This is a genomic window from Sorangium sp. So ce836, from assembly GCF_028553905.1.
Lineage (GTDB): Bacteria > Myxococcota_A > Polyangia > Polyangiales > Polyangiaceae > Sorangium > Sorangium cellulosum_D.
The window spans coordinates 7070858-7128528 of record NZ_CP102233.1 but is presented as its reverse complement, the minus strand read 5'-3'; the positions used below and the strand labels follow the sequence as shown (position 1 = coordinate 7128528).

Below are 57671 nucleotides of genomic sequence, written 5' to 3'. Positions count from 1 at the left end.
GCGTCGTCGGAGTCCTTCCAGCCCTGGTTCTGGATCGACGCGCTCGAGCGGGGCTCGTACTCGTAGAACCCGTCGCCGTCGAGATCTCCCTCCTCGTCGATCCAGCGCATGGCCCTGAGCGCAGGCTCGATCAGGCGGCCGACGCGCTCGCGATCGCCGGTCCAGTGCCAGAGCTCCGAGGCGGCCACCGCGTAGAACATCGTCGACGTCGCCGACGCGTACGTGCGCCCCAGCGGGTCGTAGTTGAGCTCCGAGAGCGCTCCGTCCCTGGCCTGATGCAGCATCCGGTCGGGCTGCTCGTCGCGCCAGTCGTCGACGACGCGCCCCTGCCAGCGCGGGAGCACGAGCGCGGTGCCCGCGAGGATGTCGGTCGTCAGCGCGGCGGCCTGCGTGCCCGCAGCGAGCGGGTCGCGGCCGAAGAGCCCGATGTAGATCGGCAGTCCGGCGGCCACCGTCCAGGAGCGCTCGTCCTGGTCGATATCGTACATGCGGAGCGCGATGAGATCGCGCTTGGCTCGCTCGAGCACGGAGAAGACGGTATGCGAGAGCGTGTCGGCGCCCGGGACCGAGAAGGACGTCGCGCGGTGGTGGAAGGTGCCGCGCGCCACGTCGCGCGCGCTTCGCGTGCCGAAGAACGAGCGGCAGCCGGCGAGCAGCGGCAGCGGTTCGCCGCGGACCAGGGCGATCACGTCGACGCAGCCGCGCCAGGTGCCATGGGGCTCGAGATCGATCGAGAACCGGATCTCGCGGCCAGCGCAGGACGGGGGGGAGTCCGCGCTCCGGGCCCGTACGACGATCCCGGCGTCGAAGCGCGCGACGCCGGACTCTCCGGGGTGCTCATAGCGGTGCTCGGCGCGGTAGTCGCAGCGCAGCTCGCATCCGTGCTCGGCGGGCCCGAGCGCCCACCGGGCGTCGCCGTGCTGGCGGCGCGGGCCGTCCGTCTCCGCCGCGTCGGCGAAGTCGGCGTCGATCTCGAGCGCCAGCGTGAAGCGCACGCGCTCCTGCGTGAAGCTCGCGACGTCGATGTCCTCGTGGAAGCCGTCCCCCACGAAGCGCGACAGCCGCAGCTCGACGGTCCGCGGCGCCGCGCCGCCGCCCTCGGGCGGCGGGGCGATGTAGTAGCCGAGCCAGCTGTCTTGCTCGACGGCGGAGAGCGCGACGGGCGCCGGCGGCCTGCCGTCGATCAGGTGGCGGTAGAGGGAGAGGAGGCGGGTGTTGCGCACGAACAGGCCGATGTGCGGCTCGGGGGCGATCGAGCCGTCCGGACGCATGCACAGGACCGTCCGGTTCTGGCTGATGTACAGGGAGCCGGCGCGGGGCCTCAGCGTGGCCAGCGAGCCGAAGGGTCTCTCGAGCGACATGGTCACCTCCAGGCGAGCCCGGGGTGAGGACTGCCAGGGGCGTGCCAGCGACGTGGACGCGCTCACGCCCAGCCGCTGGGCGGGCGCGGCGGCTCCTGCGCACGAGGCTCAGCCGAGCGCGATCGGTGTTTCGTCGGCGCGAGCGGGCCTCGTCGTCGCCTCCAGGTAGGCCTTTCCAATGTCGGCCTCGTCCACGAACCCGACGATCGCGCCCTCGCCGTCGACGACGGGGAGCTCGCGGACGCCGTGCGCCACCATCGCCTCGGTCGCCGTCCGCAGATCGTCGGTGACCGTCACGGCCACCGGCGGCTGCATCGCGTCGGCGGCCACGGTCATCCGCTCGAGGTCGTGCTCCACCGCGATGATCCGGAGCGACTCGGCGGTGATCATGCCGACCATCTTGCGCGACGGTTCGAGCACCGGGAACACCTCCTGCCAGCTCGCGTCGGCCGCCCGCCGGAGCATCTCGCGGGCCGGCGTCCCCGGCGCGAACGTCACGAGCGCGCGCCCGTCGATCATGATCTGCCGCACGCGGATGGTCTTGAGCACGTCGAGCGTCGGCATCGGGTGCGCGGGAGACTCGCGCTGGGTGGGGAGCTGCGCGTGGTAGAGCGAGTGCTTCCGCAGCGCGACGAAGGCGACGCCCTCGGCGAGCATCAGCGGGACCAGGAGGTCGTAGCTGCCGGCGAGCTCGCAGACCATCACGAGGGAGCTCACCGGCACGTGCGCGACGCCGCCGTAGAAGGTGCCCATGCCCACGAGCGCGAAGGCGCCCGGGTCGATGCGCGGATCGCCGAGCAGGAGCGCCGCCGCGCGCCCGAACGCGCCGCCGAAGAGCCCGCCGATGACGAGCGACGGCGCGAAGTCGCCGGCGCACCCGCCGCTGCCGAGCGTGAGCGACGAGGCGACGATCTTGGCGGCGCAGAGCAGGAGCAGGAGCTCCACGCCGCGCCAGCCCGGGTGGAGCCACGTGGCGCCGGTGATCGCGACCTGGACGGCGCCGTACCCGCCGCCGAGCAGCCCGAGCCCTTGCCCGGGGCTCTCGATCCTGCGACCGACGAACCAGAGGACGGGCACGCAGAAGAGGCCCAGCGCGAGCCCGCCGAGCCCCGGGCGCGCCCAGGGGGCGATGGGCAGGCGCGCCGCGATCGCCTTCACGCCGCCGAGGCACTTCAGGAAGCCGATCGCGACGAAGGCGAGGAGCAGCGCGAGCAGCGCGTAGAGAGGGAGGTGCGACGGGACGAACGCATACTTCGGCGCGTGCGCGAAGAGCGTCGACTCGCCGTAGAACGAGATGAAGACCGAGTAGGAGACCACGCTGGCGAGCAGCGCCGGGATCAGCGCCTCCGCCTCGAAGTCGTCGCGGTAGAGCACCTCGACGGCGAGCAGGGCGGCGCCGAGCGGCGTGCGGAAGATGGCGGACATCCCGGCCGCGACCCCCGCGAGCATCAGGATGCGGTGCTCGCGCCGGCCGACCGCGAGCCCGCGCCCCACGAGCGAGCCGAGCGCTCCTCCGACCTGCATGGTCGGCCCCTCGCGACCGCCGGCGCCGCCCGAGCCGAGCGTGAGGATCGACGCGAGCGCCTTGACCCACGCGACCCGCTTGCGCATCCGGCCGCCGTGGTGGTGGAAGGCCTGGATCATCGCGTCGCCGCCGCCGCCCGCGGCCTCGGGGGCGACGCGCCAGGTGAGGATGCCCCCGGCCAGCGCTCCGAGCGCCGGGATCAGCAGCAGCAGCCAGAGCCGGACGCTCCGGTGCTCGGGGCCGTCGCCGCCGAAGATCGCCTCGCCGTGGGCTCGAAGCCGCGCGTAGCCGGCGAGGCGGCCGAGGAGCAGCTCCTCGACGAGCTCGAGGGCGCCGAAGAAGAGCACCGCGATGAGGCCCGCGATGGCCCCGACGAGCACGGCATGCAGGATCGTGCGCCCGACGAGCCGGAGATCGAGGGGGGCGACCTCCGAGAGGAGCGCGGAGAACGGGCGCCGCCGTCGCACCACGCCGGCGCGCTCTGCTGGGAATGGTTCCGTCACGGCGATGGTCATGATCGCGTCCGGGCGCGGGCGCAACGAGGTTGAGGCAGTCCGGTGCACGCTGAGCGCGCCGCTCAGCCCGCCGCTCTGCCGGACGCGATGAGTTGCGGGTCCTTATGCTCGCCCGCAGCTGACGTCGCTCGGCGGGGCGGTGAAGCCGCGCTCCGTGGAAGATGTGCTGCGGTCGGTGACGTCCTCACACGATGAAGTTGAGGATCCGTCCCGCGACATACACCACCTTCTTCGGCGTCTTCTCCGCGAGCTGGTTCGCGATCGCCGCGTCCGAGCGCGCCGCGTCCAGCGCGGTGGCCTCGTCCGCCGTCTTCGCAATGCGGATTCGCCCCCGGACCTTGCCGTTGATCTGCACCGCGATCTCGACGTCGTCCTCCCGCGTCGCGACAGCGTCGAACGCCGGCCAGGGGCGCGACAGCAGAAACCCGCGTCCGCCGAGGGTCGCCCAGAGCTCGTCGGCGAGGTGGGGCGCGAACGGGGAGAGCAGGTGGACCAAGAGCTCCGCCGACTCGCGCAGCGCCGCGAGGACGCCCGGCGCCGCGGGGCGCTCGGCCGCCGCGGCCGTGGCGGGGACGAGCTCGTTGACGAGCTCCATCATCGCGGCGACGGCGGTATTGAACTGGCGCCGCTCCTCGAGGTCGTGCGTCACCCGCTGCACGGTCTGATGGAGCTTGCGCCGGAGCGCCGCCGCGTCGGGAGACGTGCCCGGCTCGCCCGCCGGCAGCGACGCGATGTCCCGGACCAGCCGGAAGACGCGGGCGAGGAACCGATGCACCCCCTCGATGCCCGTATCCGACCAGGCGAGCTCCATCTCAGGAGGCGAGGCGAAGAGCATGAAGACGCGCACCGTGTCCGCGCCGTATTTGGCGACCATCGCGTCCGGGTCGACGACGTTCTTCTTCGACTTCGACATCTTCTCGACGCGCCCGGTCTCGACCGTCATCCCCTCGCAGCCCGGCGCGAGGCACTTGCCGTCGGCGCCGACCTCCTCGGGGAAGAGCCACACGGACGCGCCCTTCGCGTCCCTGATGAAGCGGGTCTGCATCGTGACCATTCCCTGCGTGAGCAACCGCTTGAACGGCTCGCGCGGGGTATGCTCGGGGAGGAAGCCAAGGTCGATGAGCACCTTGTGGAAGAACCGGGCATAGAGCAGGTGCATGACCGCATGCTCCACGCCGCCGATGTACTGGTCGACCGGCATCCACTCGGCGGCCACCCGCGGATCGACCGGCCCGCGGTCGTAGCGCGGCGACGTGTAGCGGAGGAAGTACCAGCTCGACTCCCAGAACGTGTCGAACGTGTCGGTCTCGCGCCGCGCCGGCTTCGAGGGATCGCGCGGATCGCGGGCGCTCACGAACGCTTCGTGGCGTGCGAGCGGCGAGCCGCCCTCGCCCGTGAAGCTCACGTCGCGCGGCAAGACGACCGGCAGCTCGCCCTCGGGCACGGCCAACACCGCGCCGTCCTGTCCGTAGACGACGGGGATCGGACAGCCCCAATAGCGCTGGCGGGAGATGAGCCAGTCGCGGAGGCGATAGCTGACGGTCTCCTCTCCGAGGCCTGCCGCGGCGAGCTTCGCCACGACCTTCGCCTTGCCCTCCTCGCTCGGCGTCCCGGAGAGATCGCCGGAGGCAACCATCGTCCCGGCCCCGGTGTACGCGTCCTTCATCGTGGCGGGGTCGAGCGGCGGCTCGCCGTCGGGCTGGATGACCACGGCGATCGGCAGCCCGTGGAGGCGCGCAAACGCGAAGTCGCGCGTGTCGTGCGCCGGCACCGCCATCACCGCGCCCGTCCCGTACCCCATGAGCACGAACGAGCCAGTCCAGATAGGGACGCGCGCGCCCGTGAGCGGGTGCACGGCGTAAAAGCCGGTGAACACGCCCTCCTTCGACGCCACGTCCGAGCCGCGCTCGCGCTCCGCCATGCGGGCGGCCTCCTCGACGAACGCGGCCACCTTCGCGTCGCGCTTCCCCGCCTCGCGCGCGATCGGGTGCTCCGGCGCGACCGTCAGGAACGTCACGCCGTTGAGCGTGTCAGGCCGGGTCGTGAACACATCGACGTGCGCGAGCGCGCCCGCACCTCCCTCGACCGCGAACCTCACGCGCGCGCCGACGCTCTTGCCGATCCAGTCCTTCTGCATCTTGAGGACTTTGTCGGGCCACCCGCCCACGAGCGACTCGATGCCCTTGAGGAGCTCGTCGGCGTACGAGGTGATCCGCAAGAACCACTGATCGAGCTCGCGCTGAGCGACCCCGGTCCCGCACCGCCAGCAGCCGCCGTCCTCGACCTGCTCGTTGGCGAGCACCGTCTCGCACCGAGGGCACCAGTTGGCGACCGCCGACTTCTTGTAAGCGAGGCCCGCCTGGAGCATCCGCGTGAAGACGAGCTGCTCCCAGCGGTAATAGTCGGGCTCGCACGTCGCGACCTCGCGGGACCAGTCGTACGAAAAGCCGAGCGGCTGCAGCTGCGCCTTCATCGTCGCGATGTTCTGCAGCGTCCAGTCGCCGGGGTGCTTGCCCCGCTCGATCGCGGCGTTCTCCGCCGGCATGCCGAACGCATCCCACCCCATCGGGTGCAGGACGTGATACCCGCGCATCCGATGGAAGCGGGCGAGTACGTCGCCGATGGAGTAGTTGCGGACGTGCCCCATGTGAATGCGCCCGCTCGGGTACGGGAGCATCTCGAGCACGTAGTACTTCTTCGAGGCCCGGTCGCCCGGATCGGCGACCTCGAACAGCTTCTCGGCGTCCCAGCGCGCGCGCCACCCGGGCTCGATCCGCGAGGGCTCGTAGCGGGCGCGTCGGTCGCCGTCCGCCGGCGCGAGGGCAGTGAACGATGAGGAGCTCGGCGCTGTCATGGCGGGCGACCTTATCACGCCGGACGGGGCGACCGCAGCTGCGAACCGAGCACGGCGCGTGCGCGCACGGCGCCCCCTCTTTCACAGCCTCAGCCGTCACCAACGACGAATGGCACCAGGTCGGCCAGGTCAAGCTGGGTAACGTCCGCGAAGCGCAGGCTGGTGAACCGGACGAACCTCGCAGCACGCAATACCAGCGCACCCCGAAGGACGTGTACTCGTGGAGCTTCTCGACACGGTCCCGTCGTGCGTCCAGCGGGGTAGGAGAGACCACCTCGACCATGATGCCGGGCGGAGCGTTGATCGTCCCGCGCCGAGGCGGCTTGCGACCCCGAGGCATGTACGCCGAGGCGTCGGGCTTCCGGCCAGAGACCGCGCTCACGGCGTACTTCGCTTCGGAGCCCAGCACGAGCCCGCCCTGCGGGATGAGCCAGCTCTCGCTGATCACGTCATCACGGCAGCACTGGCCACCGGCCGCGACAAACCGTCGTCTAGGCCTCGGATGCGGAGAATCGCGTCTGCGGCGATTCGACGGACGAGCATCGACATCCGCGGCCGCTTCCCGAGCAAGCTGGCGTAGGCGCTCTCGGCACCATCGCGATCCATGCGCGTCTTCGCCCCCGTCTGCTCGTCCGTGAAGTAGCCGCAGCCAGCGAACCGATCGAGCTTGTCCGCCGGCACGTGGAAGTCGGTGTCCCGCATCCTAGGGACATTTCGATGTATCAGCAATTTTACACTAATGACGGCCAGTTGAAATATCGCCCAAGAGCGATCCACCGCTCCGCCTACAAAAACCAACAAATCCAAAGCGATTGCTCGGTTGTGTGACATTACCTACGTCACGCTGCGTAAGGTGCCGAGCGGCAGCTGCGGCTCGACTGAGACGAGCCTTTCCGACCGGTCAGGAATTCGTGGTGGACAGGACCTGGCATTTCTCGCCAAGATGGCGAGCGTCAATCCGTGCCGCGAATGTCGCCCGAGGGCACCGGGGATCTGCTGTGAGTCTGGTTCGTTCATCTCCCCTCGTGAGCCGGAGGACCCTGGTGTGATGAGGCATCGCGCCTCGTACGAAAGACTGGAAGATGAGAACAGTCAGATATCCATTTTTGACGAATCCGTTCGGCTTTCCGATGACCTCGATCGACGAGGAGGATATCGATCCAGCTTACGCGGAATTCTTGGATCGTGAGCTCCCGCGCCTTCACGCCAAGGAAATCGACCGCCCGGTGCTCGATTTCGTGCTGGACAGCGTCGCGCGTCCGGAGGGGCTGGTGATGGAGTTCGGTGTGTTCTCCGGCACGACCGTAAATAGGATCGCCGACGCCTGTCCGGACGAGAGAGTGTTTGGTTTCGACAGCTTCGAGGGCTTTCCAGAGGCGTGGGGCATCATCAGCAAGGAAGCGTCGAAGCAGTTCTTCAGTAGGCGTCCTCCCGAGGTGCGAAAGAACGTCACGCTCGTCGAGGGCTGGTTCGATCGAACGCTCCCGGAATTCCTGAAAGAGCATCCTCAGCAATGCTCGCTCGTTCACATCGACTGTGACCTGTATGTGTCGACTGCCACCGTCCTCGAGTCGCTCCGCTCGCGAATCGTACCGGGGACCGTTCTCGTCTTCGACGAGATGGTCAACATGGGGGCCCAAAGCGCGCTTCACGAAATGAAGGCATGGTGGGAGTTCGTTCGAGATTCGAAGATTCAATTCGAATGGCTCTGCCTCGGCTACGACTGCGGCGTCGTCTTTCAGTCGGATGCACGCGACACAGAGGATGCTCCCGAGGAGCTCGCGTCCGCTGCGGGCCAGGCGCAGGGGGCGGGCGTCCAAGCGTTCGTCGAGACCTTGCATCGCACTCGCCGGCGATTCAATTTACCCCGCGGGCTCAAGGTCGCTGGGGCTGTGAAGGTTCACTGACGGCGAAGGGGTGCGTCTGCCGGCGCGAGCCGGCGTGCGATCGCGTCAACTTGATGCCACAGCGCCTGAGTGGCCACCATCCAGCCGATGGCGATGCATGATGCGCTCCTGTCGCGCCAGGAGCAGGTGATCGAGATGCTTGTTCGACGCGACTTTGATCGCGAAATCGAGATGGTGGCGTCCGCCGCGAATCGACGCGAGCGGCCGCCATCGCCTCGGCCGGCGGCTACATCGGCGACTTCTACACTCTGAAGTGACGGCATTCACGGCTGGCCTACATGAGCCCGATCCAGTTCGAAGCGAAGACCTACGTCACCGCGCTCGCGGCAAAGTGAGACTGTCCGCGCAAGCGGGGGAGGACCATGGACCATTTCTTGCGAGCACGGGTGCGTCATTCTTGGCGCGCGCCGAAGCATTGGCACGGAAGGGGGAGGTGATGGTGCACTTTTTGATAGCTGCTGCACCAGTTCGTCCCTCTTGACTGCCGGACGTTCCCTGGTAAACTGGCCTACCAACGACGAAGGCGACCATCTAGCGATGGCCGCCTGCATGGTCTGGATGACTTAAGGAAGTCACGTGATCGTTGCGCGTTTGAAAAATATCTAGGCTGGTCGGGCTTGTGCGCTTGCCGGTGCCGCATGGCGCGGAGGGCAGGGCACATGAGGAGTGTACCAAGCCCGGCCAGCGCCCGCCCTGACATTACGGCGTCGCGCAGGCGTGCAACTCATCGGACTTTTTGGGTTGTTGGTCACTGTGGCATGGATTGCAAGGTATGAACAAAATCGCGCACTTGCGCGATGCGCGTGACGCACGTGGTGCTAAATCGACGTCGATGAGGCTTTCCGAACCATGCGAAGGCTGGGGGTCGACGTAGCATCTACATCGACCAGAGGGGGCAGACTTCGTGGGCAAGTCTTCTCATTTATCGTGCCAGACCGGTTCCTCAGATGACCCATCATTCCTGGGAGCGGCGGCGTCCCGCGTTCATGAGCTCATGGCTGAGCGGCACGCCCCCCCGGATCTCACGGCTTCTGTCGAAGAACGGCTCTCCGGGCTGAACGCCCTCGCAGAGCTTGCGCTGCTCGAATACCTGAAAGGCTGTGGAATACTGCTGTCCGCCGGAGAGGAGCATCAGATGGGCTCGCTCTGGCGTACTCTCGGGATCATCGATAAATATCATCGACTCTTCGAAGCCTCGCTGCACATGCTTCGTCGCAGGGGGTGGATCCACCTCGACGAGGGGCGGATCCAGACGACCGCGAGGCTGCCGCCGGGTGACGCCCGGGCGGTGGCGCGGCTGCTGGCGGAGAAGAAAAGCGATCTTCTTCGAGGGTTCCCCGAGCTCAAGCCCCACGTCCAGCTCCTCGATCAGAGCGGGGCCTCCTGTTCCAGGCTCTTCGGCGGAGAGATCTCCGCCACCGAGGTGCTCTTTCCGGGCTCGTCGCTCGCGCTCCTCGAGCCAGTCTACGCCGAGTCGCCTGGGGCGTCGCATTTCAACCGCGTCCTTCTCGTGGCGCTCAGAGCTGGCGTCGAGCTGTGGTGCAATCGTAACAGAGGACAGAAGATCAGGATCTTGGAGCTCGGCGCCGGGACAGGCGCGACGAGCGCCATGCTCGTCGAGGGGCTCGAGGAGCTCGCAGATGTCGTCGAGTACACCTACACCGACGTATCCCTCGCGTTCCTGGATCACGGGCGGAAGCGGCTCTCCGCTCGCTATCCGTTCGTCAAGTTCGAGCTCCTGGACATCGATAAGGACTTCCTGCGACAGGGCCTCGCGCGTCACAGCTTTCATGTGGTGATCGCCTCGAACGTCCTCCACGTCTGCTTGAAGCTCAAGGAGACGCTGCGGCGCATCAGGGGCGTTCTGGTCCCGGGCGGATGCCTGATGCTGAATGAAGCCACTCAATTCAGCTCCTTCCTGACCATGACATTCGGCTTCCTGGATGGCTGGTGGCGGTACCAGGATCCGGAGGTCCGGCTGCCGCACGCTCCGCTGTTGAGCCCACCGATGTGGCGATCCCTGCTGGACGGGGAGGGCTTCCCCTGCTGCATGAGCTTCGGTCTCCCCGGTCAGGAAGACGAGGCCAGCCTCCCGCAGGCGGTCCTCATCGCGGAGCGTGACGCGCGTGCCGACCGGGCGGAGGAGGGGCCCATCGCCGAAGATTCGGTATGCGGCGGCGAAGAGAGCTCGGCCTCGGGGCCGGCGCGACCTGGCGATCGAGCACGGCCTACGGCGGCCAAGAGGGCGCGCGTCGCCGCGCTGGAAACGCTGCTCCGCCGGCGGACCGCGGAGGTGCTCCACATGGATCCCTCGGAGCTCGCCGCAGATCAGGCGTTCGCCGAGGCCGGCGTGGACTCGATCATTGCGATCGAGCTGGTGAACAACGTCAACTCGGAGCTCGAGATCGAGCTGAAGGCGATCGATCTGTTCGACTACGGCTCGATCTCCCGGCTTGCTGAGCATATTGCGATCTCATGGCCCGAGCCGGGCTCGAGCGACGGCGAGAAAGAAGACGGGCGGGGGGCCCCGCCACCGCCGGTGGACTCGAGAGCGCCGTTCGGCGGCTCGCCCGTGGCGGCAGAGGCGCCCGCGAAGGCGGGCCGGAGGGCCGCGCTCGAGGCCTCAGAGCCGCGCCCCGAGCTGGGCGTATTCAACGGTTCGGCGCCCGCGGCGGCGGAGGCGCCCGCGAAGGCCGGCCGAGAGACCGCGCCTCGGACGCGGGAGCCGCATGCTCGTGTAGACCTGGGAGCGCTCGTCGGCTCAGCGGCCAGAGCGGCAGAGGTGCCCGCGGCGAGCCGGGAGGCCGCGCCCCCGGCCCGGGCGCGGCGTGTGGATCCGAGCGCGCTGTTCGGCGGCCCGGCTTGCGCAGCGCAGGCGAACGCGGCCACGAGCCAGGTGGCAGCGTTCCGGAGCCCCTCGCGACCTGACGGGGACAGAGCGACCGAGGCGGACTCTCCCGCGGCCGCGGGCGCCGTCGCGATCATCGGGATGTCTTGCCGCTTTCCGGGCGCCGACGACCCGGGGGCGTTTTGGGACAACCTCGCGCGGGGGGCGGACTCGATCCGAGCGCTTCCGGCGGAGAGGAGGACGCTGCAGCAGTGGCCGAGCGACGACCGGGACCTGCGCAGCGCCGGCATCGGCTATTGCGGCGGCTTCCTGAGCGGCATCGATGAGTTCGATCCATCGTTCTTCAACATCTCCCCCCTCGAGGCGCAGCTGATGGACCCGCAGCAGCGTCTGCTGCTGCAAGAAGCCTGGAAGGCCCTGGAGAACGCAGGATACGACCCTGAGGACCTCGCCGGCGGACGCTGCGGCGTCTTCGTCGGCGCCAAGGCCGGGGGCTACCTGGACCCGCTCCGGGCCGCGCGAGAGGAGGCCGGGACCTTCCTGCTGTCGGGAAACGCCGTTGGCATGCTCGCCGCCCGGATCTCGTATTTCTTGGACCTGAAGGGGCCCTGCCTGGTGGTGGACACCGAGTGTTCCTCGTCCCTCGTGGCGCTGCATCTGGCCCGCGAGAGCGTCCTCCGGGGAGAGTGCGAGCTCGCCGTCGCCGCAGGCGCCTACCTGCTCGGTGGGCCCCAGTCGCACCTGGTGCTCGACGCGGCGCAGATCCTCTCTCCCAGCGGCCGCTGCAGGACCTTCGACGACTCCGCGGATGGTGCCGCGGTAGGAGAGGGCGTCGGGGTCGTTGTTCTCAAGCCGCTGGACAGGGCGGTTGCCGACGGCGACCACATCTATGCCGTCATCCTCGGCTCGGCGATCAATCACGACGGGCGGTCGAACGGGATTACGGCGCCTGCCAGCACCTCGCAGACAGCCCTGCAGGCAGAGGTGTACCGCCAGGCCAAGGCGAACCCGCAGACGATAACCTACGTCGAGGCCCATGGCACGGGGACGAAGCTGGGTGACCCTATCGAGATCCAGTCGCTGACCAGGTCCTTCAGGATGTGGACCGAGGCGAGGCAGTTCTGCGCGATTGGCTCCGTCAAGACCAACATCGGGCATACCATGACCGCGGCCGGGATCGCCGGGGTCATCAAGGTCTCGCTCGCCTTCGAGCATCGGCAGATCCCTCCCTCGCTGCACTTCACGCGCGAGAACAGGTTCCTGAGCTTGACGGAGACCCCGTTCTACGTGCAGACGAGCCTCGCCGACTGGGCGACGCCTCCAGGCGTTCGCCGCCGCGCCGCCATCAACTCGTTCGGCGCGAGCGGGACCAACGCCCACCTGCTCCTCGAGGAGGCGCCGCCGTCGACCGCGGCGCCGAGCAAGCCGAGGGAGCCGTGGTCGATCATCCCGCTGTCCGCCAAGACCCGAGAGGCGCTGCAGCGTCGATGCGAGGGTCTCCTGCGCTGGCTAGAACACGAGGAAGGGCGGCACGATCTGCACGATATCGGCTATACGCTCTCCGTCGGCCGGAGCCATTTCAACGTGAGGGAGGCGCTCGTCGCGCAGGACGTCGCAGATCTGGCCGCGCAGCTGCGCGGCCTCCTGCGCCAGCAGCGCGTCTCCGGCGACCGCCCGCTGCGCGGCGTGGGGCCCGAGCCGCGCTCCGCGGGCGAGGCTCGGGCAGAGGAGCTCACCCGCGCCCTGCGCGCCGAGGCGCCCGGCGCGGGAATGCCGCGGCGGGAAGGGTTGCTCGAGCTGGCGGAGCTCTACGCGCAGGGTGTCGACATCGACTGGCGGCAGATGTACGGACGAGGAGGGGGGCGACGTCTCGCGCTGCCCAGCTATCCATTCGCCAGCGAGCGCTACTGGCACGAGCTCAGACCTCGCCCTGAGGAGCGCCGTGCCATCGCCGATGCTGCGCCGGTGCAATCCTCCCTGGGTCAAGGAGCGCCGGGAGGCGGGGGCCTGTCCTTCACGAGGGTGATCGACGCGGACGACCCCGCGCTCGCCGACCACGTCATCCATGCGCGGAAGGTGCTGCCCGGCGTCATCCTGATCGAGATGGCCCGCGCCGCCGGCGCCGCCTCGCTGGGCGCGACGAGCCCGCTCACGATCCAGAACTTCGTCTGGAGCCGCCCGGTCCTCGTGGGCTCCTCGCCGCGCCCGCTGAAGATAACCACCTCCGGAGATCGCCGCGCCGTCAATGTCGAGATCCGCTCCGAGGGCGATGAGGAGCCGGTGCTTCACGCGTCAGGGACCTTGGCGCCCTCGCGTCTCCAGGAGCCGGTGGAGGAGCCGTTGCAGCTCGATCAGATCCGGCGTCGCTGCACGCGCCGGATGGGTGGCGAGGAGCTCTATCGCCTGCTCGAGGAGAAGAGCTTCCACTACGGTCCCCGCTTCCGGGTCATCGCCGAGCTCTTCCACGGTGACCGGGAGGTCCTCGCGAGCATCGATGCATCCGAGGTGAGCTGGCCGTCACTCCCCGCGGGCGCCATCCATCCATCCATCTTGGAGGGGGCCCTCCAGGCGGCAGCGTGCTTGACCTCCAGCGAGAGCGCGGGGTCGTCGGGGGCTTACCTGCCGTGGACGCTGAGGGAGATGCGGGCCCTCGCGGTACCTCACGGCCGCTGTTACGCGTACGCGCGCGCGCTGGAGCCCTCTTCCGACATGCGGACGAGGACGTTTGACGTCCTGATCGCCGATCCCGAAGGGCGACCGTTCGTGATCCTGCGTGGGTTCTGCGTCATGGCTGCGCGGCTCGACGAGCGTGAGACGGACGACCAAGGCGCCGGGCGTGCGCCGGGGCCGGGGAGCGCAGCGGCCCTGTCGTACCATCGCTCCGCGTGGGTCGCGACCGCACTACCCTCCGGCGACGCGCAGGTGCTGGCGGGCGGCGCGGTCGTGCTGGATAGCCATGCCCGGCGCTGGAGCACGCTCCGGAGGGTCCTGGGGAGCAGCGCGGCCGTACCCGGAGGAGGGCTCGTCCTGGTGCTCCCCGGCGAGCGGTTCCGGGCGCTCGGGGACATGAGGTTCGAGATCGATCCTACGAGCTTCGACGACTACGGCGCCCTGCTGACGGAGCTGGAGAGGCTCGGGATCCGACCCAGGCACTTCCTACACCTGTGGAGCTGGGACGCGCCGCCGCTCGATTACCAGTCCGGCGCGCAGCTCGCTCATCAGCCGGGCGAGCTCCAGCGGCAGCTCTCCACCGGGCTGTACAGCCTCTTCTATCTCAGCAAGGCGCTCATCGCGCGACGTCCAGTCGAGGTGACCAGCCTGCTGACATTGTATCGATGCAGCGAAGAAGAGGTCCCGCCGCACCTCGCCGCGATCGCGGGGTTCTTGCGGAGCTTGCGCCATGAACATCCGTTGATGCGCGGCAAGCTGGTCGAGGTCGCGCGGCGCAGCGACGGTGTATCGCCGGACCTCCTGGAGATCCTCGGGAACGAACACCTCCAGGGCGCCGAGCAAGACACCGAGGTCCGGTACGACGCGCGCGGTGAGCGGTGGGGCCGCAGACAGCAGAGGATCGAGCCACCGGACGAGAGCGCTGCGCGCGCTCAGACGGCGACCGGCGCCCTCAGGCGGGGAGGCGTCTATCTCGTCGTGGGAGGGACGGGGGGCCTGGGGTACGCCCTGAGCCGTCACCTGGCCCGCAACTATCATGCCAAGCTCGTTCTCGTCGGCCGCTCTGCTCCCGGGGAGGCGTCGCGGCGAGCCGTCGAGGCGCTGCGTGCTCTCGGAGGCCAGGCGCTCTACGTACAGGCCGATGTCGCGAGCTACCCGGCGGTCCAGCGGGCAGTGGAGCAGGCGCGCGCCCGCTTCCACGGGATCAGCGGGGTCATCCACGCAGCCGGGGTGATCCGGGACAATTACATCGTGCGGAAGAGCGCCGAGGAGATCGACGCCGTGCTGGCATCGAAGGTGCTGGGGGCCATCCACCTCGACGCCGCGACGGCCCAGGATCAACTGGACCTGTTCGTGATGTTCTCGTCGATAGCGTCCTTCTTCGGGAGCCCTGGTCAGAGCGACTACGCGGCTGCCAACGCGTTCATGGATTCCTACGCCGCGATGCGCGCCCACTGGGTACGCCAGGGCACGCGGCGCGGCCAGACGGTGTCGATCAACTGGCCCCTGTGGGAGGCCGGGGGGATGGGGCTCTCGCCCGAGGTTCGCGAGCATATCATCCAGACGACCGGTCTGGCAGCGCTTCCAACCGAACAGGGCTTGGAGGCCTTCGAGGCAGTCCTCCGCACCGGCCTGTCGCAGGCGGCCGTGCTCTTCGGGGACGATGCGCAGGCAGCGCCGGCCAATCCGCCGACGACCGCGGGCGATGGAGCCGTCGGTGCGCCGGTCCGCAGCGCGACTGTCGAGCTGCGAGCGCACGTCGAGGAGTATCTGAAGGAGATCATCGCGCGCACGACCAAGCTGCCCACCCACCGAATCGACGCACGCGACACCATGGAGCGATTCGGCCTGGACTCGATCTTGACCCTGAAAGTCATCGCCGAGATCGAGCGCGATTTCGGGGAGCAGCCGAAGACGCTGCTGTTCGAGCACTCGACGATCGCGTCGCTCGCGAGCTACCTCATGGACGTCCAGGGGGCCCGGGCCCGGGAGCTCGCCGCACGGCGCGCCGGGGAGCGCCCAGGCGGGGGCCCGAGGGCCGAAGCAGAGCTCCGGAAGGGCAGGTCCGAAGCGGACGGCGACCGCTCCCCGAGCGTCGCGCAGCTCCTCGACCAGCTGCGCGGGCACCGGCGCGACTTGCGGCGCCACGTCGAGGGCCTGCCCGAGGCCGTGATCGACGAGCTCCTCCAGCACCTGCTCCTCGACAGCATCGCAGTCCAATAGGCCGCCTGCGTGCGGCGATGTCATCGAACGCCTCCTCTGAGGCAGACGGTAGCTGCGGATCCAAATCGATGAAGAACATGTCCTTGGAGCAAAAGCGGGAACTCCTCCTTCGCCTCATTCAAGGGGAGAACGCTGCGACTCCGGCGAAGCCGAGCGGGCCCGACGATGTCGCGATCATCGGCCTGAGCGGCCGCTATCCGATGGCGGACGACATCGACGCGTTCTGGAAGAACCTCCGCGCCGGACGCGACTGCATCACGGAGATCCCTCGCGGACGCTGGGATCACGCTCTGTATTACGACGCCGAACCAGGTAAACCGCGGAAGGCCTACGCGAAGTGGGGAGGCTTCATCGACGACGTCGACAAGTTCGATCCGCTGTTGTTCAACATCCCTCCCAAGGACGCCGGCCTGATCGACCCGCAGGAGCGCCTCTTCCTGGAGATCGTCTGGGAAGCCTTCGAGGACGCCGGGATCACCCGTGCCTCCCTTCACGAGCGCGGAGCCGCGCCGCCGGTCGGCGTCTTCGTGGGCGTGATGTACAGCGAGTACCATCTCCTGCCAGGGGGCTCGGATGGCTCCCGGGAGAGCGTGCTCACGCCGTCCTACGCGTCGATCGCGAACCGGGTGTCCTATTTCTTCGGCCTCGGCGGGCCTTCCATCGCCCTCGATACCATGTGCTCCTCCTCGTTGACCGCGATCCACCTGGCCTGCGAGAGCCTGAGATCGGGAGGGTGTGAGCTCGCGGTCGCCGGGGGAGTCAACCTCTCGCTCCACCCGAACAAGTATCTCTCCCTCTGCGAGTACCGGTTTGCATCGAGCGACGGCAGGTGCCGGAGCTTCGGCGACGGCGGCGACGGCTACGTGCCGGGTGAGGGCGTGGGCGCTGTCCTGCTGAAGCCGCTGAGCGCGGCCGTGCGGGACGGCGATCCGATCTACGGAGTCATCAAGGGGACAGGAGTCAATCATGGCGGCAGAACGCAAGGGTACACCGTCCCCAATCCGCTGGCTCAAGCGTCTCTGATCTCCGGGGTGCTCGACGCGGCGGATGTGGACCCGCGGACGATCTCCTACGTCGAGGCTCACGGGACGGGGACTTCCCTCGGGGATCCCATCGAGATCGCCGGGCTGTCCCGGGTGTTCTCCGGGGTCGATCCCGAGCGGCAGGTGCGCATTGGCTCCGTCAAGTCGAACGTCGGCCACCTCGAGGCGGCAGCCGGCATCGCGGCGATGACGAAGGTGCTCTTGCTCTTTAAGAACAAGCAGCTCGTCCCGTCGCTTCACTCCGACGTGCTGAACCCGAACCTCGCTCTGGCGAATACGCCCTTCCGAGTGCAGCAGCACTTCGAGCCCTGGCCTCAGCCGCAGGTGGTCGAAGGCGGGGTCGTCAAGACGTACCCACGCCGCGCCGGCATCAGCTCGTTCGGCGCTGGCGGCGCGAACGCGTTCCTGCTCGTGGAGGAGTGTCTCCCGGCGCAAGGGACGGAGGCGAGCCCGGACGGCGAGGACGATGGACCCGAAATCGTGGTGCTCTCTGCCAGGAACGAGGAGCGTCTCAACGCCAGCGTGCGCCGGCTGAAGAACTATTTGGAGGCCGGAGGGGCGGAGGCGCCCCGGACGAGCTCGGGCGCTCGAGCGGCGGATGCCGCGCTCCGTCTGCGCGACGTCGCCCACACGCTGCAGGTCGGCAGGGAGGCCATGGAGGTCCGGCTCGCGTGCGTCGTGAGGAGCCTTGAGGAGCTGACGAGGAAGCTGGGGCAGTTCCTCGACGGTGCGGGCGAGCGGAGCGTTGAGGAGCTCTATTTCCGTGACGCGCGCCGGGATGGTGAGGGCGCGCCGCGGCCCCTCCGGCACGACGAGCAAGCACCGTTCGCCGCATGGGCACGGAACGGCGATTTCAGGAGCTTGGCACGCAGCTGGGTCGCCGGCGCCGAGATCGACTGGCGCCGGGTGTGGGACCGGCCGCGAGGACGGCGCATCTCCCTGCCGAAGTATCCATTCGAGAGGAGGCGCTGCTGGCTGACCGCCCCCCCGCCAGCGCCGCCGGAGCGGGGCGCGCCCCAGCCTGCCGCGGAGCCGCGCAGCGAGCGGTCCACGGCGCGGGCGATGTTCGTCCGGCAGACATGGCTGGAGCAAGCGCACGCGCCTGGCTCCGGTCGCAGCGACGCGCTCGGCGAGCTCCTCGGCCGGGAGCGCAGCGCCCTGCTGCTCTTCGGCCGGGCTCCTTCCGAGCTCGACGCGCTCAAAGCGTGGTTGTCTGCGTCGGGAATAGAGAGCAGGGCGGCCATCCTCCTCGTCCTACCGGGTACACGCTACCGCGAGCTCTCCCCTGAAATGGTCGAGATCGACCCGGACAGCCCGCAGGACTACGAGAGGCTCGCGGGAGGGCTCTCCGATCGGGGGGCCGCTCCGACGGTCGTCGCCTTCCTCTGGGGCCTGTCTCTCGGACACGCAGACGTGCCCGACGAACGAGGCGCCGTTGCATCGAAGCTGGCGGACGCGCTGCGTTACGGCGTGAGATCCGTCTTCTTCATGGCCAGGGCCATCTTCGCCCGCTATCCGAGCGAGCCGGTCAGGATGGCCTACTGCTCCCCGGGAGGCGGGGAGATGCTCGACGTCGTCTCGTCCCATCACCAGGCCGTGGGCGCGTTCTTGCGCTCCGCGGCCCAGGAGCATCCCAGGCTCGTCTTCAGGTCGATCTGGATGGGGGACGACCCGAGCGATGTCCGCGCGGCCATCGGCGCCGCGATGACGGAGCTCGCGTCTTCCGAGCCGGCGGCGTCTGCAGAGGTGCTCCTCAAGGGCGGTCGGCGCTGGCTTCGGGCTCTAGTGCGGCAGCCGGACGAGCGCGCGGACGCGGCCGGAGCGGCGCCCGGTGCCGCCGTGTTCAAACGCGGCAGCAACTATCTCCTGTCCGGAGGCCTGGGGGCGCTCGGGCCAGCATTCGTCAGGCACCTCGTCGAGCGCTACGACGCTCAGGTGTTCCTGCTCGGGAGGAGGTCCCTCGGCGCGGCCGACCTCGAGCGGCTCCTCGGCCCGATCTCCCGGTCGCCCAGCGTCGAGTACCATCGCGTCGATATCAACGACTTCGCCGCGCTGCGGAGGTGCTTCGCCGAGATCCGCGAGCAGCGCGGTCCGTTGCGCGGCGTGCTTCATCTGGCGAGATCAGTCGAAGACAGGATGATCTTCATGAAGGATCCGGCCTCGTTCGAGAGGGTAATCGAGGCGAAGCTCTTCGGTACCATCAATCTGGACCAGGTCACCAAGGCGGAGAACCTGGATTTCTTCGTCATGTTCTCGTCGATGGCCTCCATCACCGGACTCGGAGGTGCCTCCGATTACGCCTTCTCTTGCGCCTTCCAGAACGGATTTGCAGAGATGAGGAGCCGCCTTGTCGAGCGTGGGATCCGCTCCGGCGTGTCGCTCGCGCTGTCGTGGCCGCAGTGGGAGCAGGACGCCTTCCTCGACCCCGCGAAGCAGGCGCGGCTCAGGGCGGCGGGCTTCGAGCTGCTGGACGCCGAGCGCGGCATCGCCGCGCTCGAGAGGGCGCTTGCCTCGGGCCGCCCCTCCGTGAGCGTTGCCTACGGGGACGAGGAGAAGCTCTCGCATCTGCTCGGCGTTGCAGAAGAAAATCGAGTCGAGGCGAGCGGCGCCGACGGTCAGATCAGCGCCTCTAAGGCTCCTCGCGCGCCGAGCAGAGAAGAGATGCAGGGCTGGTCCGATGCGCAGCTGGACAGTTACCTGAAACGCTTGCTTGCCGAAGCCGCTTACGAGAGCCACGCGAGGTGATCGGTGATGAGAGCGGATGACGTCACAGGTCGAGAGATCCGAGAGAAGATCCGCGCCGCCTTCGGCGAGCTTCTGGCGATCGAGGCATCGTCCATCGATGCCTATGACGACTTCGCCAAGTTCGGCATGAGCTCGCTCGACGCCCTCAAGATCGCCGAGCGGCTGCAGTCCGATCTCGGCGCGCGCGTCGCTCCCAAAATGTTCTTCGATCATCCCAACATCGCCGAACTCGCGCGGGTCATCTCCCGGGAGGCGAATGTGCCGAGCGCGCCGCGGCCGCCGGACGACCCCGGGGGCGCGGTCGAGGGGCGCGACGCCAAAATCGAGGCCATACTCCGGCTGATCGAGGCGCGAAAGCGACCGGGACCGCCCGACGCTCCTCCTCCCGGCGATCAGGTGAGCCTCGCTGCCAGGATGAGGTTCAGCCTGCTGTTCTTCTCCGACAGGGGCAGCGCGCACCGAGACGCGAAGTACGATCTGATCACGTCGGCGGCGAAGTTCGCAGACCGGCACGGGTTCGAGGCCATCTGGATGCCTGAGAGGCACTTCCACCCTTTCGGCGGGATCTACCCGAACCCGTCGGTGCTGGCCGCCCACCTGGCGGGCATCACCGAGAACGTCCGCCTCCGCGCGGGTAGCGTCGTCCTCCCGCTGGAGCACCCGGCGCGGGTCGTCGAGGCATGGTCGATGGTGGACAACCTCTCCCGCGGCCGCGTCGACCTCGCCGTCGCGAGCGGTTGGAACCCGAACGATTTCGTCCTGTCCCCCCAGACGTTCAAGGATCGACGCGACATCTGGCTGGAGAGGATATCCGTCATCCAGAAGCTCTGGCGCGGCGAGCCGGTGAGCTTCCCGAACGGGAGCGGCGTGCCGACGGAGATCGTCACCTATCCGAGGCCGATCCAGAGCGATCTGAACATCTGGCTCACGGCCACCAGCAAGCCGGAGTCCTTCTTGGCCGCGGGTAGGGCCGGCCTGCACGTCCTCACGATGCTCCAGGGCTCGACACCGGAAGAGCTGGCCGAGAAGGTGCGCGCCTATCGGAAAGCCAGGCAGGAGGCGGGGTACGACCCGAGCAGCGGGATCGTGACCTTGATGCTGCACACATTCATTCACGAGGACGCAGAGTTCGTACGTCGGAAGGTACAGGCTCCGTTCGTCGACTACATCCTCAGCGCCATCGACGCGCACACGCGCACCTTGGCGCGCCCTGAAGAGGTTACGCAATCACAGCGCGAGCAGCTCGCACAGTACTCCTACGAGCGTTACTCCAGGGTCGCTTCCTTGCTGGGCACACCGGCAGAGTGCCTGGACAGGTTGGAGAAGTTTGAGTCGATCGGCGTAAACGAGGTGGCGTGCCTCGTCGACTTCGGCGTGGAACCGGACGCTGTCCTCGATGGCCTACCCCATATCGCCGAGCTCAGGAGGAGCTATATGGATCGGCGCGGCCGGACCGGGGAGCGCGCGCCGCCGACGCTCGATTCGTCCCGGCGGCCCGCCGGCCTCGCTCCGGAGCCGCGGGGCGGCGCGGCGACGCAGCAACGGGAGGCGGGCGGCTGTCGCGGTGCGGAGCCGTCGGCCGGGGAGCCTAGGTCGAGCCCTGCGGCCGCCACCTCGCCCACTGAGGCGTCGCGCAGGGCCTCAACGACCGCGAGGTCGCGCGGCTCCCTGCCTGGCGCCGCTCCTGAGCAGGTCGCATCGCCGACGGCCGGTGAGCCGATCGCCATCATCGGGGTCGCTGGACGCTTCCCGGGCTCTCCGATGCTTCAGGACTTCTGGCACAACCTCCGCCAAGGGAGAGAGCTGACCTCCTATGCTCCCGGCGACAGGCTGATCGGCCGGCGCGGATGGCCGAAGCAGCGGGTCGGGTACCTCTCCGATGTGATGTGCTTCGATCCTCTCGCGTTCGGTATCTCGCCGCGAGAGGCGGAATACATGGACCCGCATCACCGCGTCTTCCTGGAGACGGCCTGGGCGGCCGTCGAGGATGCTGGGTATGATCCGTCCGCGCTCTCGGGGAGCTCGACCGGCGTCTTCGTCGCCGTCTACAATCATGATTATATGGAGGCGCTCCTGGACAGCGGGGGCGACCTGGAGGCCCACGGCGTCGTCGGCGTGGTCCACTCGATGCTTCCAAATCGCATCTCGTACCTCCTCAACCTCTCCGGGCCGAGCGAGGTGGTCGACACTGCCTGCTCGAGCTCTCTGGTGGCCATCCACCGCGCGGTGAGGGCGCTGCGCTCTGGGGAGTGCGACATGGCGATCGCGGGAGGGGTCAGCCTGCTGCTCACCCCCTCTCGGCTCGCGGGCCTCGCGAAGCTCGGGATCCTCGCCGAGGACGGGCGGTGCAGAGCGTTCGACAGGTCCGCCACGGGGCAGGTCATGGGCGAGGGCGCCGGAGCCGTCCTGCTCAAGCCCCTGGCCAAGGCTCGGCGCGACGGAGACGCCGTCTACGGCGTCCTGCGTGGCTCAGCTGTGAACCATCACGGGCGGCTCTCGGGATCGCTGATGACCCCGAGCGCGGAGGCCCAGGCCGACGTCATCGCGAGGGCGCTCCGAGACGCTGGCATCCCTCGCGACTCAATCACTTACATCGAGGCGCACGGGGCCGGAGGCGTGGGCGACCTCGCCGAGCTCAGCGCGTTCAGCCGGGTGTTTTGCGGGACGCCCGAAGGGGGCGCGCGCCGCGCGCCATGCGCCGTGGGCTCGCTGAAGCCGAACATCGGGTTTCTCGAGGCGGCGGGAGGGATCGCCAGCCTCATCAAGGTCCTCCTCTGCTTCGCGCACCGAACCATCCCGCCTCTGATCAACTTCGATGAGTGTCCGCCAGGGGTTGATCTCGCCAGCGGACCGCTGTTCATGCCGAGGAGCGCCCAGCCGTGGGGCGGTGCGAGCGGCGGACAGGGGCTGGACCCTCCTCGCAGGGCATGCGTCCATGCCTATGGTCTGGGCGGCGTGAACGCACACCTCGTCCTTGAGGAGCCTCCGCCTGTTGAGGTTGAGGTCGGACATGCCGCGAAGGACGGGGAGGAGCGCAGCGAGCTCATCGTGCTTTCTGCCAGGACAGACGAGCGGTTACTGGCTTACGTACAGCGGCTGCTGAGCCATCTCGAGGCCGCGACGGGACCCGAGGCCCCCGCCCCGTGCCCGTCGCTGGGGGACATCGCCTATACGCTTCAGGTGGGTCGGCCGGCGTTCGAGGTCCGCCTGGCGTTGATAGCGGACAGCGTCTCCGAGCTGAAGAGCGCGCTCAAGGCGGTGCTCGATGGAGGGGAGAGCGGCCGTGTCCTTCGGGGCTACGTCCGAGGCCATCAGACACGGTTCACCGGTCTGGGAGACCATCCGAAATTCAGAGAGCTCGTCAGGTCGCTCGAGGCAGACGGCGAGCTGGACGAGCTCGCGCGCCTGTGGGTCGAGGGGTTCGCCATCGCCTGGGGCGAGCTCCACCAGGGCCGACATCGGAGGCGCACTCGATTGCCCACCTACCCGTTCGCTCGGCACCGATATGGCATCCCTGTGGTCCGCTCGCTGGGCGACACCCCGCCGGGGCAGCGCGACGGACGCGATATCTCGACCGAGCGTGAGACCCAGCTCTCCAATGGATCGACGCACACGCCGGGGTGCCTCGAGGAGCCCGTCTCTCAGGTTGAGGCGGAGGTCATGGCCATCCTCACGGATGTCCTCAAGATCTCGCCCCACGATCTCGAGCCCGATCGGCAGCTCAGCGAGTATGGCATCGACTCCATGCTTGGTCTCGAGGTGATGAAGCGCATCCAGGACGCATTCGGCCCCCAGTTGCCGACCACGGCGATCGTGGAGCATGCGACCGGCGCGAGCCTGATCAAATACATCGCCCGCGAGGCCGCTCCCAGGCCCCGCGTCCGCCGCCCTCACGAGGCTGTTCCAGCGACCCCGGCCGTTCTAAGCGATGGCGTCGCACCCCCTGCGCTGGCGAGCGTGCAGGCGGCCGTATCGGCGATGGCTCCCGGCGCGAAATCGCTCCTGACCGCCGTTCGCTCGACCGGGGCGCGGCGGCGGTCGTTCTGGATCCACGGCTCACCGGGCATCGTCGCGTGGGTCAACAGCTTGGCGCATGCGCTGGGGGAGGATTACCCGGTCTATGCCCTCCAGGCGAGCGGCCTCAGAGAGGGGGAGGCGCCGCTCGCCACGGTGCCTGAGCTCGCTTCCCGCTACATCGACGAGATCCGTCGGGTGCAGCGATCAGGGCCATACATCCTAGGGGGATACTCCTTTGGAGGCATGGTGGCCTTCGAGATGGCGCATCAGATGCTCGAGCGGGGCGAAGCTGTCTCGCACCTCATTCTGCTGGACTCCTACGCCCCGGGGTCGAAGATCCTCGACGCCGCCCTCGCGACGATGGACGCTCCACGCAGGCTCCTTCTGTGCGGGAGCATCCTCTGCGCGCTCTGCGGCTGTCAGGCGCTCCCTTCGTTCGAAAGTCTCATGGCGGAAGGATCCGGCGATGCGGCGGCCGGTGCTGTCGCTCATATGCTCCGGAGCGGACAATCCCAGCTGGCGCCGGGTGAGCTGCGGGTGCTGCTCGAGAGGATGGCAAACGTGCTCGATGTGCACCTGAAGGCCGAACGGCAATACAGAGCGCGATGCTATCCAGATCCGGACATCAAGGTGGCGCTCTTCCGTGCTCGAGAGCCGCTCAGCGCAAGCGAGAGCCCCTTCGCATCGCCAGGGGCACACCTGCCGGAGGCCGATCACGCGGAGGTCTGGTCACGGCTGTTCACAGGGGGCCTCACGCTCTTCAACAGCAACTGCGATCATTTATCCCTGATGCAGCAGCCGTACATCGATGATGTGGTCGCGCATCTATCGAGGTGGATCGATGGCTAGCGTCACCGCTCATGAACGTTGAGAGCTCCCGGATGACGACGGAACATCGGAGGCCTTCGGCTCGGATTACCCCGGAGCGGCTGGGAGATCCGGGATTCCAGAAGACGTACCGAGTGAAGTATAGCTATACGGCAGGCGCAATGTACAAGGGCATCTCGTCCGTCGCGCTCGTCGTGCGGATGGGGAAGAGTATGCTCCTCAGCTTCTTCGGGACAGGGGGTCTGAGCCTCCAGGAGACCGAGGCAGGGATACTGAGAATACAGAGCGAGCTGAGCGATGGCCAGCCCTATGGAATGAATTTTCTGGCAGATCCGGATGATCCGGAGCGTGAGATCGCGAGGGCGAACCTGTACCTGAAGCACGGTGTACGGAACATCGAGGCCTCCGCATTCACGCAGATAACGCCCGGCCTGGTGCGGTACCGCGTCTCAACCCTCGCGGCGAATCCGGATTCCAGCATCCATGTCCCGAACAGGATCATCGCGAAGCTCTCCCATCCCAAGGTCGCGGAGGCGTTCCTCAGCCCACCGCCGGAGAAGCTCCTCGCCCAGCTCGTCTCGGCATCGCTCATCACCGAGCAGCACGCGTCGATGGCCAGGAGAATCCCCATGGCGGACGACATATGCGTGGAGGCGGATTCGGGAGGGCACACCGACAAGGGCGTCGGCTGGGTGTTGCTGCCTGCGATCATGCACCAGCGAGATGAAGCTCGCGCGAAGCACGGCTACCAGAGACGGGTTCGCGTGGGGCTCGCGGGCGGTATAGGCACGCCGCAGGCGGCCGCCGGCGCGTTCGCCCTCGGCGCAGACTTCATCGGCACCGGCTCGATCAATCAGTGTACGGTGGAAGCGGGGACGAGCGATCTCGTGAAGGAGCTGCTGCAGGATATGGACATCCATGATACCGCGATGATCCCTGCCGGTGATATGTTTGAGCTCGGTGCGAGGGCGCAGGTCCTCCGGAAGGGGCTGCTGTTCCCGGGCCGTGCGAACCGGCTGTACGACCTGTGGCGCCATCATCAGAGCCTCGACGAGTTGGATGAGAGGACGAGGGCAGAGCTCGAAAAAAACTATTTCAAGCGGAGCCTGGAGCAGGTCTACGAGGACGTGAGAGCGTACCACCTCCAGAGGCGACCCGAGGAGATCCACCGGGCCGAGCGGGACCCGAAGCACAAGATGGCGCTGGTGTTCAAGTGGTACTTCGCCCACACCTCGAACCTGGCTCTGCGCGGCGTCGCGGAGCGCAAGGTGGACTTCCAGATTCACTGTGGGCCAGCCCTCGGCTCGTTCAACAGGTGGGTCAGAGGAACTCGGCATGAGAGCTGGCGCAACCGCCACGTCGACGATCTCGCCGAGATGCTGATGCAGCAGGCGGCCGCCGCGCTCGAGCAACGCCTCTACGCGTGCTCGGTGGAGTGACGCACGTGGAGGCGCGGAGGTCGCTGGTGCTCATGGCCGGCGGGCAGGGCTGCCAGTACTATCACATGGCTGCCGAGCTCTACCAGAAGCACAGCACGTTCAGGAGGGCGATGCAGGAGGGCGACCGCATCGCGCACCGGATGCTCCGGACCTCCATTTTGGACGTGATCTACGACGAGCGCAGGAGTCGCCTCGACACCTTCGACGATATCCGGTTCACGCACCCGGCGATACTCATTGTGCAGCACAGCTTCGGCCGGATGATCCTAGATTGGGGCGTACGACCGGCTCATGTCCTGGGATATAGCCTGGGTGAGCTCGTGGTGAATATCCTCGCCGGCGCGGTGTCCCTGGAAGACGCCATCTTCGCGGCCGTCGTCCAGGCCGAGCTGGTGGCGAAGCGGTGTCCTGTGGGCGGGATGATGGCCGTGCTGGGATCACCGCGGCTCCTCGAGGCGCACGACGAGGTGTTCTCTGGCTGTAGCCTTGCCTGTATCAACTTCGACGGCCACTTTGTGGTCGCTGGACGCAAGCGAGAGCTACATCGGGCGGCTGACCTCCTCGCCACGATGTCGATCTCTACCCAGGTGCTGCCGGTGAATTATGCGTTCCATACCTCGATGATGACGCCGGCGCGAGAGGACCTCGAGCTGCTGTTCGATGCGATACGCTACGCTCGACCCGCGACCTCCGTGATCTCGTCGAATCTCGCCGGTCCAGCGCCGGGGATAGGCGGAGAGCACTTCTGGCAGGTAGCTCGGGGACCGGTGATGTTCGGCAAGACCATCGACTGGTTGGAGTCGAGAGGGCCCCACCTCTACGTTGACCTGAGCCCCAGCGGTACGCTCGCCGCGTTCGCGAAGCGCATCCTCGGCGACGGCGCCAGTGAGTCGGCCGTCCTTCCGTCCCTGACGATGTATGGGCGAGATTGCGATCGAGTCAGAGAGCTCATGAGCGCATTGAAGGAGCTTGGAGCGGCATGAGCTCAAGCAGAGACAGCTGCTTTAGTGGGAACACACGTCGGACGATGGATGCAGATTGAGAGAGGGGCGTGTCGCCAATGTTCATCGACAGTAAGAAGGCAGTCGAAGGCACCGGCCGCAGAGCACGCAAGGGCGGTCGGGCGTCCGAGGCGAGCCGCGCGGCGCGGTCGCCTGCAAGGCCGTCCATCCTCGCTGCAAGCGGTCGTGCGCCGTCGACCGGGGGGGCAGCATGACGACCATCTACGTTTTCCCCGGGCAAGGCTCGCAGCGGGTCGGGATGGCGGCCGACCTGTTTCCGGAGTTCCCAGAGCTGGTCAGGGAGGCGGATACGGAGCTTGGGTACTCCATCGTGGAGCTTTGCACGAAGAACCCAGATCGCCGCCTCGGAAAGACCCAGTACACCCAGCCGGCGATATATGTGGCGAACGCCCTCCATTATTTCAAGCTGCTGAGAGAGACGCGGGAGCGACCACATTATGTCGCTGGGCATAGCGTCGGCGAGTACAACGCGCTGCTCGCCGCGAACGTCTTCGACTTCCGCACAGGGCTTCGGCTCATCAAGGAGCGCGGTGAATTGATGTCTCAGGTCGTGGGCGGATCCATGGCGGCGGTCGTAGGCCTGACGCTGCCGAAGGTCGAGGCGGTCCTGCGGGAGTCCGGATACAAGGGCATCGACGTAGCGAACATCAACGCGACGGATCAGATCGTGATCGCTGGACCACGCTCGGAGATCGAGTGCGCTGAGCGCGTGTTCCTCGACGCCGGAGCTGCTCGGTTCTTGATCCTGAACGTGAGCGGTGCGTTCCACTCGCGATACATGAAACGGGTCAAGGATGGGTTTCAGGCGTTTCTCGACGGATTTCGCTTCTCGTGCCCGCAGATCCCCGTCGTGGCAAACACGACCGCCGTACCGTATCCCGAGCGAGACGTGGAGATCAAGAGCAGCCTCGCGATGCAGGTCGTCAGCTCCGTCCGCTGGAAAGAGACCGTCGAGTACTTCCTGGCGTTGCCGAAGCCCGAGTTCCGCGAGGTGGGCGCAAGCCTGGTCCTGACGAAGCTCATCCAGCAAATGCAGCGCAACTAAGAAGAGCCTCGGCGCGCGCAGCGATCTCATCGGCGGTCCCGCGCGGCTGAACATCGACGCCTACATTGATGTCGCAGGGTTATCATGAACAGCCACAGTGAAGCCGCGGTCGGTCAGCAGCAATCGAGTGTAGCACGTGGAGAGCTGAGAGGCTTCCTCCTCTCGGGGGTCCAGGAGATCCTGTCGCACAAGCTCGGTCGAGGTTCGTTGAGCATCGGCGCAGACACGACTTTCCTGGAGCTCGGCGTCGACTCGTCGCTCAGCGTCGACTTCCTGGCGGCGCTCAATGAGAGGTTCGGTCTCTCGCTCGGCGTGGAGGCGATCTTCGACTATATACGAGTGATGGATTTCGTCGAGCACGTCGTCGACTCGTGCGGCGACGTGCTGGGCCTGCGCCAACGCGCCGGCGGCGAGGGTGCGTCAGGGCGGAAGGCGAGCGCGCTGGAGAGGGCGATCCACGACGCGCCGCCCGCGTCCCAGGGCATCGGGGGCGTGAAGGCACCTGGCCTGGCGCGCGATGCCGAGGACGCGGCCGCGGGGGAGGCGGTCGACGATCTCGCGATCGTTGGCCTGAGCGTGAGGTTTCCCGGGTCAGAGGGCACGAACGAGTTCTGGAGCAACCTGTACGGCGGCCGCTGCTGCGTCCGCGAGGTCGCGGACGCGGAGCATCGCGCCCAGGATCTGGCCCGCGGCGCTGCCTCATTCCCGAAGGCGATGGCGCTCCTCGAGGGGATCGATCTCTTCGACGCCGAGTTCTTCGGCATTTCGCCGGACGAGGCGTCGGCCATGGATCCTCAGCAGAGGATCGTGCTGGAGGAGGCGTGGCGCACGATCGAGGACGCCGGCTACGCGCCCGAAGCGCTCGCCGGTCGCTCCGGCGGGGTCTTCATAGGGGTGATGGGACAGGATTACAGCGAGCTGCAGGGGCCGGAGGCGACCGAGCGCAGCCTGGTCGGAAACGCGGCGTCGTTCATCGCTGGAAGGGTCGCCGACTTCCTCGACCTCAAGGGAACCAGCCTATCGATCGACGCGGCGTGCTCGTCGACGCTCGTCGCGCTCCACCAGGCATGCTCCGCTGTCAGGAGCGGAGATCTCGATTTCGCCCTCGTCGGCGGGGTCTCGCTCTGCCTGACCGAGCGGTCTTATCTCGCCATGCAGCGAGCTGCCATGCTGTCCGCCTCGGGGCAGTGCCGTCCGTTCGACGACCGCGCTGACGGGTTCGTCCCGGGGGAAGGCGCCGGGATGATCATGGTGAAGCGGCTCACCGCGGCGATCGCGGACCGGGACAACATCTACGCCGTGATCAAAGGAATTGGAGTTGGCCACACAGGGCGCACGAACGGGGTGACGGCGCCCAGCTCGCGCTCGCAGGCGGCCCTCCAGCAGCGGGTACACGAGGCGGCGAGGATCGACCCTGCGACCATCTCCTACGTCGAAGCTCATGGCAGCGGGACGAGGATCGGCGACGCCATCGAGCTGGCGGCGCTCACGGAGACGTTCCGTGGCGGTACGAAGGGATCTGGCTCCTGTGCGATCGGCTCAGTGAAGGCGAACATCGGGCACCTGTCCGGTGCGGCGGGGATGGCGTCCCTGGCTAAGGTCCTGCTGTGCATGAGGAGAGCGAGCCTCGTCCCGAGCCTCAACTTTTCCCGGCTCAACGGGCTCATCGACCTGGAGAGCGGTCCGTTCTACGTGAACACGAGCGCGAGAGAGTGGTCGACGACGAACGGCGTGCCGCGGAGAGCTGCAATCAACTCGTTCGGCTTCAGCGGCACGAATTGCTACGCGGTGCTCGAGGAGTATTCGCCGACGCGAGAGAGCGCACAGCATCAGTCTGCGGGCAACCACATCATCACTGTGTCGGCAAGGAGCGAGCCAGCGCTTCACCGAGCGCTGGCCCGGCTCCGGGACTGGTTGAGGATTGCGCCCGCGCACGTCTGCCTGGCAGACGTTGCGTACACGCTGAACTGCGGGCGCAAGCACTTCCCATGTCGCCGAAGCTTTGTGGCCGATGGAGCCGTCGACCTCCTGACCCAAGTCGACTCGGCTCTGGCGCAGGATCATGACGATCGCGGGCCGGCAGCGGGCGCGATGTCAACGCCGAGCGAGCGTCACGCAGCCATGGACGAAGCAGCGCGGCGGATCCTGGAGGACCTCGCGGCGGCCGGGGGCGCTGCCAGCGCGTCCAAGCAGAAGCTCGTAGCGCTCGCGGAGGCCTACGACGCCGGGGCGAGCGTCGACTGGCATCGCCTCTATCGAGATCAGAAGGTAAAGAAAGTATCTCTTCCCACATATCCGTTCATCCGGTCACGCTTCTGGCACGGGCGCGCCGCATGGCCAGAGATCAGGGCCGCTTTGCGCGCCGAGGCTGGCGATGGCCGAGGTGGCTGCGGGGGCGAGCTCGTCGAGACGCACGCCGCCTTCATGGAGCTCGAGCGTCACGCTCGTGACCTCCTGCTCTGGTCCTTTCAGCAGAAGCGCCTATTGCTAAAAGCAGGCGAGCGCTACACGAAGGCGGAGCTGCAGCGCGTGTTGCGCATTCGTGCGGGCTATGAGCGGCTATATGAGGCGCTTCTGGAGATCCTGCTGCGAGAGCGGTGGATCAGCCTGAGCCAGGACGAGATCGTGGCCACGGCGGCCGTGGAGGACCCTGCGCTGAGACGACGGTTGCGCGACGTCTCCGTGGCAGCGCCTGAGCTGCTGCGATCGAGCCCGGGTACCGCCCCTTACGTCGCCCTGCTGCGCGGTTGCCTGGGTAGGCTCTGGGAGATCATGTCAGGTGAGGACGACGTTATGAGCGTCTTGTTCCCGGACGGGTCTCTGGCGCTCCTCACAGCGGCATACGCGGCTAACCGACTCGCCATCTACTCCAATGAACAGCTCGCCGAGGAGGTGGGCGCGGCGGTAGAAGAGCGTTTGCTGTCGCGCCCCGGTACGCAAAAGCTCCGGATCCTCGAGATTGGCGCAGGCACCGGGGCCACATCGCGACACGTCCTCGATAGGTTGGCGCGTCATCGGGATTCGGTCGAATTTTGGTACACTGACGTCTCACCCTTCTTCACACGGCAGGGGGCTGGCGCCTTCGGGGATCAGTTTCAGTTCGTGACCTTCAGGGAGCTCGATATCGAGAGGGACATCGCCGCACAAGGGCTCGATCGGCATTACTTCGATATCGTGATCGCGACGAACGTCTTGCACGCCACGGCGCTGATCCACCGCACGCTCGACCAGGTCCATGAGCTGCTGAAGCCCGGCGGCTTGCTCGCCCTCTGTGAGCTCACGAAGCGCGCCGACTTCTTGACCTTGATCTTCGGCTTGACGAGCGGCTGGTGGTCGTTCGAGGACGGTGAGCACAGGATCGAGCATAGCCCCCTCCTTGAAGCAACTTCCTGGGCAGCGATCCTGCGTGAGTGCGGATTTGGACGGATCACGGAGCTCGGCCGTCCGCCGGGTGACGGCGAGCGCGTGTTCTCGCAGACCGTCATGCTAGCGAGCGCGACCGAGATCCAGGACAGGCGGGGAGCGCCGGCGGAGTTGACCGAGAGGTCGAGGGCGGAGCCGGAGGGAGCGCGTCGATGGCCGGCCGCGGCCGGAGACCTGTACGATGCCGTGGTGGAGCGAATCGTATCGCATGTCGCGAGCGCGGCGATGGTGCCGAGAGAGCGCATCGATCCGCAGAGGAGGTTCGCGGACTACGGTCTGAAGTCCAAGACGGGCATCCTCATGGTAGAGAGGCTCGCGAGGGAGCTTCAGGTTCCGCTCAAAGCGATCGATTTGTTCAACTATCCCGCGATCGGCGACCTGGCTCGCTACATCAGCTCGGAGCACAGCGACAGGATTCTTGCGCGTGGCGCCCTGCCGGAGTCCGCCGGCCACTCCGCCTCCACGCTGGGGGCGGCCGTGCGGGCCGCTCGCGCCGACCCGAGAGACGCGAACCCGGGCTCGCGCGACGCGCGAGGGGCCCTGGACATGGCCGTGATAGGCATGTCAGGCAGGTTCCCCGGGGCGAACAACGTACGAGAGCTCTGGAGCAACCTCGCGGCTGGGCGCAGCTGTATCACCAGGTTCCCAGACGCCCGGCGCTACAAGAGCAGCCTCTGCGTCGGTGATGGCGAGGGCGGAGTCCCGGACCGTGGTGGATACCTGGACGACGTGAGCCTCTTTGATCCCTTGTTCTTTCATATGTCCGGGATCGAGGCCGAGCTGACGGACCCTCAGCACAGGCTATTCCTGGAAGAGTGCTGGAAAGCGATCGAAGATGCTGGGTACAATCCGCGCGATTTCTCCGAGCGGAAGCTCGGCGTCTTTGTCGGTGCAGGTGCGGGAGACTACCGAGAGCGGCTGCGGGAAAATGGGCTCCACAGCGAGTCCCATGCGTTCGTCGGCAATGAAGCGTCGATCCTGGCGTCTAGGATCGCATATTTCCTGAACGCGAAGGGGCCGTGCCTGGCCGTCGATACGGCCTGTTCGTCGTCGCTGGTCGCGGTCCACCTGGCCTGCCAGAGCCTGGCTTCGGGCGAGAGCGAGGTTGCCATCGCAGGCGGTGCGTTCATCATGACGACGCTGAGCTACCATGCCAGCTGGGCGAAGGCTGGCATGCTCGCGCGCGACGGCCGGTGCAAGGCGTTCGACGACAGCGCGGACGGGTTCGTCCCGGGCGAGGCGGTAGCGGCGATCGTCCTGAAGCCCCTGGCCAGGGCGGTGGATGACGGGGACTTCATCTACGGGGTGATCAAGGCGTCGGGAGTGAACCAGGACGGCAAGACCAACGGCATCACTGCGCCGAGCGGGCTGTCGCAGGCAGCGCTGATCAACGATGTTTACGAGCGAGCGTCGATCGCCGCTGACAGCATCAACTACATCGAGGCACATGGCACCGGAACGAGGCTCGGCGACCCGATCGAGGTGGACGCTCTCTCGAGTGTCTTCCGGAAGCAAACGTCGGAGAGCCGGTACTGCGGCATCGGATCCGTGAAGACCAATGTGGGGCATACGATATTCGCAGCGGGCCTCGTGGGCGTCATCAAGGTCTTGCTGGCGCTCAGGCACGGCAAGATCCCCCCGAGCCTCAATATTGCACGAGAAAACACGGAGATCGACTTCGCACAGTCTCCGTTCTACGTGGCTCGTGAACTGTCGGATTGGGCCCCGCGCGGTGGCTCCCCGAGACGGGCGGCTGTTAGCTCGTTCGGTATCAGCGGTACCAACGCTCATCTCGTCGTGGAGGAGGCGCCGCCGGCGGCGGCCACGAGCGCCGGCGAACGCCGTGGCTGGTTTCTCGTCGCGCTCTCAGGGAAGACCGATGACGCTCTCCGGGCGCGGCGCGACGAGCTGGTCGCGTGGCTGGACGAGAACGGCCGGATCGCCGGCATCGAGGACGTGAGCTATACATTGAACGTAGGCCGCAGCCACTTCTCGAGGCGCGAGGCATACGTCGCGGTCAGCCTCGAGGATCTCGCTGAGCAGCTCCGGTCCGCGTCCAGGCTGCCGGAGCGCGGCCCAGGTCGCGGCGAAGCGCCCGGCCGGGGCCACGAGCGAGAACGAGAGCTCGACGAGAGGGCCGCGGGCATCGTCGATGAGCTGAGGCGAATGGACCCCGGAGCGGCGGACGCGCGCAAAGAGCAGCTGTCGGCGCTCGCCGAGCTCTATGTCACAGGCGCCTCGATCTCATGGCAGGCTCTCTATGCTGGTGGCCCGCACCGGAGGCTACAGCTGCCCGGATACCCATTCGCTCGGGAGAGCTACTGGGTTCCTGAGCGGCGGAACGTAAATACTGCTGACCGCAATCCGGCAGTGTGGCCCGAGCTGGCTGCGCCGGCGGGGGACGAACGAACCCGCCCGCGGCCGCCAAGGAGGAACAGCTTCGAGGTCGGAGGCATGGGCGCGGCACAGACGAAGTACTACAGGCCCGTATGGATCGAGGCGCCTGTTTCAGATCGGGACCTCGAGCTGGGTCTAGGGTCGGTCGTGATCTTCGATCGCACCCGCGCGCGATTCGATCTGCTGAAGAAGCAGCTGCGCGGGCAGGAGCGGGTCAAAGTCATCTGGATACGCCCGGGCGAACGATTTCGCGATCTTGGAGATGGCGTTTACGAAGTCAACCCGCGAGAAGGCCAGGATTTCGAAGTGCTTCTCCGTGCTCTGTCGGTAGATGTCCCATCCGTGCACACGGGATTTCATTGCTGGAACACGGACGTCCAGTCGACGAGCTGGGAGCGCGTTGAGGACCCGCTTGCCATAGCCAAGGCGGTGGACGAGGAGCTGGAGACCGGCGCTTACGCGATACTCCGCCTGACGAGGGCCCTGCTGGCTCAGAAGCGGCGTGGCAGGACGCGCATCATCAGCCTGTACCAGTGCGATAATGCATCCTCCCGGCCGCACGAAGCGGCCATGGCGGCGTTCGCCAAGAGCCTGCGTGTGGAGGAAAGCTTGATGACTCACAAGGTCGTTGCCATTGAGCGCGACGGTGAGGACAGCGCTGACAGGGACGTTCGCGTGCTCCTGAGCGAGATCGGCGCCGGTGATGAGACAGATGTCATCTACCGAAGGGGCTCGCGGTGGACGCGCAGCTTCGAGGAGATCGATCGCGCTTTCGTCGCTGGCCGCGCCGCGGCTGACGGTATCCGGCTGAAGAGGGGCGGAGTCTGTATAATCACGGGTGGAGCGGGTGAGCTCGGCCTGCTCGTGGGCGAATACATGATGAGGAGGTTCGAGGCGCGCCTCGTCCTGGTCGGACGCTCGCATGCCTCGCAGCTGTCGCTCGATAAGCGGACGAGGCTGAGCGAGCTCGATAGACTGGGAACTGTGGTCTACCAGAGGGCAGACGTGAGGCGGCTCGACGAGCTGTGCGGGGTCGTCGAGGAGGCTCGCCGTCGCTTTGGTCATATCGACGGCGTCATCCATGCAGCAGGGGTTCTGCGCGACGGCCTCGTCGCAATGAAGCAGGACGACGTATTCAAAGAGGTGGTCGAGACGAAGCTGAAGGGAGCGCTGTTCCTGGATGCCCTCACGGCGAGGGACGAGCTCGACATGTTCATCATGTTCTCATCGCTGGCGTCGATCGTCGGAAACGAGGGGCAGAGCGATCACGGTGTGGCGAACGCCTTCCTGGATCGATTTGCCGAGCTGAGGGCGGATCTCGTCCGAGCTCGGCACAGATTCGGTCAGACCTTGTCCGCGAGCTGGCCTCTGTGGGCCGAGGGCGGGACTGTCCTATCCGCGGAGCAGCTGAAGTTCCTCTTCACGCAGATGGGCATGGTCCCCATGCCCAGTCAGGACGGCCTTGGTGCGTTGGCGGACGTCCTCCGCCTCGGCTGCGAGTCCGTCGGTGTGTTTCACGGTGATGCGGCCCCGTTTGAACGCCTCCTTCGATCCACGGACGCCGCATGTCCCCCGAGAGCCGCTGGGGCAGCCAATGGAGATAAAATGCTGGAGAGCACCATTGATTACGTCAAAAAGCTCATCTGCGGGGAGCTCCGGCTGCCGCCGCAGACCGTGAGCCACCGCGAAGTTCTCGAGACCTACGGCGTGGACTCCCTCGTCATCAGGAAGCTGACCGCAGCTCTCGAGAAGGCTTTCGGGCCGCTGCCGAAGAGCTTGCTGTTCGAGTACAAGACAATTGAGGATCTGTCGGCGTATCTGGTGGCGAATTGCGATTCGGAGCTGAAGCGGCTGTTGTTGATCGAGGAGCCGGCTGTAGCGAGGACGCCCGACCATAAGCCCGAGCGGACGAGCGAGGCTTCAGCTATGGCGCAAGATCCAGGGCGGAGCGTCGCGCCGTCCGTCCCATGTCCGACGCTTCATAGCGATGGAAGCGGCGCGAACGAGGGCGCTCGATATCCGATCGCGATCGTCGGTATCAGCGGCCGGTTCCCCATGGCCGATAACCTCGACGCCTTCTGGAAGAATCTGGCGGAAGGCAAGGACTGCGTCACCAGGGTTCCCAGGGAGCGCTGGGACAGCGAGCAGGTCTACGATGCCACGGGTTCCCGCGACGACAGGACCGACTGTAACTTCGGCGGCTTTCTGGACGGCTACGACGAGTTCGATCCTCTGCTGTTCAACGTATCGCCATCCGAGGCGCGGACGATGGATCCACAGGAGCGCCTGCTACTGCAGGCGGTCTGGTCAGCGCTCGAGGATGCCGGCTACACGAGGGAGCGGCTGAATCTCAAGGTCAAGAGCCATGGACACAAGGGCGTTGGCACCTACATCGGAGTCACATCGGGGACGTACCAGCTGGTCGGCCTCGACGCGTGGCGTAGCCAATCTGGCGGCATGGTGCTCCCCGAGGGAGCGTACTGGACCGTAGCGAACCGCGTGTCGTATACGCTCGGATTCACGGGGCCGAGCATGCCCGTGGACACGGCGTGCTCGTCGTCCCTCGTGGCGATGCACCTCGCCTGCGAGGCGATTCGCAGCGGTGAGTGTGGCGCGGCCGTGGTGGGAGGTGTAAACCTCTATTTACATCCATATCGGTACGTCGTGCTGAGCCAGCGGCGGTTGCTCTCGAGGAGCGGCCGGTGCTGTAGCTTCGGCGACGGGGCTGACGGCTTCGTCCCCGGTGAGGCTGTCGGAGCGGTATTGCTCAAACCGCTGCGCGACGCGATCGCGGACGGCGATCACATCTATGGCGTCGTCAAGGCGACGGCGGTCGGTTACGCTGGCAGGACGAACGGGTACGCCGCGCCGGACCCGCAGGCGTATGCGAGGGTGGCGAGCGAGGCAATCGCGAGGGCCGGTATAGACCCGAGGACCATCAGCTATATCGAGGCCCAGGCCGTAGGGTCCGATCTGGGCGATTCGATAGAGGTCGCAGGTCTGACCGCGGCGTTCCGGCGTTCCACGGATGACGTCGGCTTCTGCGCGATCGGGTCGCTCAAGCCGAACATCGGACACGCTGAGTCCGCGGCTGACATCGCGAAGCTCGCAAAGGTGCTGCTGCAACTAAAGCACGGCACCCTTGCGCCGACCATCGTGCCGCCGAATTTGAGCTCGTCTATCGACTTTGCAACTACGCCGTTCGTCGTTCAGGGCAAGCTGAGCCCATGGTCCAGCTCGGGCATCGATGCGGAGAGGACCGCGCCTCGACATCCGAGGAGGGCGGCGATAAGCTCGCTTGGAGGAGGCGGCGCGCTGGCGCACCTCATCGTCGAGGAGTGGGTCGGTGAGGACGAGCCCCGCTCACGCGGTGAGCGAGCGCCTGCAGGCGCGCAGCTGATCGTCCTCTCTGCACGGACTCCAGAGGCGCTCAGGCAGGCGGCCGAGAACCTCGCCGCGTTTCTGGAGGAGGACCTCCCTCGCGAGAGGGACGGGGGCGACGGCGCCACGCTGCGCGACATCTCCTACACCTTGATGGTGGGGCGCGAGGCGATGAGCGAGCGCCTGGCCGTCGTCGCGACCACCAAGAGAGAGCTCGCCGACTCGCTGCGCGCCTTCCTCCACGGATCGAGCGACAGGTCGAATTACGTCCGCGGCAAGGCCGATGCGAGGATCCGGAACGGTGAGCCGCCGGTGCGCCCGAGCGGGGACCTGAGGCCGCTCGCGGCGTGGTGGTGTCTCGGCGGGGAGGTGGAATGGGACGCGATGATCAGCGGTGGCAACGTCAAGCGGATATCGCTGCCCACGTACCCGTTCGCGAAGGAGCGCTACTGGCTCGTCGATCGGGTTGGAGAGCATGACCGGGGCCTCCCGCTGGCAGGCGGCTCGGAGGTCGTGGCCGATTACTATAATACGGCGACGCACATATTTCGAGCTCAGGACCGCTATCTGAGATACATCACCCTAGCTCCGCTCCCGGCGGTCATCGATGACTTCTCCTGGCTCGTGACGTTCTCTCGGCCTGAGTCGAGGCCCGAGTACCTGAAGATGGTCGTCGAACGACAGGAGGAGCTTAGGCGAACTCTGTTCTGGAACGTCGACTTCAGCAAGGTGCATTCGTTCCTCGACATCGGTTGCGGCCTCGGCACAGATCTGGTGGAAATCGCCGAGAGCTATGTTCATGTGCGAGGCGATGGTTATACGATCGCTCGAAGGCAGTTCGATTTTGCCAGTCAGGACATAAGGGATCGTGGGTTGTCGGATCGTGTCCATGTTCATCTCCGCGACAGCTCTCAAGATCCGTTTCCGGGGCAGTATGATCTGATATACGGAATCGAGGTCTGCCATCATGTCAAGAACAAGGAAGGGCTCTACTCGAACATCGCGAGTCACCTGAGGCTGGGCGGCCTTCTGAACCTGGCGGACACCATCGCGCGCACGTCAGGGGATATCAATAGCGAGGAGGTTGGCTCCTATTCACCCACGGAAATCCGGTATAGTCGGCTCCTGGCGACGAACGCGCTCGAGGTCATCGAGTGCATCGACGTGAGCGAGGAGATCGCCAACTTCCTGGAGGACGCCAGGTTCGAGGAGAACCTGGCGCTCCTCGGCGCCGATCACACGCATCGCGGCTCGGCCGGTGCTGCGGAGCACCGTGCATGGAACAATTACGGGAAGGCGCTGCGGATGGGCCTGGTCGCGTATGTGCTGCTCAGCGCGCGAAAGGTGGATCCGAGGTCCAATCTCGATGCGGTCTACGAGAGGAATCTCCGCAAAATCCAGGCGCCCCGTCGCTATGCGGATACCCCGAAAGGCGCGCCGTACCTGCGATCGACCTCGGCGCCCCGCACGGCAGCCGATCTGCCGGACTTCGCCGGTCGTCCGAATGGGGCCGACCAGCGGCCGCATCAGCACGCCGCGCCTCATGGAGAGGCCGCGGAGCGCCGAGGCGATCAGCGGCGGGAGGGCGGCGACGAACGGTCGAATCTGCGGGCGCGCTGCGAGCGTCTGGAGCAGCGGATCAGCCGCATCGTGTCGGAGGTGCTCGAGCTACGCATCCAGGAGATCGAGCCCGAGGCGCGGTTCGCCGACTATGGCGTTGATTCACTGCGCGGCCTCCGCCTCGTAGAGGCGGTGAACCGGAGATTCGGTCTGCACCTGCCAATGGAGGTCATCTTCGACCACTCCAGCATCAGAGACCTGTCTGCGTACCTCCTGGCTCAGCACCAGATAGAGATGTCCGACGTCCGGCAGGAGGGGCCGGCGCCGTCAGAGCGAGCGCGAGCCGGGGCAAGCTCGCAGGGGGTGGGCGAGGCAGAGCAGCCCGCCGCGGCGGCGCATGCAGCGCCGCCGCGCGCCGAAGGCGCCCAGGCTGGCGCGTCGGGCGGAGTCGCGGTGATCGGGATCGCGTGCCGGTTTCCTGGGGCTCGGAGCAGGAGCGAGTTCTGGACGAACCTGACCGCCGGCGTCGATGCTGCCAGGGAGGTCCCCGCGGACCGCTGGGACCCGGATAGCATCTATGATCCCGATCCCAATGCGCCCGGGAAGAGCTACAGCAAGTGGGGGTGCTTTCTGGACGGTGCGTTCGAGTTCGACTCCCTCTTCTTCAACATCTCGCCGAAAGAAGCGACGCTCATGGACCCCCAACAGAGACTGCTGCTCCAGCAGTGCTGGCACGCGCTCGAGGACGCCGGATACAGCGGCGAGTCGACCAGGGGGCTCAAGTGCGGGGTTTTCATCGGCGTGGCCGGCAATCCGTATCATCCCCTGTCCGAGTCAAACGAGAGCGCGCTGAGCGATGGCCACGAGCTGCTGGGTCACTCTCCAGCGATCCTGGCGTCCAGGATCTCGTACTTCCTGGACCTCAAGGGGCCGGCGATCGCGGTGGATACGGCGTGCTCTTCATCGCTGGTCGCCCTCCACCTGGCTCAGGAACAGATCCGCTCTGGTCAGATGAAGATGGCGCTCGTCGGGGGCGTCACGCTCTACCTTGACCCTCGGACCTTCATCTCCCTGAGCAAGCTCGGGCTGCTGTCTTCGACCGGCAAGTGCAGGCCCTTCGACGAACAGGCCGATGGCGTCGTGGTAGGCGAAGGGGTCGGCGTGATCTTGATCAAGGACCTGGCGCAAGCGCTGGCTGACGGTGACTCGATCTATGGCGTGATCAAGGGCTCCGCGATTAACCAGGACGGCAGGACGAACGGCATCACTGCGCCGAGTAAGGCGTCCCAGGTCGAGCTGGAGCTGGAGACCTACCGCGCCTGCGGCATCTCTCCCGAGACCATCAGCTACGTCGAGGCGCATGGAACCGGGACCCGGCTCGGGGATCCAATCGAGGTCAACGCCCTGATCGACTCGTTTCGCTCGTTCACCGACAAGAGGCAATTCTGCGCGCTCGGCTCGGTGAAGGGGAACATCGGCCATACCACGGCCGCCGCGGGCATGGCTGGGCTGATCAAGATCCTCTCGTCGTTCGAGCACCGACAGATCCCTCCGAGCCTCAACTTTGATTCATTGAACCGCCACATTGATCTCGCCGCGAGCCCGTTCTTCGTCAACACGGAGCTGCGAGACTGGGTCGCTCCGGCAGGCTCCCCGCGGCGGGCCGCCTTGAGCTCCTTCGGATGGAGCGGAACGAACGCACATGTGGTGGTCGAGGAGGTCCCTACGCGCGCCGCGGCGGTGCGGCGCCGCGATGTTGCGCGCTTCCTGATCGTCGTGTCGGGGAAGACCAAGACGGCGGCGCTCTGCAGGATCGCCGAGCTCAAGAGCTGGCTAACGAAAGGGGACCCAGGCGTCGATCTGGGCGATGTTGCGTACACCCTCAGCGTCGGGCGGAGCCATTTCCGTTATAGGGTCGGCATCGTAGTGAAGGACATCGACGAGCTGGTGTCGAAGGTGTCGGAGCTCCGCGCGGGCCAGGTCCCTGGCGGCTGCGTCACCAACCTCGACTCGGAGAGCCAACGAGGTGCGGATCCAGCGCTCAGGCAGCTCGCTCATCAGATGATTGCAGACCTGGCAGCGGCCGGAGCGACCTCGCAGGCGAACTACGCCGACCGCCTGCTCGCCCTGGCCGACCTGTACGTGAAGGGCTACGAGATCGACTGGCTTTCACTGTACGCAGGGCGAGGCTATCGCAGGGTTCACCTCCCCGGCTACCCGTTCGCGAGAGACGTCTATCACATCCCGACGGACGGCAGGGCCGTCAAGGAGGCCGGCTTCGATCCTCATCGTCTCGACCAGATGATCGATGAGGCCACCGTCCGGCGACGGGAGCTGATCCTCAAAAAGAAGATCGGTGCGCAGGACTCGTTGGCCCGGGACCACGTCGTGAGCGGCAGGATGGTACTGCCGATCTCGGTCGGCTGGTCGATGGCGATGGCCGCGGATCGACGGGAGCGGCCTGGTGTGCGAGGAGGCGTGGGGCGCCTGCGCGGCGTCACGTTCTTGGCGCCGCTCGTGGTCGAGAGGGACGGCGTCGAGGTGGAGATGAGCATCGACGCCGTCGACGGCTGGTCACGCTACGAGATCAGGGGCACGTCTGGAGCGGCGCCGGTCGTGCATTCGCGAGGTGAGCTGTACCTGGGTGGAGGCGAGCAAGAGGTACACGCGGACACTGTGGATCTGAACGGGCTGCTCTCCGAGTCTGGAACCATGCTGCGCGCGAGCGATGCCTACGCGGCGTTCGAGGCGATGGGCCTGACGTACGGAGGCTCCTATCGGCTCGTCGAGTGGGTCAGGTTGTACGAGTGGGGCGCCCTCGGGCGACTCGCGACCGAGCACGACGCGCGGCGAGGGAGCGGGAGTTCGGCGCTCGAATCCAGGATCGTGGACGCGGCGCTTCAGGTCGCGATGCTGATGAGGCGTGACACCGGGCACGAACAGCACCTGATCCAGCCGTTCTCGGTCGACGGCGTGGAGATCAGCGCGAGCTTGCAGGCCGCGCGCTACGTCTGCGCCAGGATCGTGAGCGACGATGGGCGCGGGTTCAAGGTCGACGTGATCGCCGTCGACGAGTCCGGCAAGGCGCTGTTGCGGGTGTCAGGGCTCCGGGCGCTGAAGGTCGGCGCCGCCGAACGCGGCGACCCGCGCACCAACGGCATGAGAGCGAGGAGCGCGACAGGGGCGCGGTCCGAGGCTCGATCGAGCGCCCCGTCGTCGCCGCCGCCCGCGGAACCGGCGGCGCGCGCGACGCACGACGCAGAGGACGAGCAGCTCGCGGCCCCTCCTCGTCGGGATCCAGACGTCGGCGCAGCGCCGACGCCCGAGGCCGCGTCCCGCGCGCGGATGCTCGTCCTGGTCCAAGATGAGATCCGCAAGCACCTCGGAGACTGCATCGGCGTCGATCCGCTGCAACTGCACCTCGATGAGGCGTTCTCGGACTATGGAGTTGACTCGATCGTCGCGATGGACCTCGTCAAGCGGATCAATGACGCCATGGGCATCCAGCTCAAAGTGACCTCTATCTTCGATTATTCCGAGATTGGCGATCTGGCGAGGCATATCCTGGCGTCCTACGAGGTGGAGCTCTCCCGCGGCCTCGGGAGGGGCGGGGCCACCGAGGGGCGAGCGGCAGGGAGCGCGTCGAGGTCGGGCCGGGCTGCCCCGCTCGACCAAGGGCGCACGGAGAGCGGCGCCGAGCTGACGCCGCGCGACGCGACCGGCTCCTGCGCGCTCAAGAGGTCGAGCTCGCCCGACGCAGATCTGCTGAGCCTGCTCGATCGCGTTGAGTCGAGGGAGCTGAGCATCGACGACGCGATAGCGCGATTGGAGTTGCTGAGCTGACGGCCAACGGGTCCAGGCACGCTGAGCGGCGATCCAGTCGGCTCGTGGGCCTGGGGTCGGACCGGCTGAGAGAGCGATTTCGGTTGTCAACCGGGGCGGACCGGGCCGAGGAGAAATGAGATCATGAGGAACGTCATCGCCGAGCAAGCGCGCAGGGAGACACTCGAGAAGCTGGCGAGGCGTGAGATCGACGCCGCGCAGGCGCTGTCGATGCTCCAGGCGTTGCGGCGAGGAGAGCAAGGGACGGACGCCCATGAAGCATCGGGCATCCCCGGGGATCGTATCGCCATCATCGGCATGTCGAGCAGGTTTCCAGGGGCGAATGACTACAACGAGTTCTGGCAGAACCTCGCCCAGGGACGGAGCTCCATCGCGGAGGTGCCAGCGGACCGCTGGCGTGTAGATGAACACTTCGGTGACCATGTCGATGAGGCGAAGCGGGTCCGCAGCAAGTGGGGTGGATTCTTGTCGGATGTCGACAAGTTTGACCCGCTGTTCTTCAGAATGTCCGGCAGAGAGGCGGAGCGCAGCGACCCGCAGCACAGGCTCTTCCTCGAGGAGTGCTGGAAGGCCATCGAGGACGCGGGTTACAATCCAGAGGTCCTCTCGGCGAGGAGGGTCGGAGTCTTCGCTGGAGCGAACTCGGGTGATTATATACATAGAATCCTGGAGAGTGAGCTCGGACTGGATGCATTGAGCTCGGTCGGGAATACCGCGTCTCTGCTGTCTTCGCGTATCGCCTACTACCTGAACCTGAAGGGCCCGAGCGTCACGGTCGATACCGCGTGCTCCTCATCCCTCGTCGCCGTCCACCTCGGTTGCCAGAGCATCCTCACGGGCGAAAACGAGCTCGTCCTTGCGGGAGGAGTTTTTGTCAGCACGACGGCGCTATTCTACATCATGTGTAGCAGGACGGGGATGCTGTCTCCCAAGGGGCGCTGCAGTGCCTTTGACGCAAGCGCCGACGGATTCGTGCTCGGCGAAGGCGTGGGCGTGGTCCTGCTCAAGCGGCTCGATGCCGCTGTGCGAGACGGGGATCACATCTATGGCGTCATCAGAGCTTCCGGGATAAACCAGGACGGGAAGACGAACGGGATCACCGCGCCATGCACCCTTTCGCAGACCGAGCTGGAGCTGGACGTCTACCGGAAGGCAGGCATCAGCGCGGCCGACATCACCTATGTCGAGGCTCACGGTACGGGGACGAAGCTCGGCGATCCCATCGAGATCGAGGCGCTCACGAACGCGTTCCGCGCGCACACCGACAAGGTCTCGTACTGTGCCGTCGGATCCGTGAAGACGAACGTGGGACACGGTGCGTTCTCCGCTGGAATGGCCGGCCTCGTCAAGGTTCTCCTGTGCCTGAAGCATAAGCAGCTCGTGCCGAGCCTGAACTTTCACGTTCTCAATCCGCATATTGGGCTCGAACATAGCCCGTTTTTCGTGAACACGGAGCTCAGGGCGTGGGAGACAGCCGGCAGGCGACCCCGCCTCGCGGCCTTGAGCTCTTTCGGATGGAGCGGCACGAACGCCCACCTCGTCGTGGAAGAGTGGCCGGACTCGGGTGCCCCCGCAGCAGTAGCGGAGGCTCCAGCGCCGTGCTTGATCGTCGTGTCTGCTGCGAGCAGATCGGCCTTGATGAGCCGCTGCCGCGACCTCGCGAAACACTGCCGAGGGGACGGGGCGCGGCTCTCGCTCAGAGATGTCGCGTACACGCTCGCCGTGGGGCGTGCTCATCACGCATGGCGGGTCGCTCTTGTCGTGACGACACGAGAGGAGCTGATCGATGAGCTGGAGGGCATTCTGAGGGCAGACGGTCGAACGTCGCCCGGGAGGATCTCGGCGGACGCATCGCCTGCGGCGGTGTCGTCGGCCAGCGAGCTCATACGAGCGCTGAAGCAGGGCGCGACCGCCGGGCCGGAGCTCCGCGATCGGTTGCTGCGGCTCGCCGAGCTGTACACCTCGGGGTGCAGCGTTGAGTGGAGCGCGCTCTACCGAGGAGAGGCGCGGCGACGCGTGCCGCTGCCGGCGTATCCGTTCGCGAGGGAGAGCTACTGGCTGCCGGTCGCCGGAGGTGGCCGCCGGACGGATGCAGCGGTCGAGACGACCTCGGGGAGGCACGCGCTGCTCGAGAGAACCGCCGTGAACGAGCGCGGGGGGGAGTTCAGCGCGGTCCTGCTGCCGAGCACCGATCTGGTGCGGGACCATGTGGTCTCGGGCCAGCGTCTGCTTCCAGCGGCGGGGGCCATCGAGATGGTGGTGGCCGCCGCTGCGCCCGTCAGGAGGAGCGCCCCGGGCTACAAAATCAGGCGCGTCACGTGGCTCGTCCCGATGGCGGTCGGCGAAGCTGGCCTGAAGATACGAGGCACGATCTCCGCGGCGTCGGAGGGTTATCGTTACGAGCTCTCCAGCGAGAGCAACGGTGAGCGCGCCGTACACTCGCGCGGAGAGCTGTGCGTATCCGGGATGAACGGCGCGGGGGCGCACGAGCGAGTGAACCTGTCGGAGGTGCGCTCGCGGTGCCAGAGGAGCCTTTCAAAGGTCGATATTTACGCCGCGTACAGGAGCCGTGGCGTCGAGTACGGCGCGCAGCTACAGGTCCTGGACGCCGTCTGGGTGGGCGATGGCGAGGCCCTGGGGAGGCTCGCGCCGGTGGAGCCGACCGCTGCCGGGTACCACCTGGATCCTCGGATGGTGGACGGGGCGTTGCAAACCGCGGGCATGAGCGTGGATTGGGGGGAGGACGGGAGGGTGATGGTGCCGTTCTCCGCCGAGGAGGTGGAGGTCGCGGCGCCGCTGGAGGCGAGCGCGTACGTCTACGTGCAATGCCGAGAAGGCAGCCGAGAGAGTCAGACGGCGCGCTTCGACGTCACGGTCCTCGACGAAGAAGGGGGCGCGCTCCTGAAGATCAATGATGTGTGTGCAAGGGCGCTCTCCACCGGGCGCAGCCACCGGGGATCCTCGGAGATGAAGCCGGAGAGGCGACTGATGGACGAGCTGACGTACTATCGCCCTGTATGGCGGAAGGCCGCGCTGCGGGGCGGCCAGCAGGATGGATCGAGCGACGGCAGCGTGCTCGTCTGCCATCATGGCTTCGACCTGGGGCTCCCCGCTCGGCTGGCGGAGCGCCATCGCGGCGCGGAGTGCGTCCGTGTTCTTCTGGGCAAATCGTTCAGAGAGCTCGCCGGGCAGGGGTTCGAGATCGACCACAGGGCGAGGACCGACTACGAAGGGCTGCTCGCGAGGCTGGGGCGGATCTCGACGATCTACTTCCTCGGTGGACTCCAGGACGCGTCCGCTTCCCCGATGAGCCTGGAAGCTCTGGAGTCGATGCAGCAGCTCGGCGTCATGTCTCTGCTCCGCCTCACGCAGGCGTTGGGCGGAAGGGGTGAGATGGGCCGGGGGTTGTCCTTGAAGGTCGTCACGAACGACGTGTACCGTGTCGTATCGTCCGACGAGGCGCAGCCCATCCAGAGCTCCGTGCTCGCTCTGGCCAGGGTTGTCTCGCGCGAGTACCCGAGGGCCCGCGTGAGCGCGATCGACCTGTGCGCCCGCGAGCTCGAGGGCACGTCGCCAACCAAGGGCGAGCTCGTGCGCTGGCTGTCCGACGAGCGACCGGAGGCGCCGGCCTCGCTGGTCGCCTATCGGCGGGGACGCCGCTACCGGCAAGGGCTCGAGCGCATCGAGATCCGACCGACCAGGCTCGAGGATGTGCCGCTGCGACATCGCGGGGTTTACGTGATCATCGGCGGTGCCGGGGGGATCGGGCGGGTCGTGAGCCAGTACCTCGCAGAGACGGTTCGGGCCCGCGTGGCGATCATCGGCAGGAGCGAGCTCGACCGTGAGAGGCAGGAGCAGCTCGATCGCATCGTGCAAGCAGGGGGCGAGGCGATGTACCTGCAGGCGGACGCGACCGAGCTCCGCTCCATGGACGCCGCAGTCGCCGAGGTGAAGGAGCGCTGGGGGAGCATGCAAGGAGTGATCTACTCCGCGCTCGTGCTCCGGGACAGCTCGATCGCGCGGATGGAGGAGTCGTCGTTCCGAGCTGCGTTGGATCCGAAGGTGAAGGCCAGCGTCATCTTGGGACGGCTGCTGCAACATGAGCCTCTGGACTGGTTGACCTTCTTCTCGTCCGGGAACTCGCTCACCTGCAGCGCTGGGCAGTCCAATTACGTAGCTGGTTGTGCGTTTCAGGACGCCTTTGCCGAGCACTTGAGAGACCTGGTGCGGTGGCCGGTGAAGGTAATCAACTGGGGCTACTGGGGGCAGGTCGGCGTCGTTGCGTCGGCCAGGTACGCGAAGGAGATGACGAGGATGGGCGTCGGCTCGATCTCCTGCGAGGAGGGGCTGGACGCCCTCGGCCGCGTCCTCCATGGCCGGGTCAATCAGGTGATGCCGATCAAGGCTGCAGCAAGCCTCCTTGAGAGCCTTGGCGTGAATCTGGCGGAGACGGCGCTTTGCTTGCCGGAGTCGGCGTCGGTCATCGGCGACGTGGTCGAGCGGCTCCGGGCTCACGTGAGCTCGTTGATGGGCGGGGCGGACGGGCGCCTGGAAGGGCTCGAGGAGGTGGAGGCGTGGGGGCGCGACACCCTCTTGGTCGCGCTCCAGGGGATGGGAGCCTTGAAGAGGGCGCATGAGGTATATGACGAGCGGGATTTTGCGCGGAAGATCGGCGCCGTCGAGCCTCACGAGAAGCTCTGTGGCGTGCTGTGCGCCATGCTGGAGCGGCACGGCGTGATCTCGCGGGTGGACGGACAGATCAGGTCGTCGGCCATCCTCGATGACGAGACGTTCGTGCGACGGCTTCACAGCCTGCCAGAGAGACGCAGGCAGCTCGAGGAGAGATATCGCGAGCTGGTGCCTCATCTGGCGCTCCTCTCGAGCTGCCTGAGCTCCTATGGCGACGTCCTGCGAGGAGAGAAGCCGCCCACCGATGTTCTTTTCCCGGGCTCGTCATTGCATCTGGTGGAGAGCGTGTACAAGGGTAATCGACGCGCAGATTACTTCAACGATCTCACCGCAGAGGCCGTCGAACAGCTCATGCGGGCGAAGCTGAGCAAGGGGGAGCCGGCCCGCGGGGAGCAGATCAAGATCCTCGAGATTGGCTCCGGGACCGGCGGGACGAGCGCACCGGTCCTGAAGAAGCTGGCGCGATACCGTGAGCTCGTCCAGTACTACTACACGGATATTTCCCTGGCTTTCACGAGGCACGGAGAGCGCGTTTATGGACGTCTTTACGACTTCGTGAAGTTCAAGACCCTGAACATCGAGAAGGACATCGAAGCGCAGGGCTACGCCGTGGGCGAGTTCGACGTCATCGTCGCCGCGAACGTGATCCACGCCACACAGCGGATGGATGCCACGCTGGAACGGGTGAAGAAGCTCATGAAGGCGAACGGCGTGCTCGTGCTGAACGAAGGGACGCTGGAGCAGGACTTCGCTACGCTCACGTTCGGCCTGACGCCGGGGTGGTGGGCCTACGAAGACGCGGAGGAACGGTCGGGATCCGGGCCGCTGATCACCGTCGAAAAGTGGCGACGGCTGCTCGAGGAAGGAGGCTTTCGGCGGTTCGCCGCGTTCGGTACGCCGAGCGCGAGGGGCGATCAGGAGGACGCGCAGCACGTGATGCTGGCCGAGAGCGACGGCGTCGTGATCCGCCGCGCGTCGAGCGGCGGAGACAGCGCATCGGCGGGGCAGGGCGGCGCGGAGCGACGCCCCTCCGGCGAGGGCGCCGCGCGGGCGCCTGCGCGGCCGCCGGACGCGAGCGCTGCGTCGAGGCCGAGCCCGCCGCGAGCTGCGGAGCCGGAGCGCCGGCCGACCTCGGCGGCGGCTGCACCCGTGGCTCTGGAGCCAGGGACCGGCTCACCCCGAGGGCGGGAGCTCCACGACGCCGCGCGCCGGTACCTTCAGCGGGTCTTCTCCGAGGTGCTCCGGGTGCAGTACTCGGACATTGACCCAGAGCAGCCCTTCGAGAGGTACGGTGTCGACTCGCTCGTGGCGATGTCGGTTGTCGAGCGCTTGCAGGCGGACTTCGGCCCCCTGCCTGCGACAGTCCTGTTCGAGTTCCTGTCGCTCGACGCGCTCGCTGATTACCTGATCCAGACTCGTCGAGAGAACCTCGTCGCCTGCCTGGGGGCGAGCGGGCTGCCACCCGCCGCCGCGGCGTCGGAGGAATCAGGTAGCCGGGAGGTCAGGCCTGGTCGCTCGCCCGCCAGCGCCGTGGAGGGCGGGCGTAGGCTCGTGTCGGACCCGACTCATCAGGACATCGCCATCGTCGGGATGGCTTGCCGCTACCCCGGAGCCGAGGATCACGAGGAGTTCTGGAGGAACATCAGAGAGGGAAGGGACTGCATCACGGACGTGCCCCCGCGGCGCAGGCCGCTCGGGTTCGGAGGCGCGGAGCGCGGGGAGTGGGGCGGCTTCATCGACGACATCGACTCGTTCGACCCCACATTCTTCAACATCTCGCCCCTCGAAGCGGAGCTGATGGATCCCCAGGAGCGCATTTTTCTGGAGACGGCGTGGCGGACGATCGAGGATGCAGGGTACAGCAGGAGGAGCCTGGTCGCCGCGGGGGACGATATCGGCGTGTTCGTCGGCGTCATGTACGGCGAATACCAGTGCCTCGGGGCCAAAGAGTGGGCGCGCGGCAACGAGGTCGAGGCGAGATCGGCCTACTGGTCGATCGCGAACCGCGTCTCGTATCACTTCGGCTTTCAGGGGCCGAGCATGGCCGTCGACACGGCTTGCTCCTCGTCGCTGACGGCGATCCATCTGGCCTGCGAGAGCATCAGAAGGGGCGAGTGCGTCGCGGCGGTCGCGGGCGGGATCAACCTGATCATGCAATCCGAGCACTACGAGTTCCTCCGGCGAGCGCAGATGCTGGCGCCCGACGGACGGTGCCGGTCGTTCGGCGAGCATGCTCAGGGGCTCGTGCCGGGCGAAGGGGTCGGAGCCGTACTGCTCCGGCCGCTGGACCTCGCGCGCCAGCACGGCGATCACATCTATGGCGTGATCAGGGGCACCGCGGTCAACCACGGCGGCAAGACGAGCGGGTACACGGTGCCCAACCCGAACGCTCACGCACGGCTGATCTCGAAGGCGTTGAGGTCGGCAGGCGTGCATCCCAGAACGATCACGTATCTGGAGGCGCACGGAACGGGGACGGCGCTCGGAGATCCCATCGAGATCGCGGGGCTGTCGAAGGCGTTTGCACAGCTCACGCTGGAGCGTCAATTTTGCGCGATCGGCTCTGTGAAGTCCAACATCGGGCACCTCGAGGCCGCCGCTGGCATCGCGGGCGTGTCGAAAATCTTGATGCAGATGAAGTACGGGGAGCTGGCTCCCTCGTTGCATGCAGGACGGGGCAACGCCGAGATCGATTTCTCCCGCACTCCCTTCAAGCTCCAGCGCGAGCTGGGGGCGTGGCAGAGGCCACGCGCGCAGGTCGATGGTCGAGAGGAGGTCCATGCTCGGCGGGCTGGAATCAGCTCCTTCGGCGCCGGTGGCGCGAACGCCCACGCGATCCTGGAGGAGTACGACGACGAGGATCCGGTGGACGACTCGATCCGGGAGAGCTGCGATCCGGAGCTCGTCATCCTGTCCGCGCGCACCAGGCCGGCGCTCCAAACGAGAGCAGCGCAGCTCAAGGACTACCTGGAGCGCCACGCGGACGCCGCAGGTGCGGGGCAGCCGCCGGGGAGGAGGCCCGCGAGGCTTCGGGACGTGGCTCATACCCTGCGCGTTGGAAGGGAGGCCATGGAGTTTCGCCTGGCCGTCGTCGCGCGCGACAAGGCGGACCTGCTTCGCAAGCTGATCGGATATCTGGGCGACATCGATGAAAGCCCCGGCATCTACTATGGACAAGCTCAGGCGAGGAATCGGCGCGGCACGCGCGACGCCGAGGATCGGCCGAGCTTGGCCCGCCACCTGCTCGACGAGGGAAGGCTCGAGGAGCTGGCCAAGCTCTGGGTCAGTGGGATCGAGCTCGACTGGGACGCCGTGTATCCGAGGGGCAATAGGCGGCGGGTTTCCCTGCCCGCCTACCCGTTCGCTGGAAAGTGCTACTGGATCCAATCCCGAGGTGAGGGCGCTCCGCGTGGTCTAAAGGCGCGCGACGGACAGCGGCGGAGCGAGCCGCCGTGCGGCACCGAAGCGAGGGGTGGGGCCGGGGACGGTGACGGAGCGTTGGAAGAAGTCCTCAGCAGGCTCGCCGAAGGCGAGCTGACCATGGACGAGGTGGCTCGTCGGCTGCAGGTCGAGGCGTGACGTCCTGTCGGTGGCTCAGCGGAAAGATCATCCTTTGCGAGGCGGCGTAGAGCAATGGACATGAAAAGCATACTTCTCGCGGTGAAGACTGGGAAGCTCAGCCCTCGCGAGGCGGCCGCGTTCATCAAGCGATTCCGATCGCAGGCCGCGGACGAGCGCGCGCCGGGCGGAGGCTCGTCGCCGCCGCGCCAGGCGGCGTCGTCCGGGAGAGGCGACGCTCAGCCCTCCAGGGCGCTGTCGCCGCTCGACCCGGCGGGCGCGCAGCACGCAGCGCGAGCCCGCCTCCAGCGGATCGTCAGGGACGTGCTTCGGCTCGACGAGGACGTGGATCCCGATCGGCCATTCTCCGAGCTGGGAGTGGACTCCATCATCGCGATGCAGGTCGCTAGCGAGGTCAACGCCCAGCTGTCCACGAAGCTCAGGGCGACCGATCTCTATAGCTACCCCAGCGTCGGCGAGCTCGCCTCCCTCGTTCTGGAGAAATTCCGAGACGAGGTGCTGGAGAGGTGCCTGGGGAGTGAAGACCCAGCGGCTCCCCCGACGGTGGATCGGAGCGCCTCCGACGCAGAGGGGGCCGCGCTGCGGCACGTCGACCGGGTGCCGGGTAGCGGGCGCGGGGGCGCAGCGCGCGCGGCGTCCGGCGCCGCGGCCGACGCGCCGCCAGCCGGGATCGCCGTCATCGGCATCTCCGGCCGGTTCCCCGGCGCCGCGGATCTCGACCAGTTCTGGGACGTCCTCGCGAAGGGAGTCGACTGCATCCAGGACGTGCCGGTCGTTCGCTCCACCTTGACCACGGGCAAGGCGCCGAGCGGCGGCGCCGGGGGCTCTGACAGACCACGCTGGGGCGGGATCCTGTCGGACGTGGACATGTTCGACCCCCTCTTCTTCAACATCTCACCCCGCGAGGCAGAGCTGATGGATCCTCAGCAGAGGATCTTCCTCGAGGAGGCGTGGAGAGCGATCGAGGATGCCGGTTACTCCGACAGATCGATCGATAAGCGGTGCGGGGTGTTCGTCGGAGTGGCTCCCTCCTACTACCTGCCGGCGCCGGCGAGCAGCATGGAGGTGATGGGCAGCTCCAACGCGATCCTGCCTGCCAGGCTCTCCTACTTTCTGGATCTCAAGGGACCGGCCGTCGCGGTCGACACCGCCTGCTCTTCCTCCCTGGTGGCGATGCATCTCGCCTGCCAGAGCATCTTGAGCGGCGAGTCGAAGATGGCCATCGCCGGTGGCGTCTCGTGTACGCTGATCAGGCCGCAGGCCCACTCCTTCCTGGTGGACGCTGGGATGCTCTCGCCGAGCGGCAAGTGCCACGTCTTCGATCGCAAGGCGGACGGGTTCGTACCTGCCGAGGGCGTCGGGGTGATTGTGCTGAAGCGCTTGGACGACGCGCTCCGAGATGGCGACCATATTTACGGCGTCATCAAGGGCTCGGCGCTGAATGAAGACGGCAGGACCAACGGCATCACCGCTCCCAGCGGCCGCTCGCAGTCCGCCCTGGAGTGCGAGGTATACGCGCGAAGCGCCATCGATCCGAGCACGATCACCTATGTGGAAGCTCACGGTACGGGGACGAGGCTCGGGGATCCGATCGAGGTCGAGGCGCTCACGGACGCGTTCCGCAAGTTCACCGACGAGAAGCAATTTTGCGCCCTGGGCTCCGTCAAGAGCAACATCGGCCATGCGCTCGCAGCGGCCGGCGTGGCTGGCGTGCTGAAGGTGCTGCTCGCTCTCGACAGGAAGCAGATCCCGCCGAGCCTGCATTTCGACGAGGCGAACGAGAACATCGACCTCTCGAACACGCCGTTCTTCGTGTGCCAAGAGCTCCGAGAGTGGCGGGTCGAGCGTGGCGGCGCCCGGAGGGCCGCCGTGAGCTCCTTCGGCTTCAGCGGCACGAACGCGCACCTCGTCGTCGAGGAGGCGCCGTCCATGCAGCACGAGGCCACGAGACGGCAGAGGGTGCCTTGCTTCCTGATCACGCTGTCCGCGAAGCGCGAAGAGGCGCTGCGCAGGCGCTGCGCGGAGCTCAGGCGGTGGATCGAGGGGACAGGCACGGGTGAAGACGTCTTCGACGTGAGCTTCACGCTGAACGCCGGGCGCAGCCATTTCCCCTTGAGGCGGGCGTTCGTCGTGGAGGACACCACGGAGCTGGTGGAGGCGCTCCGGCGGGGCGAGGCGGAGCGAGCCCCGGCGCCCGGGGGCTCGCAGGTCGCGCAGGAGGACCTCGCTCCGCCGGCGATGGCAGCGCTCGGCCGACGCCTGCTGGATGAGCTCTACGGAGCCGCGCTCGACCGGGAGTCCTACAAGGAAAAGCTGAAGGCGCTCGCCGACCTGTATGTCGCGGGGTACGACGTCGACTGGGACCGGTTCTACGCAGGGCAACGTGGGCGCCGCGTGAGGATGCCTACCTACCCGTTCGCTGCAGAGCGCTTCTGGCACGAGGCCCCGGGCGACCTCGAGCGGGGTGGCCGCGGACGCGGCGCGGCGAGCGGTGGACAGGGGCTACACCCGCTGCTCGACCGCAACGAGTCGACCTTCGAGGAGCAGGTCTTCAAGAAGACCTTCGACGGGAGCGAGCTCGTCTTGGAGCACCACGTCGTGGCCGGCGACAAGGTGCTACCGGGGGCCGCCTACCTGGAGATGGCGAGGGCCGCCGCGGCGGCCTCGGACCCGGGACGGCCGGTGAGCCAGATCAAGAACTTCGTCTGGAGCAGGCCCATCGTCGTCAAGGACGCGAACGTCAACGTCGATATCAGGCTGAAGCGGAGAGCGGCGGGGATCGACGTGCAGATCTCCGCGGACGGGCCCAGGACCAGCCTGGCCAACGGCCAGGGAGTGGTGGTATATCAGACGGCGGGCGAGCATGACGGGAGGGCTGAATCGCCGCGCGTCGACATCGCGCCGATCAAGTCTCGCTGCGACGTTCACGAGGAGGAGGCTCGGATCTACTCCGAGCTCAAGCGCGCGGGCTTCGCGTATGGCGAAGGGTTCCGTGGCATCCGGGAGTGGTGGAGCAACGAGGCCGAGGCACTCTCGAGGATCGAGCTGTCGGACGACGTATGGCGCTGCTTCCCGCCAGAGGCGCTGCATCCGGCGATCCTGGACTGTGCCGTGCAGACGGTCGCCGCGCTGGGTCGCCGCAGCGGGGTGAACGAACAGCACCTGCCCTTCTCGGTCGCAGAGCTCCGTCTCGTCGGGCCGCTGGGGCGCCGCGTCTACGCCCACGTCAAGCGCTGCGAGGGAGGGGAGCAGCGGAGCGGCCAGCGGTACGACGTCTGGATCCTCGATGAGCAAGGCCGCTTGCTGGTGGAGCTGCGAGAGTTCCTGCTCCGCTCGGTGTCCCGCGGCGCGGAGAGGAGCACGAAGCCGCTCGCCAGGGCGGCGGCGAGCTCCGCGAGCTGGGAGCGCATCTACTATCGTCCGATCTGGTCGGAGTCACTCCTGAGGGAGAGGAGCGGTCAGCGAGGGCGCTTCGATCCGTCTGGGTCGCTGCTCCTCCTCGCGGACGGTAAGGAGGGCGCGGGCGAGCTGTCGACTGCAGCGCGAGCGCTCCTTGGGACCTCTTGCCGGGTCATCGTCGTGAACCACGGAGACCGCTTCCAGCGCTGCCGGGAGGACGTATACGAGATCGACCCCCGGGCGCCGCGGGAGTACGATCTACTCGTCCAAGACCTGAGCAAGCAGGGGGCTCCGCCGCGCGGCGCCGTTCACCTCTGGGGTTGGGGGGCCGCTCCCCTGGATGTGCATTCCGCCGCCGATGCCGCGATCCTGGAGGAGTCGCTGGACGAGCAGCTAGGCCTCGGGATGTTGGCGATCTTCGGCCTCGGCAAGGCGCTCATGCGCCTCGGCGGTGACGCGGTGCGGCTGGTCAGCGTCTATCCAGGCGGCAGAGGCGCGGTGCCCATCCTGTCCATGCTGGGAGGGTTCGCTCGCAGCGTGAAGAGGGAGAACTCGAAGCATTCCTACAGGGCCGTCGAGGTCGACGACGCGCGGGTCGATCTGAGAGGGGCGCTGGAGATCGGCGTGGAGGAGCTCATGGTTCCAGAGGACGGCGACGTCGAGATCCGCCGTCGCGCTGGCCGGAGGGAGGTGCGGCGCTTCGAGGAGGTGCGCGACGAGCGAGGCAAAGACATCGCCCGCAGCGCGCAGACGCCGTTCAAGCCGCGGGGGGGCGTCTACCTGATCAGCGGCGGAGGCGGCGGGATCGGGCGGATCGTCGCTAGGCACCTCGCGGAGGCCTACAGCGCCCGGCTGGTCCTCGTGGGCCGGTCGGCGCCGACCCGGGACATGCACGCCGAGATCGAAGCGCTGCGGCGCCTGGGGGGAGACGCGTGCTACCTGCAGGGCGACGTCGCGGTCCGCGCGCAGATGGCGGAGGTCGTCGCGCAGGCGCGCAGGCGCTTCGGCGAGATCAACGGCGTGCTCCACGCGGCAGGCGTCGTGAAGGACGCGCTCGTGGCCGAAAAGACGTGGGGATCCATGCAGGAAGTCCTGCGGGCAAAGGTCCTCGGCACGATCAACCTCGACGCCGTGACCAGCGCCGAGCCGCTCGACTTCTTCACGATGTTCTCCTCCCTCTCATCCGTCATCGGGAACACCGGCCAGGCTGACTATGCGGCAGGCAACAGCTTCATGGACCATTTCGCCGCCGCGAGGAGCGCGTGGGTTGCGGCGGGCCTCCGGCGCGGGAGCACCGTGTCGGTCAACTGGCCGCTCTGGGAGAGCGGGGGCATGCGGCCGCCCGAGGAGCTGCTGCGGAGCTGGGGTATCCGGCCCCTCACCGCGGAGGAGGGCGTGGACGTCCTCGCGGACGCGCTCCGTCGGGGAGAGGCGCAGGTCATCGTCGTCCAAGGGGAGCGGACCAAGATCGCGCGCGAGCTGGGGAGGACCCCGGGGCCCGCGGACGACAGCCTGAGAGCCGTAGATGGAGAGCGCGCGAGCGATGGCGAGGCTCGGGCGCGCGTCCAGGAGACGTTGCTGGTGGCCGTGAAGGACATCCTGAAGGTCAGAGAAGGGGATGTGTCCATGGACCAGCATATGAGCGAGTACGGCTTCGACTCCATCTCGCTCACGGCGTTCGCGAGTCGCATCAACGACGTGTACGATGTCAAGCTGACGCCGGCTGTCCTGTTCGGGCACAGGTCGCTCGGGAGCGTCCTCGATCATATGTGGAAAGAGTACGGAGAGCGACTCAGGAGCTATCACGAGGAGCTCGGTCTGCCTCCGCCCCCGGGCGAGGGTGGGGAGGATGGGAGCGCGAGCGCGCCTCATGAGGATCGACCCGGACACCTGGTGACCCCAGGCGGGGACGAGCGCCAGCGCTCACGTAGACAGGCCGAATCCGCACCGGACGATGATGACGTCGCGATCATCGGGCTCAGCGCCGTCCTCCCGCAGTCGCCGGATCTCGAGAGGTTCTGGAGCAACCTGGAGAAGGGACGGGATCTGGTGACGGAGATCCCTCCGACCCGCTTCGACTGGAAGAGGTGCTACGGGGATCTCGACGCAGCGGGCAACATCACCTGGTCGAGGTGGGCGGGCCTGATGTCGGACATCGACAGGTTCGATGCCGGATTCTTCAACATCTCGCCCCGCGAGGCCGAGCTCATGGACCCGCAGCAGCGGATCTTCCTGGAGGCGGTCTGGGGGACCATCGAGAATGCGGGCTACGCGCCGTCCAGCCTCTCTGGCTCGAGCGTGGGGGTGTTCGTGGGGACGTCGACCAACGACTACGGTCAGCTGCTGGCCGAGTTCGCGGACGGCGGAGGGCATGCCCTCACAGGCATCGCGCCCTGCATGATCGCAAACAGAATCTCGTACATGCTCAACCTCCGCGGGCCGAGCGAGGCGATCGATACAGCCTGCTCCAGCTCCCTCGCAGCCCTCCACCATGCCATCAGAGCCATCCGTCTGGGCGAGTGTGACGCGGCGCTCGCTGGAGGAGTCAACGTCATACTCAGACCGATGCCCTTCGTCGCCTTCAGCAAGGCGGGGATGCTGTCACCGGACGGCAGGTGCAAGGTGCTCGACAGGAAGGCCAACGGGTACGTTCGCGGGGAAGGGGCGGGCGTCGTCCTGCTGAAGCCGCTCCGCAAGGCCCTCGCGGACGATGATACCATCCACGCCGTCATCAAGAGCACGGCGCTGAACCACGGTGGTCGGGCCAACCAGCTCACCGCGCCCAACCCTGGCGCACAGGCGGACGTCATCGTCGCGGCGCACGAGCGAGCCAAGGTGGATCCGAGGACGGTCGGCTACATCGAGCTCCACGGGACGGGCACCTCGATCGGAGATCCGATCGAGATCAACGGCCTCAAGGAGGCGTTCAGGCTGCTCGCGGCGCGGTCCGGCGGCAGCGCGCCATGGAGCAGGGGGGCGCCTTTCTGCGGGCTGGGCTCCGTCAAGAGCAACATCGGTCACCTGGAGCCCGCAGCCGGGATCGCAGGCCTGATGAAGGTGGTGCTCGCGCTGAAGAACAAACGGATCCCCGCGACGATCCACTTCGAAGAGCTGAATCCATACATCGAGCTCGACGGCTCTCCCTTCTATGTCGTGGACCGGACCACGGACTGGCAGCCGCCCCGCGGGGACGCAGGCGAACCTCTGCCTCGGCGCGCGGGGATCAGCTCGTTCGGCTTCGGCGGCGTCAATGTCCACGCCGTCGTCGAGGAGGCACCCCGTCGAGGGGACGCGCCCCGACCCGAGAGCGGTCCGGAGGCCGTGATCCTGTCCGCAAAGAGCCAAGATCGGCTCCTGG

14 protein-coding genes and 2 pseudogenes (2 of these 16 running past the window's edge) are annotated in these 57671 nt (G+C 67.1%); 10 read left to right on the top strand and 6 right to left on the bottom strand.

All coding sequences use genetic code 11. From position 1 onward, the window contains the following. The 5 genes and pseudogenes from NQZ70_RS25700 to NQZ70_RS25680 form a co-directional block, all read right to left on the bottom strand. Positions 1 to 1361 carry the 5' portion of a glycogen debranching N-terminal domain-containing protein gene (locus NQZ70_RS25700; protein WP_129576554.1) on the bottom strand. It extends 922 nt beyond the left edge of the window, so the window shows 1361 of its 2283 coding nt (coding positions 1-1361); the start codon lies at positions 1359 to 1361; the stop codon falls past the left edge of the window. A gap of 108 nt (positions 1362 to 1469) precedes the next feature. Next, positions 1470 to 3389, bottom strand: coding sequence for a chloride channel protein (locus NQZ70_RS25695; RefSeq protein WP_237245603.1), 1920 nt, complete (start codon positions 3387 to 3389; stop codon positions 1470 to 1472). A gap of 196 nt (positions 3390 to 3585) precedes the next feature. Continuing rightward, positions 3586 to 6255, bottom strand: coding sequence for a leucine--tRNA ligase (gene leuS, locus NQZ70_RS25690; protein ID WP_129576552.1), 2670 nt, complete (start codon positions 6253 to 6255; stop codon positions 3586 to 3588). A gap of 196 nt (positions 6256 to 6451) precedes the next feature. Further along, positions 6452 to 6703 (bottom strand): annotated as a pseudogene (locus tag NQZ70_RS25685) (Uma2 family endonuclease); the annotation flags it as partial. Next, positions 6700 to 6957 (bottom strand): hypothetical protein, encoded by a 258-nt coding sequence (locus tag NQZ70_RS25680; protein WP_207217949.1) that lies wholly within the window; start codon positions 6955 to 6957, stop codon positions 6700 to 6702. The pseudogene NQZ70_RS25685 and the gene NQZ70_RS25680, both read right to left, overlap by 4 nt. A gap of 428 nt (positions 6958 to 7385) precedes the next feature. On the opposite strand from NQZ70_RS25680, the gene NQZ70_RS25675 reads away from it, so the two are divergent. Then, positions 7386 to 8162 (top strand): class I SAM-dependent methyltransferase, encoded by a 777-nt coding sequence (locus tag NQZ70_RS25675; protein ID WP_165374161.1) that lies wholly within the window; start codon positions 7386 to 7388, stop codon positions 8160 to 8162. 955 nt (positions 8163 to 9117) lie between these two features. Here the strand turns inward: NQZ70_RS25675 and NQZ70_RS25670 are convergent. After that, positions 9118 to 9342, bottom strand: coding sequence for a hypothetical protein (locus NQZ70_RS25670; protein ID WP_165374159.1), 225 nt, complete (start codon positions 9340 to 9342; stop codon positions 9118 to 9120). A 24-nt stretch (positions 9343 to 9366) separates the two neighbouring features. On the opposite strand from NQZ70_RS25670, the gene NQZ70_RS25665 reads away from it, so the two are divergent. The 9 genes and pseudogenes from NQZ70_RS25665 to NQZ70_RS25625 all read left to right on the top strand — a co-directional run. Further along, a complete protein-coding gene (locus tag NQZ70_RS25665; RefSeq protein WP_165374158.1) occupies positions 9367 to 15903 on the top strand; it encodes an SDR family NAD(P)-dependent oxidoreductase in 6537 nt (2178 codons plus the stop codon). 149 nt (positions 15904 to 16052) lie between these two features. Then, positions 16053 to 19691, top strand: a pseudogene (locus NQZ70_RS25660) (type I polyketide synthase); the annotation flags it as partial. A 6-nt stretch (positions 19692 to 19697) separates the two neighbouring features. Beyond that, a complete protein-coding gene (locus NQZ70_RS25655; RefSeq protein ID WP_129576548.1) occupies positions 19698 to 24557 on the top strand; it encodes a MupA/Atu3671 family FMN-dependent luciferase-like monooxygenase in 4860 nt (1619 codons plus the stop codon). Between the two features lie 11 nt (positions 24558 to 24568). Beyond that, positions 24569 to 25975 (top strand): PfaD family polyunsaturated fatty acid/polyketide biosynthesis protein, encoded by a 1407-nt coding sequence (locus tag NQZ70_RS25650; RefSeq protein WP_129576547.1) that lies wholly within the window; start codon positions 24569 to 24571, stop codon positions 25973 to 25975. Then, positions 25972 to 26958, top strand: coding sequence for an acyltransferase domain-containing protein (locus NQZ70_RS25645; RefSeq protein WP_129576546.1), 987 nt, complete (start codon positions 25972 to 25974; stop codon positions 26956 to 26958). Before NQZ70_RS25650 ends, NQZ70_RS25645 begins: the two co-directional genes overlap by 4 nt. A 229-nt stretch (positions 26959 to 27187) precedes the next feature. Further along, positions 27188 to 28042, top strand: a complete 855-nt coding sequence (gene fabD / locus NQZ70_RS25640; protein WP_129576545.1) for an ACP S-malonyltransferase — start codon at positions 27188 to 27190, stop codon at positions 28040 to 28042. Positions 28043 to 28126: 84 nt separating this feature from the next. After that, positions 28127 to 42646 (top strand): SDR family NAD(P)-dependent oxidoreductase, encoded by a 14520-nt coding sequence (locus NQZ70_RS25635; protein WP_129576544.1) that lies wholly within the window; start codon positions 28127 to 28129, stop codon positions 42644 to 42646. Positions 42647 to 42769: 123 nt separating this feature from the next. Continuing rightward, on the top strand, positions 42770 to 50914 hold the full coding sequence (locus tag NQZ70_RS25630; protein WP_129576543.1) for an SDR family NAD(P)-dependent oxidoreductase: 8145 nt from the start codon (positions 42770 to 42772) through the stop codon (positions 50912 to 50914). A gap of 60 nt (positions 50915 to 50974) precedes the next feature. Further along, on the top strand, positions 50975 to 57671 hold the 5' portion of the coding sequence (locus NQZ70_RS25625) for an SDR family NAD(P)-dependent oxidoreductase (RefSeq protein WP_165374156.1). 1412 nt of this gene lie beyond the right edge of the window; only the first 6697 of its 8109 coding nucleotides appear in the window; the start codon lies at positions 50975 to 50977; its stop codon lies off the right edge, out of view.

What these genes read in the sequence shown, in the direction of transcription:
- NQZ70_RS25670 (WP_165374159.1), bottom strand. Translation starts at nt 9,342, where the DNA reads ATGATATTTATCGATGATCCCGAGAGTACGCCAGAGCGAGCCCATCTG.
- NQZ70_RS25630 (WP_129576543.1), top strand. Translation starts at nt 42,770, where the DNA reads ATGAGGAACGTCATCGCCGAGCAAGCGCGCAGGGAGACACTCGAGAAG.
- NQZ70_RS25665 (WP_165374158.1), top strand. Translation starts at nt 9,367, where the DNA reads ATGCTTCGTCGCAGGGGGTGGATCCACCTCGACGAGGGGCGGATCCAG.
- NQZ70_RS25680 (WP_207217949.1), bottom strand. Translation starts at nt 6,957, where the DNA reads ATGCGGGACACCGACTTCCACGTGCCGGCGGACAAGCTCGATCGGTTC.
- NQZ70_RS25675 (WP_165374161.1), top strand. Translation starts at nt 7,386, where the DNA reads ATGACCTCGATCGACGAGGAGGATATCGATCCAGCTTACGCGGAATTC.
- NQZ70_RS25635 (WP_129576544.1), top strand. Translation starts at nt 28,127, where the DNA reads ATGAACAGCCACAGTGAAGCCGCGGTCGGTCAGCAGCAATCGAGTGTA.
- fabD (WP_129576545.1), top strand. Translation starts at nt 27,188, where the DNA reads ATGACGACCATCTACGTTTTCCCCGGGCAAGGCTCGCAGCGGGTCGGG.
- leuS (WP_129576552.1), bottom strand. Translation starts at nt 6,255, where the DNA reads ATGACAGCGCCGAGCTCCTCATCGTTCACTGCCCTCGCGCCGGCGGAC.
- NQZ70_RS25650 (WP_129576547.1), top strand. Translation starts at nt 24,569, where the DNA reads ATGAACGTTGAGAGCTCCCGGATGACGACGGAACATCGGAGGCCTTCG.
- NQZ70_RS25655 (WP_129576548.1), top strand. Translation starts at nt 19,698, where the DNA reads ATGAGAGCGGATGACGTCACAGGTCGAGAGATCCGAGAGAAGATCCGC.